Here is a 56,739-nt window from a genome sequence, read left to right as displayed (position 1 = left end):
AACTCATTGGCTACGTTACGACAAAAATCAGCCCCTTCTTTACTTGAGTTAAATGAAGCAATTCAAACCATTTATGGCCACGGTGAAGATACCCTGTTGCACTATGTGCAGGAAAAAATGGTTATCGGTGAAGCCCTTGGCACGGTGCCTGATTCATTACCTGTAACACCGCTTCAGGAAGACTTTACGAAACGTTGTAAAACATTACGAGTGAAACCGCAGGCGGTTGAAAGTGAATTAGTTCTCGATCTGCGTAAGCCATCGGGCATCGGGCGCTCAGAGCTATTTCACCAGCTGAACTTACTGGGTATTACTTGGGCTAAAGAGTATCAAAGCGGAGGTAAGGGCACCTTCAAAGAGGTATGGCAGCTTCGGTGGGAGCCTGATTTTGAGTTAGAACTGATTGAAAAAAGTGTTTGGGGGAACTCTGTTGCCAGTGCGGCAGGCGCATTCACATTAGCTAAAATGGCTGATGAGTCTCTTGCCCAGCTAGTGCGGGGCATTCATCACTTATTGCAATCCAACCTGCCTGAGGCGATTGCTAACGCCGTTGTGTTACTAAACGATAAAGCTGCCATTACCCACCATGTCACTGAACTGATGCAGTCTTTACCCGAGTTGGCTCGCGTCTGTCGCTACGGTGATGTGAGAAATACTGATGTCAGCGCTATTGAGCAAGTGGTGGCTAGCTTAGTTGAGCGAATTTCTATTGGCTTACAGAATGAGTGCCGGGCATTGGATGAAGACAGTGCAAGGACAATGACTTTGCTCGTGACCCAAGTTGATGAGGCGATTCAGTTACTGGCTAACCCGCATTATCAACAGGTTTGGCAGCAAGCCCTGTTAAAATTTGCTGAGACTGAAGAGCTTTCAGGGATCCTTATTGGACGCAGTGTGCGCTTGTTAATGGCACAGCAAGTGCTGGATGCCGAAGCCGCTCCATTGGCTTTATCTCAAGCATTGTCGCAGGCTGAAGCACCAGAACAGGCCGCGTTATGGATTGAAGGACTGCTTGAGGATGGGGGGCTAATGTTGCAACACGATGAGCAACTATGGCACATCTTGAATAGTTATATCCTTGGCCTGAATGAAGAAAGGTTTATTGAGATATCTCCTTTACTCAGACGAACATTTTCCAGCTTCTCGGCATCAGAATGCAGTGCGTTACTTGGCCGAGCTAGTAGTTCGGCGGTCATGCAGCCTGTGCTGGACAATGAAACCGACTTTGATCATTTGCAAGCGGCTCAAATTGTGCCACTGATATGTAAGATTTTGGAATAGCCATGAGCACTGAATCTGAACAAAAGAGACGTTGGCGCCTATTGTTAGGTGGCAAAAATAAAGATGAATTATCATCGCAAGATATGATGCTGGACGGTATTTTAGCGGCTTTATATGGTGACAAGCATAACCAAGAAGGCGCTCGAACTGGCTATTTAGGGCGCTCGGCACCTAAGGTATCTAAATGGCTGGGCGACATCCGTCAGCGTTTTCCTGCGTCAGTTGTTAAGGTGATGCAAAAAGATGCCTTCGAGCGTTTGGATCTGCACACTATGCTGCTACAACCAGAGATGCTTGAACAGATTGAACCCGATGTTCATATGGTGGCCAATCTGATCAGTTTACAGCACCTGGTACCAACGGAGTCTAAAGAGACTGCTCGTATGGTCGTACAGAAGTTAGTGGATGAGCTAATGCGCCGCCTTAAAGCACAGACCGAAAGTGCGCTTAGAGGCAGCTTAAATAAAGCCGTGCGTAAAAACCGTCCACTGGCTAACGACATCGATTGGGGCCGTACGATCCTGGCGAACCTGAAACACTACCAACCAGAGTTAAACACCGTTATTCCTGAGCGCTTGATTGGCTATGGTCGTAAAAAACCAAGTAATCTTAAACAGGTGATGTTGTGTGTCGATCAAAGTGGCTCGATGGCTGAGAGTGTTATCTACGCCAGTATTTTTGCCGCTGTGATGGCCTCTATTCCAGCTTTACAGACCCAGCTTGTTGTATTTGACACTGAAGTGGTTGATCTGACTGAGCAATTAGCTGATCCGGTTGATGTGTTGTTTGGTATTCAACTCGGAGGTGGTACAGACATTAACAAGGCTGTAGGTTACTGCCAGCAAAGGATCACCCAACCTCGCGATACGACCATGGTGCTAATTACCGATTTATATGAAGGAGGAAATCAGCAGAGTTTATTGCGTCGTATTCGTGAATTGAAAGACAGTGGTGTGAACGTTGTGACTTTACTTGCGCTGAATGATGACGGCGCGCCCTTTTATGATAACAGGCTTGCCGCGCAATTTGCCGCGTTATCTGTGCCAACTTTCGCTTGTACCCCGGACCAGTTTCCAGAGTTAATGGCTATCGCCTTAAACGAAGGGGACGTTGAACAATGGGCCGCCAAACATGAAGTGGTATTAGAACAAGCATAGGCACATTGCGCTTTGAATTAATTATTATAAACGGAAACTAGGCGGCGGTTGTTTGTGAGAGCTTGCCGCCACCGCTATTAAAAGCGCCGCCGGTGGTTGGATCAGTGATATTCATGATGCGCCGCTTGATCTTAATCGTTGTGATTTTACTTGCATGAATCATTGCGGGGCGACCCAGATCACCTGAGCCGTCCAGTGTTGCATTGTGAACCACTGCTTAGATGTTCAGCTAAGCGTCAGATGCTGCCATTTTTAGCCCAGAATACAGAACGTTGCTGTCAGTGCTGGCATACGTTTCTGCTACGTCATTGCCATAGAGATCCATCTGCTGTTGCTCGCCTGGATTTCCAAAGAACGCATCTTTTCCGATAGCTTCAATCGATTCCGGCAGCTCGACAGATTCGATGTTGTTTTCTTTAAATGCCTTATCGCCTAGCGTTGTTACGCCGACAGGTATTGATAGGTTTGAAAGTTTATTTTTATAAAATGCTTCTGCGGCAATAACCTTTAACGCTTTGGAGAATCTCACTGAGGAGATTTGGTTGTCGTAGAATGCTGCATTGTAGATATGTGAAACGCTGTCAGGTATATCAACACTTGTTAATTTGTTGTATGCAAAAATAGCATGGGGAATTGATGTGAGATCATCGGGTAAACCGATGTGTTCTATTTCATTGTACGCAAAGCTGTAAGCGCCTATTGCTGTCATTTTTTCTGGGAGTTGTACACGTTTTATTTTGTTCCTGTAGAACGCACTGTTGCCAATAGTTTTTAGCCCTGCCGTTAAACTGATCTCTTCTATTTGGTTAAATGCGAAGGCCTTGTCTTCGATCTGTTCCACACTGGCGGGAATGGAGAGACACTTTAGTTTGTTGTCTGAAAAAGCATCTCTTTCGATAAGTCGAATATTTTCAGAGAGGTTAATGCTCTCTAATTTATTGTAATTGAAAGATTCAACGCGGATTTTCGCGATGGTATTGGGGAGGTCCAAGTGGGTTAACGCATTATTCGAGAATGCACCAATAGCGACTTCGGTTAGTGTTTCAGGGAGGGATACATGCGCTATCTGGTTTCTGGCAAAGGCATAATACCCTAGCTTTACGATGGACGTTGGTAAGGTTAGCTTGGTTAATCCTTTGCCATAAAAGGCGCCATTAGCGACTGAAGTGACAGGCTTATTGTTGATGGTTTTTGGTATGGACAGCTCGGTAACAGATCTTTGGTCGATCTTGTTATCAAAACCGATCACTTGGATCTCATTCCCAATCTCTTTATACAATAATTGGTTTTTGTCACTGAGTGACAGGGGGTCATTTATCCCGCCATAAACGGCATCATCATCGGTCTCTGTGTATGCTGATACCATGCCATTTCCATATAAAGTTAGGCCTTCCTCATTTTTTATAAATGAATCAATCCCTACGACGGCGACGCTGTCTGGTATGGTCACGGATACCAGTTTGTTGTCCATAAAGGCTTCCATGCCGATGACTTCTACGCCATGTGGTATGCAGACCTCTGTAATTTCGTTTTCCTGGAAAGCGCCATTCTCGATCATTAACACGTTTGCGGGGATATCTATCTTCTTGATCGAGTTTTCTGCGAAGGCCCAATGGCCGATATGTATCATCGAGGAGGGTAACGTCACTTCTCGCAGCCGACAGCGATAAAAGGCACTTCTTGTTATGCATATAACCGGCTTGTTTTCTATGCTTTCAGGGATAACCAAATGCTTGTGACGATATAATTCGACACCTTCTTTGAAACCGGTAATTTCTATCCCATCTTCGATATATGTATAGGCTAGGTAGTCGTGATGATTACTTTGCTCTTCTACTACGCTCATCTTTGTCCTTGTTTGATCGCTCGGTGAGATCTGTTGTGGGATGACTAAGCCACTTCATGAGGAAACTTTCTGTTCTATAAAGGGAGTGCGCTTGCGGCAAGTGCTAAGGTCACACTGGCACCGTTGGCACTGGCTAGCATAGTGCGTAGTGCTTGCGCGGAGATCAGGTGCTTGCGGATCTGCTCGCCTTCTTTCACCAGTCCGCCAATTTTATTGACATCTACTTGGCTGAGGTCTGCTTCGACAAGGAAAATGGTGGTTGTTTCGGTACTGATGCCGGGGCTTAGGTAAAAACGGCCGAGTTTGGTTAAGGCCGATCCGTCTAACGCGAGTTCAACTTCTTCTATCGTTTCTCTGAGTGCTGCTTGTTCCGCGGTTTCACCTTCATCAATCATGCCTGCCACCATTTCGATCAGGCTTGGTCCTTGGTCTATTGCGCCAGGGCGAAACTGAGAGACCACTAACACTGAGTCGGTGCTGCGATCATAAGGCAGCACTGCTACTGATTGACCGCGCTGAACACATTCAACGGTTTTTGTTTGGCCGTTTTGTGATACTTGCCATTGCTCTACTTTGGCATAGCCGTTGTACATTTTCTTTTTCGAGATGATTTCGATATCCATATGTTTTCCTGTTTAGTCCTTTTTATGACCCTGCATCACGCGCTCGAAGGTCGTAATGCCTGTTTGTTGAATATGATAAAGCACGGTGGGTGAACCCCGCCCCTGGATCCGTTTTCCAGTATCTACTAGCAAATTGGTTGCCAATAACCTGTCTCTAAAGGCCTTCTTATGCAGCTTGTTTTGTAATAACTCTTCATAAATCCGCTGTAATTCGGGCAGTGAGCAGGTTGGCTCAGCGAGATACAGTGGTTGACTGGTATACAGTGCTTTACTGGAAAGGCGCTCGACGGCGAGTGTAACTAATTGGTTATGATCAAAAGGGAGCGCGTGATCATTATTTTGTTGATTTTTGTTCCCTTTGTTCTGTTCCTGCGCAGTACTGTTTGCATAGTGTCGCGCTGGTACCCAGCATTGTTCATCAGATACCAAGGCCGAACGGGAGAAGGGCACCAGTGCTAAGTGCAGCACTGTCATCGACCAACCTCTGGGGTCGCGTTTGGCATTACCGACAGTGCAAACCTGCTCGATATGCGCGGGTTCAACGCCGACCTTGTTGATGATCAGGCGGCTAACTGTATCTTGCAGTTGCTCGTCTGTGTTTTCAAAAACATATCCGCCAGGTAAGGCAAAGCAGTTTGGAAAGGTATCGCTGTCTGCCTTACGTCGCCAGAGCAGTAGTTCAAGTTGTCCTGTGCCAACGTCAGGGTTGATCCGAAACAGCGCGACATCAACGGTTGCAAACATCGTACTACCCTCCTTGGTAAAGCTGATGCTGGTGGATCACATCGCGTACGGCAGGAGTGACCCACTGGCTAATGTCCTCATCATTGGCGATTCGGGCTCTGACCAATGTGCTTCTGATTGGCGCGCGTTCGTTCACAACAACCAACGGCCAATTCGCTAAAAGCTCGTCGGAACGGTGGAAGCTAGAGAAATTTTTGGCATTGTCAGGGCCTACAGCCAGAGCGAAAGATGCCGCAGGGTAGGCACGTTGCAGGTGCTCCATTAGCGTCATACTGTAGATCGGTTTATCTGCTTGCTGTAACTGATCTTCAATGGCCATGAGTTGAACTGCGGGATTGTTCAAGTCACCTATAAATGCAGCCACCATCTCGCAGCGTATCTCATAGCTGGCCATCTCTTTGCCCCATGCATGCTTAAAGCTAGGTACAAGCCATACTTCGAAACCTTGTTCCGTTAGTTGGGAAATAGCATCTTGATGTCCGCGAGTAGGGGGGTTAAATGCGGATCCGAATACCGCAATTTTTTGTGTCGTCCTATCTGACATGTTGATCACAACCTGTTGCTGCTGTTGAAGAGACACAGAAAAGCGGATTAGCTAGCTTGTGTGTCATGGCTCAGAGTTATTGAGGCTCATCATAGTTGACAGAAAGGTATTTTTGCAATACCTTTCTGCTTAAAGGTGTTTTAGAGATACCAATAAGCGTGGCGATAAGGCTATGTATGGAGAACGGAATTATGAATAAACGGAACTTGATTGCATCGATTGATGTTGATCCGCAAAAGACATTCACGCCCTTGTGCCCCAATGAACTACCTGTGCCTGGGGGCGATGAAATTGGTCCTGCACTTAATGCGATGGCGAGTTTTGCCGATCTTCGTGTCGTGACAAAGGACGCTCATAGCCCCAGCGCGCCTTGGGTGGTGAAAAGCCACGACGAAATGCTCCAGCCACTGGCTATGCCAAACGCGGATTTGACATGGGTGGCTCATGCGGTACCCGGTACAGTTGGCTTTGAACTGTTAGATGAATTGCCAGCGTTAGAAGCGTATGACTTTCATGTCTATAAGGGCATGGAGCCTGAGATGCACCCCTACGGAGCTTGCTACCACGATTTGAATGATCGACTGTCGACGGGACTGATCGAGTGGTTGCGCTGCAAGCAGGTTACCACAACGCTAGTGGCCGGTTTAGCACTCGACTACTGTGTTAAAACGACGGCTATTCAGCTCAACAATGCAGGCTTTAATGTCATCGTGGTGATTGAAGCCTGTAGAGGTATTGCAGATGAAAGCATCCATGCGGCACGACTTGAGCTTGAACAAGCAGGTGTGAAAATCTGTGAAAACGTGGTTGAGTTGCCCTGCTTCCTGGGTGATGCTGTCGCCCCTGCCAATGGTTAAAGGAGAAACCAATATGTTTGGCCGTACCAGTGTTCAGAGTATGTTAGACACCGATTTTTATAAGTTGACGATGGGGCAAGCTTATTTGCACCAAATCCCCGGTGCTGAAGCAGAATGGGAATTCAAATGTCGCACCGATGAAGATTTAACCCCTTATGTCAGCCTGCTGCGGGCGGAATTAGAAGGATTATCTGAGCTCTATCTGACGGATGATCAGTACAACTACCTTGCTAGCAACTTTTCTTTCTTGTCACCAGACTATCTGCGTTGGTTGCAGCTGTTCCGTTATGATCCCTCTTTACTCTCTTTGAACGCCGTTAATGGCCAGTTACAAGTGACCGCCAGAGGCCCGCAATTGCATGTGTCGCCTTTTGAAATTCCTTTAATGGCGTGCCTTTCCGAGATCCGTAATCGGCAACGGTATCCTGAGGTCGACGGTGATCTGATTAGAAAGTCGACCTATACCAAGATAAAGCAGCTGGAAGCCCTTGGGGATAAGTGTGATTTATCCGATTTCCGATTTGCCGATTTCGGTACTCGTCGTCGTTTTTCTTTTTCGGCACAAAAACAGGTAGTGGATATGCTAACGCAACAGCTACCTCAGAATTTTGTGGGTACGTCTAACCCGTTGCTTGCAAGGGAGTTTGGCGTTAGCTGTATTGGTACGATGGCTCACGAATGGTTTCAAACCCACCAGCAGCTAAATTATCGTTTAGTCGACTCTCAACGTGCGGCATTGGATAATTGGGTGACGGAGTATCGCGGAGATTTGGGTGTTGCTTTGACGGATATTATTGGCGTCGATTCCTTCTGCAACGACTTGGACCTATATTTCGCTAAGTTATACGATGGCTATCGTCATGATTCCGGTGATCCCATTCTTTGGGGTGACAAGATCATCGCCCGTTTAGAAGCTTTGAAAGTCGACCCAAGCCAGAAGACGCTGGTATTTAGCGATGGGCTTAATTTTGAAAAGGCAGTGGCGATATATAGTCATTTTCAAGGCAGGGTTAAAACCAGTTTTGGTATTGGGACCTGGCTGATGGGCGATTTTGGCGTGAACAAGCCGATGAACATGGTGATGAAGATGGTGCGTCTAAATGGTCATCCAGTGGCTAAGATCTCTGATAGCCCTGGGAAAACAATGTGTCGAGACCGCAGTTTTCTGGAATATTTAATGAATACGTTTGCGGTTGATATGGATGTGCGGACCAAAGTTCTGGCCAATATCTAAGAGAGAACAAATGAAAACAACACTGAGAATAGGTACCGCCAGTTTAAATACCGTTGCTTTGGACTTACAGCACAATGCCAGCCTTATTGAACAGGCCATGGCCGATGCTGCGCGACAAAATATTGAACTGCTGTTGATGCCTGAGTTGTGCCTGAGCGGCTACGGCTGTGAAGATATGTTTTTCTGTAGTGATTGGTTGGCGGATGTAGAGAAAGCACTGATTACTATTTGCGAGCAAGTGCCCGCAGGCTTGCTAGCTACGGTAGGGTTACCTTTGCGTTACCCGGGTGGCCAGGTGTTTAACGCTGTCGCGCTGATTGCTACCGGGCGCATTCTTGGCATCGTATGTAAGCAAACATTGGCCCGCTCCGGCATTCATTATGAGTCGCGCTGGTTTGCGCCTTGGCCGGTGGGGCAGTCCACAGAAATTATGATCGGTGGGCAGCAGGTACCGATTGGTGATCAGGCATTTAGTATTGATGGCGTGCGGATAGGCTTTGAGATCTGTGAAGACAGTTGGGTGGCCGCCAGACCCGGGCGTCAGCTCTACCAACGCCAAGTCGATGTGATCCTTAATCCTTCTGCCAGTCATTTTGCGTTAGGCAAGCATCAGGTGCGCCGTCGTTTCGTGCAGGAAGGCTCACGGGCTTTCGGTGTGGTGTATGCCTATGCCAACTTACAAGGCTGTGAAGCGGGTAGGGCGGTTTACGATGGCGGCAATATGATCGCTTCAAATGGCGAGTTGGTGGCGGAAGCTCAGCGCTTACAGTTTGATGATGTCGTGGTCACGATGGCGGATGTGGATCTGCATGCTAACCGTACGCAACGCATAATCTCCAGCCAGCTGCAGTCCGATGTGATGCAGATTGACCTGATTGAACATGCTGGGATCTTAAAGCAACAAGCGGATTATCAGATCAGCGGTGCCATTGACTCGTTGCCAGTGCTGAGTGAGCACGACATCGTACTGCGAACCGGTGCGCTGGGTATGTGGGATTGGATGCGCAAGACAACCACCGCGGGCTATGCCATTAGCCTTTCTGGCGGCGCAGATTCGGCGCTGTGTGCCTCGTTGGTGTACTACGCCCACGCCTTGGCTGTCTCTGAATTGGCTCCAGAAGATTACGCCAAGGCGATGGCTATTTGTGGGTTTCAGTTTGCAGTACCAAAGGCGACAGAACAACGTCTGACTTGGTTGACGGAAACCGTACTTCCTCAAGTATTGACCACTGTCTATCAGGGCTCAGATAACAGCAGTGAAACGACCTCTGGTGCTGCCGCCGCCGTGGCTGGCGCGATAGGTGCCAAGCACATTAACTGGTCGATCTCCTCTCTGGTGGAGGAGTACAGCGCCCGCATTAACGGTATTGATGGTGCCAAGCCGCTGAATTGGCAAGATGATGATCTGACTCTGCAGAATATTCAGGCACGGGTGCGCAGCCCCGGTATCTGGATGGTGGCGAACCGAGAAAACAAACTGCTGGTGGCGACCTCAAATATGAGTGAAGCATCCGTGGGCTATACCACCATGGATGGTGACACCAGTGGCGTGCTATCACCCATTGGCGGCATCAGTAAAACTCGTGTGCTGTTACTGAACGATTTTGTTGAAAAGCAAGGCGTGACCGTCAGACCGATTGACGCTGATGAATTCAGTTTAACCATTGATGCGTTGAGCTTTGTTAACCGTCAGCGACCGACGGCAGAGCTACGTCCGGTTGAGCAAACCGATGAAGCCGATCTGATGCCATTCCCAATACTCGACGAGATCCGCAAGTTGGGACAGGTGCAATACCTCAATCCGCAGGGGGTGTTAAACCGTCTCGCTGATGGCCCGTTGGGACAACCTTATGAGCGCCAGCAGCTGATCGATTGGGTTAAACGCTATTACCAGCTGTATTGCCGCAACCAGTGGAAGCGTGAACGTTTGGCCGTTGGATTTCATATCGAATCAGACAGTGCCGATCCTAAGTCTTACCGACGCTTCCCCGTGCTTAATTCACAGTTAAAGCGTGAGTTGGCGGGGCTGAAGTGATCATCTGTTTTAGTGGATTTGGTTTGCGCTAAGCTCACAACGAAAGCCCTTTGATAAAACAAAGGGCTTTTTTACTGGAGTTACTAGCGACTAATTTTTCTTCATCAGTTCAGCAAATCGAGTTGAAGCGAAATTTAGCCCAGCACTGCCGCCACCGAGTAAGCCACCAGTGATCAGCACATCGGCGAACCTGACCAAGTTACCGTGAACGCCACTGATTTCAGAGATATTGGACAGGATATCCGCCAGTATACTGAGCCCAAGCGAGGCGAGCACGATGCCTGAAATAAAGACAAAGAAGGTGACATCCCGATTGCAGGTGGATTGATGCCTGGCAAGGGAGAACTCGTAACTGTGCTTCAGGCAGAGCAGGGCTGCTCGGTATTCATCCGCGTTGTCATCCGGCGCGATCAGTAGGCCAAACATCCCTTTATCTAAGACCTTTCTGGCCACTTGTATCTCCCGCTCAAACACCATCTTCAGTACATTAACGTGTTGCTCATCGTCGGCGAGCGTCTCCTTAATTCGGGATATTCTGAGTGTCCAATCGGCGACTTTACGGTTGCGGTAGTTGCTTACAAATACTGCCGCTGCTCGTTCGACAGCCACCACAATAAATAGATACTTAAGAAAGATATCCCCGCCTTTTTCAACTAACTCGGGATTAACGGACAGAAGTTCGACATCGGAGTAACCCCAATGAAAAGCAGCGATGGCGCCGAGTACTATGATTGCCACTATGGTGTAGAGCCGCCATGGCAGCTCATTGCTATCAGAGAGGGGGGTGAGTTTATCTCTATTCCTATCAGCCATTAGATCTCCCTCCTATGTAACAGACGAGAATCCAACTTTCATCACGACGCTGGTTGCTGCAATTCCGCAGAGCGCCTCACTTAAAGTGTAGAAGTGAGTTGTATGTTTGTCGGTGTGTGATGGCCAAATTCAGCGGATCTGTTCGCCGGACTATGGCTTGTAGGTCATTATCCTGTCGCAGTTTCTGACGTCGAAGTGCAACCAGGATACATCCAGTTCGATGCTGCCTATTAGCTCGAATTCGTGTTGCCCCGGAGCGGCTAAGATCTGTTGGCGTATGCTTTCAGCATAATGATCCTGAAACAGGCAATCCGCTGCCCGACCAAAGCTGTGCTGACTAAAAGGGCTGTAATAGGGACTATCACTGGTTCTTAAACCGCTCCATTCGCGATCACCCTGCCAGTAGTAGTTGTTTACTGTCATCGAACCAAACTTCTCCCTGAGCCTATCAAGGGTAATTAAGAGCCTGTCATCCAGCAGCTGCCACGCTTTTTCACCGCGCTTGTTAAAAACCGATTTAGGCACCAATTCATGGATCTGAAAGTGTTTGCACTTGTACATGATCGACTCCGTTCAGCCAGAAAGTAGTTGTTGCTGTTTAGCCTAGTCGATGTGCAGAGAAGAGACGGTATAAAGTGACTCGGTGAAATCTAGTCATATGAGAAGTTGGCTGGTGGCGGCTATAAGTTCAGGCATCCGATACAGTTTGGCCTAGCTATATGGAGTACCGGGCAGCTTTGTGGGCTTAGCATTGGCAAACCTACTTTCACCGGCGATAAGATGCGACTAGATGTCATTGAGCGATCGCCTTTGCATAACTTGTTGAGAGGAGAAGTGACGAACATATCAATCACTGCTTTTCTTACATATGCTGATTCGATTGGTGCAAAGCAACTCCGAATAATGCGCCCTTTGAATGATAATTTGGTTCGGTTCTATCAAAGTTTTGGTTTCACTTTGTATCGTGGTAGAGCCAGCAACGTACCTACTCACTTGTGGCTAGACTTGTAGGCAAGGGTGGACTTATACAATGAATGACGAGACCAGACCCAAACCGGGAACTCCTGAATTCAGGGAGTGGTTACTCAAGAGAGTCAAACCATTTTCGGATCAGCTCTTTAATGCTGAAAAACCTGAGGGCTTCGAGGAAGATGGCTACATAGCGGGGCCCACTAAAGGTGAAAAACTTACACCTGAAAAATCTGCAGCAGAAGATGCGGCTATCGACAAAGCGCAGAAGCGAGCCCACTTAAAAGTCGAGAAGTAAATAGCACCTGCCGAAAGCCAAACAAAAAAAGGGCCTCCTTATGGGGGCCTTTGTCGTTTCAGCTGCGCACTAATGCGTTACGCGTATTTCGTGCTCTTCAACAAAACTCTCTGATTGGAAGCTACCTATCAGTGTGCCCAGGGATAATGAAAATGCTATGAGGAAGCAAAGAGCGCCTGCGTGTGGGATCGCAAATTGTGTGTGTTTCCATAAAGGATAACTGGCAGCAAGAAGAAAAGCGGCAATGCTGTACTTATTCCACATGAAAAAGAACAAGATTTCAAAAGCCCAAATGGCCTCCTTGGATTTGAAGCTTTGTAATCCTAACCATGAATAGCCGATGGCGAGCGCTGTACCCAACATAAGTGCCAGTAACGCATAGAGAATAGAATGCTCGGAGTAAGTTGCTGTATACCAAAGGTGAAGCGAGTATCCCGTGGCAATTAACCAGATCAGTAGTAACGGTAAAATGACGAGTCCCATATCTCTTCCTTGATTATGGTGTGTTCTATAGGGAGCTGGATCTTCTCAAATTCCTGCTTGAGTGCAAGAACTTTCCTCTACTCAGACCTCAGTACGAATAGTGTTGTATGAGTTTCAGTTGTTGTTGAGGAAGTGTGTCGCAGTCTTGTTAGCATTGATTCGCTGAGTTCACACTTGCTCCGTTAAAACTGTTTAACGAAGGAGTAAGCTAGATTGACTATGCTAGATGCGATTGGGGTGCATGGCTTAATGGTTTTGCTTTAAGGCGCGTATGTGGCCTCAACGTATTGTCAACTTCGATACGCTAAGGGCTGAAGCATGCAAACTGATGAATCTTACGACTCTCTACTTCGACATGAAGCGGAGAAAGATATGGAAGCGATGGCCGGGGCCCATGATGTTTTCACTTCAGGCTGTTTCATGGTCTTTCTTTACACCACGTTGACAAGCATATTGATAGCGGCGGTTGTAGGGATCTTTCTTAGTACGTCTGAGTCGTGGCTTGAGAGTTTTTTCATAGAGCTGTCTGCCATCATGCTGTTTTTTATTGTTTCTCCGTTGTTCATATATGCTTCTACGCGACAAGGTTGGCTATTTGAGGTGTGCAGCGTTGCTGCAATGCTAATTTTCTTTGCGTTATCCTATTTTTCATCCGGTGCCTGGCAACCCGTCTTTCTGGAGCTAGCTATTGGTTTATTGGCGCTATTAGGTTTGGAAGCTGTTGCTGGCAGTATGCTCAAGAAGGCAGATCGAGAATTGAAACAGGCGGTTGCACGTTGTAAGGCTGCCGAGCCATCGAAAATGTTCGACAGAGACCGTGACCCGGAGTTGACTGGTGGTGAGCAGAAAGGCTAAGACGAGTTACAAAAAAGGGTAGCCACTCGTGTTGCCCTAAACACTAGCTTATTTCTTGTATTCGAAAGTGAGCTGTCCATAGCTTTGAATTCTACATTAGCTATTCCGAGGGGCGGGGAGATTGATTCGCGGCGTTGCCGCTCTCCTTAGGACGTCGTTGCAGGCTACGACGTTATCTCACCACTATGTGGTTAATATTCAGATCCTTCTGATTTTGGGCTACTTATATGATGCTGTCTTTACTAGCCTATTAAAACTGTCTAAATGAGCAGATTTTTCATCCAAAGGGCAATGAAGCGTTATGAATGCACTCGCGGAACCAAGCGATACCTCTACGATTTCCGCGTAATACTCGTACTCTAGCGCTTGCGGCGATTTAACCTCAACATAGAGCCCAATCCCTTCTTTCCGTTGAACTTCACCCTGCGTCACGGTTAAGTTCTTTCGCTGAGATTCAGGCACAGCATTTTCCATGTGGTACTTCAGGAACCCATAGATGTTGATACTCTCGGTTGATTTAGCAAAAAGGTCTACTGTTACCAAACTTGCGTCTTTAGTGAGGTAAGTAATTCTTCTTGAATCTAACTCGGATTGTCCATCGCTTATCAGCTCCCAATTAGACGGAACGGCAGCAGAAAAGCGCTCGTTGGGTGCGACGATAGAATCGGTCTGTTGGGGGGAGTCGCATCCAGTATTGAAGATTACGACAACTGCTAACAGAAAGGGCATGACGCAGTTTTTTAGATTCATTTGGTTGTCCTCCATGACAGCAGAAATTTAGCTGTTTTTTTGTTCGGTTACAACGTAACTTTCTAATGCTTATCAGTGCATAGATGGTGAGCTTTTATTAAGGTGGTCTTCAGGCGGTATCACTGTGGGGCTGAAAACAAAAACGCCCTGAAAATTCAGGGCTTTTTACTACGTAGTTGGTGGAGCCGGGGGGATTTGAACCCCCGTCCGAAAATATTACGCCGTCGGTACTACATGCTTAGCCAGCTCATTTAGTAACCTGTTAGACGCCGAGTGGCAGGCTTCTACAGGCGTGCCTGATTAGTTTTAGCGCTTAATCCCCAGGCCGGGACGCCACGCGATCCTGTGTGGGGTGACCTTCCGGATCCAAAGTCCACAGGAGAACTAAGGGGGAAGGGCTCTATGCAGGTTATTAAGCTGCTAGTGCGTAGTTTTCGTCGTTTGCGACTATTTTTTTGCGGCTTTTTACGTGGCCAACCGCCCCACGACATGCACCTAGGGTTTCACAATTCCCGTCGAATCCTGAATCGGCCCCAGGCGGCTAGTGTAACATTGCCTGTGCGGCTGAGTCACCTGCTGTGTACAGGTAAATTTAATGTAACTCTATGTCTATTTTCGTCAGTAGTTTAGAATATAGCCTTGGTTGTATTTCTGATTTGAATGCCAAGTTGACTAAGGACAGTAGAGTTCCTTTTGCTTCAATCAGTTAGGCTTTACGTCCGTATCGCATATACAGGGAGTAGGTAGTGGCGTTGCATTCAGGGCGAGATCTTTCTTTTCGCATATTTTTAAAAACCTTGCTGCTTAGCGGTGGACTTGCGTTTGCCATTTGGGCCGCTTATGTCGGTGAACTCGTACTGGCAGATTTCCAGCAGCAGGCGCACCAGTTATCGGGTGTCTCTCAGCTTCCGCAAGATATACAGCTCAACTATGGTTTGTCTGTCGTTTCTGCGTTTGATACGCCGAAGGGGCGGTTATCGGCGACGGAGTACGTTGATAAAGGGAGTGCCATCTTTTGGCAGGCTTGGCTAAATCATATCGTCGATTTTTATGCGCCCCCCTATTTTTCTGGCATCTATTGGACACCCGATGCAACCCTTTATGTTCCGTTGGCCAATGAGCCTGGTGCCGTGCTGTCTGGCGACCTTTCTATTCTGATTTCGCAACAGATCCCTGCAACGCATGGTGTGATCCGAAGTTTTGCGATTATGGTGGTGCTACTGCCATTTTTTATTACCTTTGCTATGTATCGTCAGCGGAGCAAGCTGAGCAGGCAAGCCCGAGCTTTAGCATCGTTAGCAGCAAAACAAGCGGGGCTAAGCAGTCAGTTTCGTTTGAATAACGATACTGCCACCGTCATTGAGACTGCGGTAAAGAAATTATCTTCTAAGTTAGAGTTGCAAAATGAAGCGGTTAACGCCGCGCATCTTGCGGACAAGTTAACCGGGTTGGCTAACCGTCAGCAGTTTCAATTGGCATTGGAGAAAGCGATCCAGCAAGCCGACGAAGGTAAACAGAAGCTTGCATTGTTATTTATCGATCTTGATGGCTTTAAGCAGGTGAATGATACTTTCGGTCATAGCGTCGGGGATGGCTTGCTTGTTGAAGTCGCTAGCCGCCTTAATGCCGCAACCCGTAGCAGTGACACCATCTCGCTGACCGCGGGAGAAACACCTGCTTTCCAGCGTACATTAGCGCGCTTAGGGGGTGACGAATTTACCGTTATCCTCAGCAATATTCAGGTATTGGAAGAAGCTGAGCAGGTGTCTGCGCGAATCATTGAGCTGCTTGAACAAGAGTTTCGCTTCGGCGAACATCGCGTCAATATCAGCGCCAGTATAGGCATTGCCGTTTACCCACAAGATGGGCAGTCCCCTGAGAACTTACTGCAGATGGCTGATGTCGCCATGTATAAAGCAAAGAGTGATGGTAAGGGGACTTTTCGTGTCTATTTACCAGAGATGGGGCGCGAAGTAAGGCGTCAGCATTATCTCAGCAATGAGATCCGCCGAGCGGTGAATGACTGTGAATTTTCTTTAGAGTTTCAACCCATTATTGAAATTGCCAGTAACCAGATAGCTTACTTTGAAGCGCTATTGCGTTGGCATCACCCCCACGAAGGTCAAATATCGCCGGGTGAGTTTATTCCTATCGCTGAAGAGACTCGGCAGATCCTGCCTCTGGGCGATTACGTGCTTTATGAAGCGATGCAGCAGATGGAACAGTGGAATCGCGCAGGCCTTAGGAAAGCACGTGTTTCGGTTAATGTCTCGAGCGTACAACTGAAGCAGTTAGCTTTGCGAGAGTGGGTCGAGCAGGCGTTGCAGAAAACTAAGTTGCCCCCCAGTTGCTTGATGATCGAGATCACCGAGTCTTATCTGATGGAAGCAACAGGGGACATTATTGCGCAGATTGATGCCTTGCGGCAGATGGGAGTCAAAGTCGCCATTGATGATTTTGGTACCGGCTATTCGTCGCTGAGTTCGTTGGCGTCATTGCCTATCGATGTACTGAAAATTGATCGTAGTTTTGTTAACAAAGCATCATCAGGCAAGAAATATCGGCGGATCCTCGCTTCCATTGTCGCGCTAGCTAAAGAGTTAGATCTGACGATTGTGGCGGAAGGGGTAGAGACTGCGGAAGAACTGGAACTGCTAAAATCGATGAAATGTCAGTATATTCAAGGCTTTTTAATCAGCCGCCCACAAACTTCGAAGCGGCTGAATCATACTCTTTTCAACAAGCGACTGAGCCAAGTAGCCAATAGTGGTACCGGCGTATGGTCTGAAAAAGAGGGGATGCTTTAGCGAGCGTTTTTCATGATCCGATCTTTTTGTCGTGACCAATCCTTATTCTTCACGTCCGCTCGCTTGTCATGTTGCTTCTTACCTTTACCTACACCGATCTCCAGTTTCACCCATGCCTGTTTCCAGTAAAGAGCGAGCGGTAGAATGGTGAAGCCTTCGCGGTTAACACGGCCGAACAAGTTGTCTAGTTGGCGGCGGTTAAGCAGTAATTTGCGAGTTCGCGTTGGATCCGCAATGACATGGGTCGATGCGGCCTGTAGTGGCGTGAATGTGGCGCCGGACAAAAAAGCCTCTCCATCTTTGAGATAGATATAGGCTTCAGCGATATTTGCTTTGCCTTGACGGAGGCTTTTCACTTCCCATCCCTGCAAACAAAGGCCGGCCTCTATCTTATCTTCAATAAAATAGTCATGACGGGCGCGTTTGTTTTGCGCGATGGTGGAACTAGTCTGTTTAGGTTTTTTCTTTGCCATAGCGGCGACATTATACGAATTAAGCCAGCGCTGTATATGGTGATTATCAGGAATAACAGACACTGCGCATTTTTGTTATGATTTACGCCATCGAAGTAAGTGAGTGATGTTATGCCACAGATCCAACGTTCAGCACTGGTTGGTTATAGCGCTGCACAGATGTATAGCTTGGTTAATGATGTTGAGTCTTATGCCAATTTTTTGCCGGGCTGCGGTGATGCCAAAGTGCATGAGGCTTCTGAGTTGCAGATGTTGGCCTCTGTTCAGATCGCGAAAGCGGGAGTGAATAAATGGTTTACTACACGTAATCAGCTTGCCCATGCCGAGCGTATTGAGATGCAACTGGTTGATGGTCCTTTTCGGCAACTGGTAGGAAACTGGTACTTTATGCCTTTGGATGAGGAGGCTTGTAAAATCAGCTTTTCTCTAGAATTTGAGTTCTCAGGTAAGTTGGTCGAATTGGCATTTGGTAAGTTATTTAATCAGATGGCGTCAAATATGGTGGATGCATTTGTGGCTCGAGCGAAGGATGTTTATGGCAGCTGAACTTATTCGTGTAGAGGTTGTTTACGGGCTTCCTGACCGTCAATCGTTGATCGCACTTGATGTTGAAAGCTCTTGTAGCGTTGAAAGTGCTATTCGGCAGTCGGATATTATCAGTATCTACCCTGAAATTGATTTGCAGGAAAACAAAGTCGGGATCTGGAATAAGGCAGCAAAGCTGGGTGACACACTAAAAGAAGGCGATCGGATAGAAATATATCGCCCCTTGATCGCCGACCCGAAAGAGGTGCGTAAGCTACGAGCTGAGCGCGCTAAGCGCGAAGGGCGTGCTGATAAGGTGACTGGCGGACGTCCGCAGCCTAATCGGCGGCAAAAAAAAGAGGCTGAATAAGTCAGCCTCTTTCCTGATGCGATTGCTATCGCGCATTAAAACAGAGCTTAACTGTCAATTGGCGTTTCAAACTCTTCGCCCAGCTCGTAATCACCTTCGACTGCGATCAGTTTGTCTTCCGCGTCGAAGTTGGCGATTAGACGTTTGTTGTACTCCACACCCTTACCTGTTTTTAGTCGATAGACATAATACCAAGTGGTGTCTCTGAAGCTGTTTTTCACCATTGGGGTGCCGAGTACAAAGCGCACTTGCTCTTTGGTCATACCCAAACGTAATTTTTCTACTTGCTGCTCGTCGATATAGTTGCCTTGAGGGATATCGACTTTGTAAACAAATTCGCTCAACCAGGCACAACCGGCCAGTGGCATGATTAACAGAGCAAACAACAGGTTCCTAAACCGCATGGAGTACTTTCTCTTATCAAAATCTGCTGGGCATGATAACCAAGCTGGCGACACAGGGAAAGTTAAACCCGTGTTTGCCTTGTTATGCTGTGAGCAATAACTCTTGTGCATTGGCCCGGGTGTGCTCAGTTATTGTGTCGCCGCCTAGCATTCTGGCTAGTTCGTTGATGCGTTGATCGTCGGCCAGCCAATGTATATTGGTATCTGTCATTTCGTCATCACTGAACTTAGCGACATTGAGCTGTTGGTGACCACATGCTGCCACTTGAGGGAGGTGCGTGACGCACATCACTTGGCACTCTTCGCCAAGCTTACGTAGAAGCTTGCCTACGATAGCTGCGGTTTGACCACTAATACCGACGTCGACTTCATCAAAAATCAAGGTGGGTGTGGCTTGCTGGTTTGAAGTGAGTACTTGCAGCGCTAAGCTTATTCTTGACAGTTCACCGCCAGAGGCGACTTTTGATAAAGGTTGTGGTTGTTGACCAGGGTTAGTACTGACTAGAAATTGGATCTCATCTCTACCATGAACCGCTGCTTTGTCGTTTTTCAAAGAGACACATTCGACACTAAACAATCCTTTGGGCATGTTTAGTTCCCGTATGGCCAGTGTCACTTGCTCCGACAGCTGTGCTGCCGCAGTTAAGCGAAGTTGATGCAATACGTCACTCTCATCACAATACTCTTGCCAGGCGATCTGCTGCTCCTGTTGGAGCGCTTCTAACTGGTCATCAGCGCCAGTTAGCTCGGCAAGCTCTTCAACTAACTCTTTATGTTGTTGCGGGAGGTGGTTGGGGTTGACTTGGTGCTTGCGTGCCAACTGCAGCGCGGCCGACAAGCGTTCGTCCAGTTGTTGCAGTTGCGACGGGTCCAGTTCGATGCTTTCACTGTAGGCATTAAGTTCATGACTTGCTTCCTCCAATTGTATTTGCGCGTCGTTTAGTAGACTCACTACCGGCGCTAATTTTTGATCTGTTTCACTGAGTTCAATGACTTGATTGAGAACTTGCCTGACTAATTGGCAGGCGTTGACCTGTTCATCTTCGCTTAACAGATGGGCTGCGTTGTTGGCGCCATCAAGTAAACTCTGGCCATTAAACAGGCGTTTATGATCCTGTTCGATCTGCTCGTACTCACCCTCTTCGAGCGCAAACTGATCCAACTCATCGACCTGGTACTGCAGAAGCTGGCGTCTTGATTCACGTTGTAGCTGTGATTCCTGCAAAGTATGGATCTGCTTACCTAATTTTTTCCACAGTTGATAACTCGCTGCCACGGTATCTAATTTACTGTGATGGCCAGCAAATCTATCCAGAAGCAATCTTTGTTGGTCGCTTTTTAGCAAGGTTTGGTGGGCATGTTGGCCGTGGATGCTTACTAGCATAGGAGCGAGTTGTTTCAGCTGCTGTAGCGGCACCGGCTGACCATTTATGTAGCTACGAGAGCGGCCTTCTGCGCTGATGACGCGACGAATGATGCATTCGTTGTCATCGGCGTCTAGATCATGTTGTTCCAGCCATTCATGTACTGCCGCGTTCTTCGTCAACCCAAAGCGTGCCGAGATATCACTCTTTTTTGCACCAGGTCTAACGGCTGAGGCATCCGCTCTATCCCCTAGGCATAATCCCAGCGCGTCAATGGCGATAGATTTACCCGCCCCGGTTTCACCTGTGATGGTTGTCATACCTGACTTAAGTTCAACGTCGGTATGGCTGACAATGGCGAAATTGTTGATAGTAAGTTGCTGCAGCATAGAAACCTCAAAACATGTACACACATACAGTATGTGTATATGTATACAGTACTTTGGGTGGTTTGCAAACTTTTTGTATGAAAGGTGTGCGTTTGTTGCTGTTAAAACAGGCTGCTACTCCAACCCAATTTGGTACGTAGTACTTCATAGTAGTCATAGCAGTTGGGGTGAAGCAGAGTCAGCGGTGCTTTGTGTTTACGTAGTTTTATTTCGTCTCCTGGCATCACTGATAGCGTCACGTGGCCATCACAGCTGACCTGCAGATTGTCCTCATTGCCGTCTGAAACCCGCAGCGTAATAACACTATCACCATCGACAACGATGGGGCGTGCCGAAAGTGTGTGGGGAAACATCGGCGTTAATACCAAGGCATCCAGTGATGGCATCATGATTGGACCTCCGCCGGATAACGAATAGGCGGTTGAACCCGTTGGGGTGGAGATAATTAGGCCATCAGAGCGCTGTTGGAAGACAAAATGGTCATTGATCAGCACCTCAAAATCGATCATGTGGGCGATCTTACCGGGGTGGAGTACCGCCTCATTCACTGCGGTGTTACTACTTTTTAGGCGGCCGTGGCGATACACCTCGGCTTCCAATAGGTAGCGTTGTTCGAGTTGATAGTCACCGCTGAGAATTTCGGTCAGGGGTTGTTCGTATTCGTCAGGACTGAGATCGGTTAGAAAGCCCAGGTTGCCACGGTTAACGCCAACAACACCCACATCAAAACGCGATAGTACTCGTGCGGCGCCAAGCATATTACCGTCACCACCGACAACAATGGCCAAATCGCAGCGCTCGCCTAATTGAACCAGATCGACGGCGTCGACATCGGTTATCGCCAATTCCGTTGCAACACGCTCTTCTACGACGACATTCAAGCCACGTTGAGTGAGAAATTTATGCAATTGCAGAAGTGTCTGGTTCGCCCCTTCATGGTGGGGTTTACCTATTAATCCAACGGTTTGAAACGGCTTTTTCATTTGGCTACAGCCTCGGTAAGTACCTGCTCAGTATACTTGGGCGCCGATTAGCAGCAAGTCTTGCCTTGAAACAAAGCGATCAATCCCCATAATAGTCAGCAGCCTCAAGCCGAGGGTATGAAACGGCTTTTCTGGAGATTTTATGAGCGATAAGAACACCCCGTCAGATCAAGAAGTGGTTGAGCAGACGATTGAGCAAGTTGAACCCGCTGCTGAAGTAGAAGCAGAGGAAGGTCAATTGCTGAGTGCTGAAGAGCGTATAGCTGAGTTGGAAGCTGCTTTGGCTGCGTCTAACGCTAAGGTAGAAGAACAGCAAGAATCTGTATTGCGAGCGATGGCAGAAGCGGACAATGCACGCCGTCGCGCCGCGCAAGACAGCGAGAAAGCCCGTAAGTTTGCTCTTGAGAAATTTGCTGGCGACATGTTAAGCGTCATCGATAACCTGGAAAGAGGCTTACAGCTCGCTGATGCTGAAAACGATGCCATCAAGCCGATGATTGAAGGTGTCGAGTTGACCATGAAAGGGTTGATGGATGCTGTTGCTAAGCATGGCGTTGTCCAGCTAGACCCTGTGGGTCAGACTTTCAATCCTGAACAGCATCAGGCGATGTCAATGCAAGAGAGCCCTGATCATGCGCCAAATACCGTGATGCTGGTGATGCAAAAAGGTTATGAGCTAAATGGACGCCTGTTACGTCCAGCCATGGTGATGGTTGCTAAAGCGCCGGCCAGCGGCATCGATACAGAAGCTTAATCGGCGATAAACCTTAAATTTCTGACAAAAAAGTCGCATGGGCGGCTTTTTTTATGTTTGAAGCTTAATCAATAAACCTTGTTAACAAACTGTTTTGCTGTTGTTTTTTTTTGTTTCTGTAAGAAAGTGAAAAAAAATTTCACCCTACGCTTGAAAAGGGTTTCAACGACCCCACCTTTGTTAGCAATGAAATGTACAGGTTTTTGTTGGAGAACGTACAAATGGGTAAAATCATCGGGATTGACCTCGGCACCACAAACTCTTGTGTGGCTGTTTTAGACGGCGGCACACCACGAGTTATTGAAAATGCTGAAGGTGATCGTACAACCCCTTCTGTTATCGCTTATACCGGCGATGAGATTTTGGTTGGTCAGCCTGCAAAGCGTCAGTCTGTTACTAACCCACAGAACACTCTGTTTGCTATTAAGCGCCTGATCGGTCGTCGTTTTGAAGATGACGAAGTTCAACGCGATGTGGCTATCATGCCTTACAAGATTGTCAAAGCTGACAATGGTGATGCATGGGTTGAAGCGCATGGCGAAAAAATGGCTGCTCCTCAGGTATCTGCAGAAATTCTGAAAAAGATGAAGAAAACTGCAGAAGATTACCTTGGTGAAGCGGTAACTGAAGCGGTTATTACTGTTCCTGCTTACTTCAACGATTCTCAGCGTCAGGCAACCAAAGACGCCGGTCGTATTGCGGGTCTGGATGTTAAACGCATCATCAACGAACCAACTGCTGCCGCTTTGGCATACGGTATGGACAAAAAGCAGGGTGATAACATCATCGCTGTTTATGACTTAGGTGGTGGTACGTTCGATATCTCTATTATTGAGATTGATGAAGCTGATGGCGAGCACACGTTTGAAGTGTTGGCGACTAACGGTGACACCCACTTGGGTGGTGAAGATTTTGATAACCGTTTGATCAACTACCTGGTTGATGAGTTTAAGAAGGAGCAGGGCTTCGATCTGCGTCAGGACCCATTGGCTATGCAGCGCCTGAAGGAAGCTGCTGAAAAGGCCAAGATTGAATTGTCCTCTGCGCAGCAGACCGAAGTAAACTTGCCTTATATCACTGCTGATGCCTCTGGGCCTAAGCACCTCAATATCAAAGTGACCCGCGCCAAGCTGGAATCTTTGGTTGAAGATATGATCAAGCGTACTTTAGAGCCTTTGAAGATCGCTCTGAAAGATGCGGATCTGTCAGTGGGTGATGTGAATGACGTGATCATGGTTGGTGGTCAGACGCGTATGCCAGCGGTACAGAAAGCCGTGTCTGATTTCTTCGGTAAAGAGCCTCGTAAAGATGTGAACCCGGATGAAGCGGTTGCCGTAGGTGCTGCTATTCAGGGCGGTGTATTGGGCGGTGATGTAAAAGACATTCTCTTGCTTGATGTGACACCACTCTCTTTGGGTATCGAAACCATGGGTGGTGTAATGACACCACTGATCGAGAAGAACACCACCGTGCCAAGCAAGAAGTCACAGACTTTCTCAACGGCTGAAGACAACCAGTCTGCGGTGACCGTGCATGTTATCCAGGGTGAGCGTAAGCGTGCGGCTGATAACAAATCTCTCGGCCAGTTTAATCTGGAAGGTATTCGCCCAGCGATGCGCGGTACACCACAGATTGAAGTTTCATTTGACGTCGATGCTGACGGTATCTTGCATGTGTCTGCGAAAGATAAAGACACAGGTAAAGAGCAGAAGATCACCATCAAGGCTTCCTCTGGTTTGTCTGATGATGAGATCGAAAGCATGGTACGTGATGCTGAGGCCAATGCTGAAGCAGACAAGAAATTTGAAGAGCTGGTAGCTGCACGTAACCAAGCTGATGCTTTGGTTCACGCAACTCGTAAGCAGATCGAAGAGCTGGGTGAAGAATTGCCTGCCGACGAGAAAGAGAAAGTTGAAGCAGCGTTAACTGAACTGGAAGCGGCTATCAAGGGTGAAGATAAGGCTGATATTGAAGCCAAGTCTCAGGCTTTGATGGAAGCATCAAGCAAGTTGATGGAGCTGGCTCAGGCGAAAGCACAAGCGGAAGCACAATCTGCGGAAGGCGGTAGTGAAAACACTGCTGCGCAAGACGACGATGTTGTTGACGCTGAGTTTGAAGAAGTCAAAGACGACAAAAAGTAATTCGCCCTCACAGGTCATTACTTAAAAGGACACGGGCGTTGGGTAACTAACGCCCGTGTTTGTCTGTAACAAAGCCACATTGAATTAGCGGTCAAAGTATGTCTAAACGCGATTATTACGAAGTGCTCGGTGTCAGTAAAAACGCCACCGAACGCGAGATTAAAAAGGCCTACAAACGTCTGGCAATGAAGTTCCATCCAGATAAAAATCCGGGCGATAAAGCGGCTGAAGAGAAGTTCAAAGAAGCCAATGAAGCGGCGGAAGTGCTGACTGATGAGCAAAAACGTCAGGCCTATGATCAGTTTGGTCATGCAGGCGTAGATCCTAATCGTGGCGGCGGTCATGGTGGTGCTGACTTCTCTGATATTTTCGGTGATGTGTTTGGTGATATCTTTGGTGGTGGCCGTCGTGGTGGTGGCCGTCAAGCCCAACGTGGTGCTGATTTGCGTTACACCATGGAGTTGACGCTGGAAGAGGCTGTTCGCGGTATCTCTCGCGAAATTCAAGTACCGACCTGGGTAGGTTGTGAAACCTGCGATGGTTCGGGCGCTAAACCTGGCACCTCGCCGAAGACCTGTGGCACTTGTCATGGTCAAGGGCAAGTGCAGATGCGGCAGGGGTTCTTTGCTGTGCAGCAAACCTGCCCAACTTGTCGCGGCCGCGGTAAAGTTATCGATGAAGCTTGTGGCAGTTGTCACGGTGATGGCCGGGTACAGAAGACGAAGACCTTGTCTGTGAAGATCCCTGCCGGCGTAGATACTGGTGATCGCATTCGCCTTTCTGGTGAAGGTGAAGCCGGAGAACACGGCGCACCAGCGGGCGATCTTTATGTGCAGATGCATGTCAAAGATCACGAATTCTTTGTTCGTGATGGTAGCAACCTTTATTGCGAAGTGCCGATTAGCTTTGCTCAAGCCGCCTTGGGTGGCGAAATTGAAGTGCCGACCTTGGATGGTCGAGTGGTATTGAAGGTGCCATCTGAAACCCAAACTGGCCGTATGTTCCGTATGCGCGGTAAAGGCGTTAAGTCTGTCCGCGGTGGCGCCGTGGGTGATTTGATGTGTAAAGCCGTGGTGGAAACACCGGTGAAGCTAACATCTAAGCAAAAAGAGTTATTGTCAGAATTGGATGAGAGCTTTAAGGCATCAGATAAGCATAAGCCGAAAGAGACGGGCTTCTTTGAAGGGGTTAAGCGCTTCTTCGATGATCTGACGTCGTAAAGCCATCGTTACATATTTAACTTTCAAAGCCACGCATTGTCGTGGCTTTTGTTTTTTCTTCAGGGTTGCAAGTCGTTAGCACCAAGCGCATTCTTACTTCTCCACTAACGGGTTATTAGTCTTATGTTGAATCTTAGCTTTGTAAACGTCACCCAAGATATTTCGCTACACCGCTGTGTGTGGGCGAAACGCGCCTGTGCGGTCAAGGGTAGACGACGAAGCTAGTATCCAAATTCGTTAGTTATCAGGGGCCGCAGCTAAAAACTGCGGCCTTTTTTGTTTTTTGGACATAAAGGGAGTCAGTCATGTCAGTACAGGCCGCTTATTTGGGTATTGTTTTACTTTGGGCCACAACACCACTGGCCATTAGCTGGAGTGGTGAAGGCAGTGGATTCCTATTCGGTGTGACTGCACGCCTGACATTGGCTGCTGTCACCGCGCTCATCGTGCAGCAGCTATTCAGATTTCGATTACCTTGGTCGGATGCGGCTAGAAACAGCTATCTGGCTGCTGGTGTCGGCTGTTATGTGAGTATGTCAGCCAGTTATTGGGCCGCGCAATTAATGCCATCAGGCTGGTTGTCGGTGATATTCGGCTTTACGTCGATCTTTACTGGGTTGTTTGCGGCTAAGTTGCTGGGTGAGAGGGCATTCACGCCAGCAAAGCTGTTGGGTACCGCATTGGGTATTATCGGACTAGTGGTTGTGTTTGGCTCTGCGATAGAGATGGGATCGGAAACGGTTTGGGGGATTGTCGTTTTGCTACTTGGTGTGGCCGCATTTAGTTTGAGCACCGTACTGGTGAAGCGTTTCGCGGGCGTTGGCGGCAAAGCCGTTTCCGGTATGGCGATCACTACCGGCGGGACTTGGGTGGCTGCGCTGTTGTTTCTCTTGACCTGGTTCATAACGGGTCAGACCTGGCCTGATGAAATCGGTGAACGAGCTATTTATTCGACTGTCTATCTTGGGGTTATCTCGTCTGTGTTTGGTTCGTTTGTGTATTTTTATGTGTTGGCCAGAATTGAAGCGACGCAGGTGGCCTTGATCCCTCTAATTACGCCTGTGTTGGCTCTTTTGCTAGGTAACTTGCTCAATGGTGAATCATTGTCGATAGATGTTTGGATCGGCACGGCGCTGATCCTTTCCGGTTTTAGCTGTTACCAGTTTGGTGGCCGAGTGTGGCGTTATCGACTGCGCTTTAGTTCTGGTCGTGCTTCTTAGCCACCGTTAGCAGAATGCCTAAAGAAAGAGTGCGCTTCCTCTATTTATTGGAAGCGCTTCAATCTTTTGGGATTTAATGCGTATTCCGCAGTGCGGACTGAGTCGTTACACTAGCCGCTATATTCTGATGTGTAGTTAAGTAGGGATACGCTTTATGTCTATTTCCATAACGAAAAGCGCCGTTTCATTGTGCGCTATTGCGGTTTTGGCCGCTTGTACCGCTTCGCCGACAGGGCGCGATCAAATATTGCTCTACTCTGATCAAGAGATGTCCTCTCTGGGCGGACAGTCGTTTGAGCAGATCAAACAGCAAGAGAAAATTTCTGGCGACAGTAGCCTTAACCGCTATGTGCAGTGTGTGGCGCGTCATATCACTGCGCAAGTACCACAACAGTATCATCAAGCTGGGTGGGAAGTGGTTGTGTTTGATAGTGAGCAAGCGAATGCTTTTGCACTGCCTGGAGGCAAAATTGGGGTTTATACCGGTTTGCTTAAAATAGCGCAAAATCAGGACCAACTGGCTGCGGTTATCGGCCATGAGGTGGGGCATGTTATGGCTGATCACAGTAACGAACGGTTAACTCACAATCAACTGGCTGGGGTAACCATGGCTGTGGCTGGCGCAGCGATTGCCGCATCGGATTCGGACGACTCAGCAATGTGGATGGCGGCGCTAGGGCTTGGTGTACAGGTGGGCGTGATGCTGCCTTACAGTCGTACCCAGGAGTCTGAGTCGGATGTGATTGGTTTGGATCTGATGGCACAAGCAGGCTTTGACCCGACTCAAAGCGTGGCGCTGTGGCGGAATATGGCGAAAGCTAGCAGTGGTCAACCGCCTGAATTTTTCTCTACGCATCCCTCCCATGACACACGAATTGCTGATCTTGAGTCAAATATGTCCAGAGCTCAGGGTATTGCAGCGAAAGCGCATAATAAGGGGCTTAACCCTAAATGCCGTTTGTAGTTGTTAGCAGGCAAAAAAAAATCCTCTACCAAAGGTAGAGGATCTGTATATAACAGACGGGGCATTGCCCGCTAAAAACACAAAGGACTTGGCTAACAACAAAACTTGTTCACAGAGCCGTGATTAACGGGTCCAGGAAAAGTGGTAACGCTTAGTTACCGGAGCAGGTCTCTGCTGCTTGGTATCACGACCGCTGAGCAAAGTTTTCAGCGCGACGAGATCGTATAAATTCAACATGGTGATCTCCTTAACTAGTGGCTGTTGAAGTAATTCGTTTCGATGGAGGAATATTAATGTGATCTTCTTCACAAATCAACCTGTTTAGTAATTTAATTACGAAATAATATTACTTCGCTGGGTGTATGGAGTGTTTTTGTTTGATCTAAATCACTTTAAACAAGCTGTTTTGAGATTTTGTGTAATTTATTTTCACCTTGTCTTTGCCTGACGCTTGTCAGTTGATGTTTGAGAGTCAACGAAATGGCGATATAAGATGAGGCCGCTTTCTAGTTGTTCAGTTTTTGAGAGCTTGAAGTTTGATCTGTCCACTATTGATGTATCGTAAAAGCATTCGTTCTGCTTTACTTAAATGAAATTGAACAGGAATACAGATTGATGACTTGTTATTCTCGCCGTTTTCTTTTTCCTGCGTTGCTTTGCAGTTTTGTTTTTGCAACAAGCAGCAATGCTGTGGAATTACCGCAAGCAAAAGTGGTGGGCGGTGTACCCTCTGAAATAGGCGCCACGGAATGGATGGCCAGCGTGCAGTTTCTGCCTCAGGGGGCAGATAACATATTCATCCCATCCCATATCTGTGGCGGTACGCTGATCGCACCTGGGTGGGTAATGACCGCTGCACATTGTGTTGATAACGCGCAGCCTCTAGAGATAGTGGTTGTGCTTGGAATTGAGAATTTGCAAGCACAACGCCGCAGTGATCAGTTTAAAGTTGATCAAGTGCTGATTGGGCAAGATTTTAACGGTACAAGTTTAGATAATGATATTGCCTTATTACACCTGTCTAGTTTTTCCAATAGCCCACAAATAGCACGCGCATCACAATCCGAAACCAATACGCTAAGTAATCAGTTTCCTCTCAACTTGGTAGGCTACGGGATCACTGATCCGGATAGTGGTGAGGCGAGCGATCGCCTGCAAAGTGCGGTGCTCCCCTATCTAGCTACCTCGTTATGCCGCAGTGAATTTCCGTCAGGTTGGGTAACCGATAATATGATCTGTGCTGGCGGGGATGTTGGTATCGATTCATGTAGCGGCGACAGTGGTGGCCCTTTATATGAAGGAGAAGGCGATCAGGCGGTGCAATATGGCATTGTTAGCTGGGGACTTGGCTGTGATGTTGGCTCTCCTGGGGTGTATACGCGAGTAGCTAATTACAATGATTGGATTGATTCCACGATCACAGGCTTTAGTGTCAGCAATCCGGTGAGAATGCCGTTTATTGCTCATGGGATCCCGCAGCAGGTTAGCGTACCTTTGGTCAACAACGGCACGGATGCTCTGCTAATTAATAGCATAGTGACTGATGATGCCAGCGAATTTCAACTTTCTCAAAACTGCCTGGGTGAACTGAGCGCTAACACCACTTGTCAGCTACAGATCACGGCTAATCCGCAATCTGCCGGTCAGCAGAATACAGATCTGCAGATAACAACCAATCAGCAAAGCTATGACAGTGAAGTTATTGCGCAAGTTTTACCTGAAGACACGTTTGACGGCGCCTTTGAACAGAGCGAATTACGCTGGTTCAACGGTGGTGATCGGAGTTGGCGGGATAGTGGTGTGGCAGGCCCAGCCGGCGGTGACTCACTTACTGCCAGCTTTTCTTCTATAGCGTCAGGAAGTGCTGCTTTGATGGTGATGTCTGCTGAAGCGGGGCAGCTCACGTTCAGCTGGCGGCTAGAAGGGGATAGCCAATCGCTGCAGATGCTTAATTTGTATCAGCAGCCCGGTGATTTAGAGAGTGCTTTGATCTCTTTAGATAGTTGGCGCTCAGTGGTGACGACGTTGACTCCTGGGGTGCCGGTCACGATTGAATTTGTTTCTTCGGGTGATGGTACCGGCATCATTGCTGACGTCGTGTTCACACCCGAAGGGCAAGTTATTGATCCTCCGATAATTACCGATCCCGTTGATAGTGACGGCGGCGGTGGTGGTGGCCCCATAGGCTTACTTAGCTTATTCAGCTTGCTCGCTTTAAGTTGGTTTAAACGCGCAAAACCTTGATCCCTGCTGCCTGCATCCATAGACTAGCGCCTCATTTATATCGGCGTCACGTTGAGGTGTTGGGTGCAGGTTTCTGATTTTCATTTTGAATTGCCAGATGAGCTGATTGCTCGTTATCCGATGGCTGATCGGACCGCCAGCCGCTTACTGCATTTGGAAGGCACCGACGGTGCAGTGCATCATCGCCAATTCACTGATATTGAATCCTTAGTTGAGCCCGGTGATCTGGTTGTTTTTAATAATACCCGAGTGATCCCCGCACGCCTCCATGGCTGTAAATCCAGCGGTGGTAAAATTGAAGTGTTGGTGGAGCGGATCCTTGATGACCACCGCGTTCTAGCTCATGTTCGAAGTTCAAAATCCCCTAAAGCTGGCGCACAACTCCTGCTTGAAGATCAGATCAAAGTGGAGATGTTAGGACGTGATGATGCGTTATTTGAACTTGAATTTGATCCCGCTAAAACGGTTTTAGAATGGTTGGAGCAATACGGTCACATGCCGCTCCCTCCCTATATCGATCGTCCGGATGAAGGCGCCGATCGTGAACGTTATCAAACCGTATATAACCAAAAGCCAGGTGCGGTTGCGGCGCCTACCGCAGGCTTGCATTTTGATGACGCCATATTGCAACGTTTGCAAGAAAAGGGCGTTGAACAGGCTTTTGTGACTCTGCATGTCGGCGCTGGTACGTTTCAACCGGTTCGCGTTGATCAAGTCACCGAGCATAAGATGCATAGCGAGTATGCTGAAGTGTCTGACGATGTGGTGGCAAAAATATTGGCCACCAAAGCAGCAGGCAAGCGGGTGATCGCTGTGGGAACCACCTCTGTGCGCTCACTTGAAAGCGCTGCGCAAGCATCGATTGCTGCAGGTCATGAGCAACTGCAGCCGTTCGCCGGTGAAACCGATATCTTTATCTACCCTGGTTATTCTTTTCAGATTATTGATGCCATGGTGACCAACTTTCATTTACCGGAATCGACATTGATCATGCTGGTCAGTGCCTTTGCCGGATACGATGCGGTGATGAATGCTTATGCTGAGGCGGTTGCAGAAAAGTACCGTTTCTTTAGTTATGGCGATGCCATGTTTGTTACCCGCAAGCCGTAGTGATTTTTGTTACTATGAGCGGCTATTCACTTACTGTTTAATCAGCGCCGGACTGTATTTCCGGTGGCGGAGTCACTATGAAAATGCAATATGAGTTACTGGGTACCGATGGCCGTGCTCGCCGTGGTCGTTTAGTGTTTGAACGCGGCACGGTTGAAACCCCTGCGTTTATGCCTGTGGGCACCTACGGTACGGTAAAGGGGATGACGCCGGAAGAGGTCGCGGATAGTGGGGCTCAGATCCTTTTGGGAAATACCTTTCATCTGTGGCTGCGTCCCGGTGTTGAGATCATGGAAGCCCACGGTGATCTGCATGACTTTATGCAGTGGCAGGGCCCCATATTGACCGACTCTGGCGGTTTTCAGGTATTCAGTTTGGGTGATATTCGGAAGATCACTGAGGAAGGTGTGCATTTCCGTCATCCAATTAATGGTGACAAAATCTTTCTCGATCCTGAAACATCGATGGATGTACAGTACTCCCTCGGTTCCGATATCGTCATGATCTTTGACGAATGTACACCATACCCTGCGACCCACGAGCAAGCTAAAACATCGATGGAGCTTTCGTTGCGTTGGGCGGCGCGCAGCCGTAATCGTTTCGATGAGGCGAATAATCCCAATGCCCTGTTTGGCATCATCCAGGGGGGGATCTACGAAGATCTTCGTGACCAGTCGTTGGAAGGCTTGATGGCAGTAGGGTTTGACGGTTATGCGGTCGGTGGCCTGGCCGTGGGTGAGCCGAAAGAAGAGATGCACAAAGTGCTGGAATATATCGTGCCTAAGATCCCTGAGGATAAACCCCGCTACCTGATGGGTGTCGGTAAGCCAGAAGATCTGGTGGAAGGGGTGCGTCGTGGTATCGATATGTTTGATTGTGTGATGCCGACCAGAAATGCGCGTAATGGACATCTGTTTGTTGACGATGGTGTGATAAAAATTCGCAACGCTGTGCATAAGACAGATACGGGCCCACTGGATCCGACCTGTGACTGTTACACCTGTAAGAATTATAGCCGTGCTTATCTGCATCACCTTGATCGCTGTAACGAGATCCTCGGTGCTCGTTTGAACACTATTCATAACTTGCGCTTTTATCAGCGGGTGATGGAAGGTTTACGCGGAGCAATTGAGCAGGGTAAATTAGACGACTTCGTCACAGAATTTTATGCCAAACGCTCAATGCCGGTTCCAGAGTTGAAAGACTGATAATTGGCCCCATATAAAAGAAAATTTTGCATTAGAAATAACCTAAGGAAAATCCACAATGTTTATCGCAAATGCTTACGCTGCTCCAGGCGCACAACCGCAAGCTGGTGGTTGGGATATGATCATCATGTTGGTGATCTTCGCTGCAATCTTCTATTTCATGATCTATCGTCCTCAAGCCAAGCGCGTGAAAGAGCATAAGAACCTGATGTCTGCGTTGGGCAAAGGCGACGAAGTGCTGACCCAGGGTGGTATTGTTGGCAAAGTAGCCAAAGTCTCTGATGAGAAAGAGTTCATTGTCATCTCATTGGCTGACAATATGGATGTGACTGTTCAGAAGTCTGCTGTTTCCGCGATCTTGCCTAAAGGCACGCTGAAGTCCCTGTAATTTTCAACGCAAGGAATCGTTGCGTGTTAAATCGTTACCCATTGTGGAAATACCTGATGCTGATGTTTGTCCTCGGCATCGGGGCGCTCTACGCCGTGGCAAACCTGTATGGTGAAGATTTCGCTATTCAGGTATCTGCTCAGCGTGGTGCTGAAATAGATGAACAGGTACTGCTTGATGTTAAGCAAACCTTAGAGCAGAACGATATCGCTTACCGTGGCCTCTCGAATGAAGAGGGGCGTTTGTTGGTACGTTTGACCAAAGAAGAAGACCAACGAACGGCTCAGGACGCGGTTACTCAGGCGCTTGGCGCCAAATACGTAGTCGCGCTTAACCTGGCTTCAGCTCAACCTGAATGGTTGAAAGGCATTGGTGGGAACCCAATGAAGCTGGGTCTCGACCTGCGTGGCGGTGTTCACTTCCTGATGGAAGTGGATATGAAGTCGGTGGTGGCGAAAGCTGAAGAGAGTATGGTGGCAGACTTCCGTAGTTTGCTGCGAGAAGAGAAGGTGTATGGCGCTTCTGTTCGGCAAGTGGCTGGACAGGGTGTTGTTGTCCGTTTCCGTAAAGCCGAAGATGTGGAGCGTGGTGAAGATTTACTGTCTGCCAAGTTTCGCGATCTGACCTTCTTTGAAGGTGCGGATGGCATGTCGCTACGCACTACCATGAGCGAACAGATGCTGAAAGAGCAGCGCGAATATGCTGTGCAGCAAAACATCGTTATTTTGCGTAACCGGGTTAATGCCTTGGGTGTAGCTGAGCCACTGGTACAGCGCCAAGGCGCCGACCGTATCGTGGTTGAACTGCCGGGTGTGCAAGATACCGCGCAAGCGAAAGAGATCTTGGGTAAAACAGCCACCCTTGAATTCCGCAAAGTAGATGAAAAGCATGATGTCCGTGATGCGTTGGAAGGTCGTGTACCAGCCGGTACACAATTGCTGCAAGACCGCAGTGGTCGTCCCTACTTGTTAGAGAAGCGAATTATTCTTGATGGTGCCCATATCACTGATGCCGGTTCTGGCTCGGATGAATATGGTCGGCCTCAGGTAAATATCAGCCTTGACTCTAGCGGCGGCGGCAAGATGTCGAAGTTCAGTAAAGATAATGTCGGCAAGTTGATGGCGACCGTGTTTATTGAGTACCAGCCATCCGGCCGCGTCGATAAAGATGGTAAGCAGATCTTGGTGAAAACTGAAGAGGTAATCAATGCGGCGAACATCCAAACTCGTTTGGGCCGTAACTTCCGTATCACTGGTATCGATTCGCCCCAGGAAGCACATAACCTAGCACTGCTATTGCGCGCTGGCGCATTGATAGCACCGATCAGTATCGTTGAAGAGCGAACTATTGGCCCAAGCTTAGGTAAGCAGAACATTGATGCAGGTACACAGGCGATCCTGTGGGGTTTTGTTGCCGTTGTACTGTTTATGTTGGCCTATTATCGCAAGTTTGGCATTGTTGCCAACATGGCGCTTATCGCCAACTTGGTTTTGATTGTCGCTGTGATGTCTCTGTTAGGAGCCACCCTAACACTGCCGGGTATGGCGGGTATCGTTTTGACAGTAGGTATGGCGGTGGACGCTAATGTACTTATTTTCGAACGTATACGCGAAGAGCTGAAAGAGGGGCGTTCACCGCAACAGGCTATCCATTACGGTTATGACAACGCGTTTTCTACTATTGCAGATGCGAACATCACCACGTTTATCACGGCGTTGATTCTGATGGCGATTGGTAGCGGCCCGATCCAAGGGTTTGCTGTCACGCTGGCGGTTGGTATCGCTACATCCATGTTTACTGCCATTGTTGGCACCCGCGCCATTGTTAATTTGGCCTGGGGCGGCAAGAAACTGGCTAAGCTGCCAATCTAGGAGTTGATGAGATGTTTCAGCTATTAAATTTTAAAGACACAGTCCAGTTTATGGCATTCCGCGGATTATTCCGTTGGGTGTCATTGATACTGGTGGTCGGCTCTATCGCCATATTGTCTGTGAACCGTTTGAATTGGGGCCTGGATTTCACCGGTGGTACCTTGGTGGAGTTGGGTTTTGAGCAACCGGCAGATATCCCTGCGATCCGTACCGTATTGGAAGCCAATAATTTTGCTGATGCTGTGGTGCAACATTTTGGCTCTAGCCGTGATGTTGTTATTCGTATGACACCACGTGATGGCATCGATGCGGCTAAAGTCGCTGATGACTTAGTGGCGGGTTTGAGAGCCAGTGATGTCGGTACGTTTGAGTTGCATCGTATTGACTTTATCGGTCCGACGATCGGGGCTGAACTGCGTGAAACGGGTGGCTTGGCGACCTTGGTGGCACTGCTCTGTATTCTTGCTTATGTCACGATGCGCTTTGAATGGCGTTTAGCACTGGGGGCCGTTGCGGCATTGGCCCATGACGTGATAATTACGTTAGGCGTGTTCTCACTGTTTAAGCTGGAGTTTGATACCACGGTATTAGCGGCGATCTTGGCGGTGATTGGTTACTCACTTAACGATACTATCGTGGTGATGGACCGGATCCGTGAAAACTTCCGCAAGGTGCGTAAAGGCGAAGTGGAGGAGATTATCAATATCTCACTCACACAAACCATGTCACGTACCGTGATCACCTCGTTGACTACGCTATTAGTGTTGATCGCTTTGTTCTACCTCGGTGGTGCATCGATTCACGGCTTTGCGACAGCATTGTTGTGTGGTGTATTGGTGGGTACATACAGCTCCATTTACGTGGCCAGCACTATCGCTATGGGCCTAGGTATTAGTCGTGAAGATCTGATGCCAACTGAAGTCGAGAAAGAGGGTGCTGATCAGGATCCTATGATGATGTAGCTGTCAGCTACTTATCTGATGTTATCTCGATAAAAAAGGGGGCCGTTAGGCCCCCTTTTAATTTGCTTACTCACTTACTGGCTTACTCTACAGTTGTTGCTGGCCTGTGCAATGCAGTAAAGCGCTCAGGGTGCTGCTCCATGGCTTCTGCGATGGCATACGGCTGTAGACCAGGGTCATCTGACATATCACTCAGTGCATCACTGGATTGCACAAAAACATCTTGTGCCAATTGATCGTCCAGCTCTACTAAAGCAATCTCGGTCTGCTGTTCAATGACCTCTGCAATTGCTCGCTTAGATTGTACGATCACATCTTTATCCAGTTGATAATCCATCTCCAAAAGAGTTTGCTCAGTCTGCACTCTGACCACATCTCTAACTTGCTCTTGGTGAAGGACAACTTCATATCTCTGCACTGCCGGCTCTGCGTTTGCCACCGATGCTGCAAAAACTGTGGCGAGAAGTACCAGCGGGATCCTTGTGTTTTTCATTATTTCATCTCCTAACGCCTGCTTAGTGATCAGGCGTATGTGAATACTGGCTCTAAAACGGTATTAAAGCTCCACACGGAATGTAAAAATCTATGAATCTATATTCGTTATTTCTTCTAACTTATGGTTATTCATTAGAAAAATTAATTGTTAATAAACATTTCACTTAGAAAAACTTATTAATCCATTGAGTTAAAAGGTTTTTTTACAATATGAAGCAAAACTAAGTGATTAAGCAGTAAACCACAATATATCTGTGGTTAATGTGCTGGTCTGATCTGTCAATTGGTTACTACAGCCGTGGCAAACGAAATTGACGCGCAGTTTACCCTTCAGTTGACGGTTACTATAGTGGTGTGCTTTATGCAGGAGTGCAGAAACCCCATTGGTAATGGGGTATTGGGCGGATGAAACAAAAAAAGCCCGCTTGGTAGCGGGCTTTTGTCTAAATAAGGCTGAAAAATTACCGGCTAAGTGCGGGTGTCAAATGGGGGCGCATTCCCTGCAGCATATCTTTGACAACTTTTGGACTACCCGCAACCACGTTGCCACTTTCGACATGATTATGGCCACCAGTAAAGTCTAAGACCAGTCCGCCCGCTTCTTTCACTAACAGTTCGCCTGCAGCGGTATCCCATGGCTTGAGGCCAATTTCCCAAAAACCGTCGTAGCGACCTGCAGCAACATAGGCGAGATCCAATGCGGCCGAGCCTGCGCGACGAATATCGGCGGCTTGGTTGAAGAAGGTGGTGAAAATATTCAGGTAATTTTCCAGATAATGCTTCTGTTTAAATGGAAAGCCTGTTGCTAATAGTGTGCCTGTTAACTCTTTGGCATTGCTGCAGCGCAGACGGTAACCATTCAGCTGGGCACCCGCACCACGGCTGGCGGTGAATAGTTCATTGCGCATAGGATCAAAGACCAGCGCTTGATCTAGGCTGCCTTTGACCTTCAGGGCGATAGAGACAGAAAAGTGTGGCACGCCGCGCAAAAAGTTGGTGGTGCCATCGAGAGGATCGATGATCCATTGGTAATCGGAGTCCGCACTTCCATGAATGCCGCTCTCTTCGCCGATGATCTGATGATCTGGGTAGGCTTTGAGAATGGCATGGACGATCGCTGCTTCCGCTTCACGATCGACGTTTGTTACGAAGTCATTGCTAGATTTCTGCTCAGCTTCGACCAAGTCGAGCTGTTCATAAGCACGACAAATAATATTACCTGCACTGCGCGCAGCGCGCACAGCGATGTTCAGCATGGGATGCATAGCCGGTTACCACTTCTGTCAAAGAACAAGGAAAAGCGGGCGGATTATAGCAGAGCGGCCAGAACAGGCAATGATTCCTGCCATTTTACTCTCTCTATGGTACACTTTCGCTCCTTTTTTTCGCTAGTTTGAGAACACTAAGATGCTGGACAATATCCGCATCGTGCTGATAAGCACTTCGCATACAGGAAACATGGGATCCGCGGCGCGGGCAATGAAAACCATGGGCTTAAGCGAGCTCTATTTGGTGAATCCTGAATCTGAGCCTGATGGCAAAGCAACCGCGCTGGCTGCTGGCGCGAGCGACATCGTTCATTCTGCCAAAATCGTAGGCTCTTTAGATGAAGCGATTAACGATTGTGGTTTGGTGATTGGCGCAAGTGCCCGTTCACGCACCCACAGTTGGCCAATGCTTGAGCCGCGTGAATGTGGCGAGAAAGTTTTTGTCGAATCACAGAAACACCCTGTTGCTTTGGTATTTGGTCGTGAAAGCAGCGGTTTGACCAATGAAGAGCTGCAGCAGTGCAACTTTCACGTCCATATTCCTGCCAATCCTGACTACAGCGCACTGAACTTAGCGATGGCAGTGCAGGTGTTATGTTATGAAGTAAGGATGGCGATGCTGGCTTCGGCCCAGGCACCGCAAAAGCAGGCGAGTGAGCTGGAGTATCCTTTAGCGAACGAGATGGAAGGCTTTTATCAACACCTTGAACAAGCACTGAAAGATACAGGATTTATTGTGCCCCAACATCCGGGTACCGTATTAACTAAGCTGCGTCGCTTGTTTAATCGTGCGCGACCAGAAGCGCAGGAGTTAAATATGCTTCGGGGTGTGTTGTCTTCCGTGCAGAAAGCGGCACGTAAGTAATTTGCGCCAGTGCCGGTCCTGAGATAAATCAAGAGTAACTTTGCGAGGACGCTAAGCAGATGTTTCAAAGGATTAAAGAAGACATCAATTGTGTGTTTGAACGGGATCCCGCGGCACGCAATGCCTTTGAAGTACTGACCAACTATCCTGGGCTGCATGCCATCTGGTTGCACCGTCTAGGGCATTGGTTTTGGAGCCGCCGTTTGTTTTGGCTAGGACGCACTGTCTCATCATTTAGCCGTTTCATTACTGGAATTGAGATCCACCCAGGGGCGACCATTGGTCGACGCTTTTTTATCGATCATGGCATGGGGATTGTGATCGGTGAAACCGCTGAGATTGGCAATGACTGTACCCTCTATCATGGTGTGACTCTTGGGGGAACCAGCTGGAATGCGGGTAAACGCCACCCAACCTTAGAAGATAATGTGGTGGTTGGTGCCGGTGCCAAAGTACTTGGTCCAATAACCGTGTGTACCGGCGCGCGAGTGGGCTCTAACGCCGTGGTTGTGAAAACGGTTAATCCGGAAGCGACCGTGGTTGGCATTCCTGGTCGCGAAGTGGTTCCAGCCAAGTGCAAAGAAGCGATGAAGGAGAAGCACGCTAAGCGTAGTGAGCTGGCGCAGCAGTATGGCTTTGACGCTTACGCTGTCTCTCCAGATAACCCCGATCCTGTCGCCAATGCGATCGGCCAAATGCTTGACCACATGCACTTGATGGATAAGCGTATGGGCGAATTGAGTAAGGCGCTGGTGGCAATGAATTGTGAGGTAAAGGTGAAAGATCTGCCTGAATTGGAGATCGAAGCGTTTGCTGAAGATGAGCAGAAAGCAGCGCTTGAGCGTAAGCAAGAAAGAGATGCATTCGACCCGAGTATTTAATACTTGAGTAAAACGGTTGGTTAAATACTTGACCTTAATGGTCGGGTATGTGATGATCAAAATCAAATAGTAACACAATTGGTATGTGATCATGAGACTAACTTCGAAAGGACGCTATGCCGTAACCGCCATGTTGGATGTGGCGCTGCATACTCAGCAGGGGCCAGTGCCGCTGGCTGATATCTCCGAACGTCAGGGGATCTCTTTATCCTACCTCGAACAGCTGTTCTCGAAGTTACGTAAACATGGCTTAGTTAACAGTGTACGCGGTCCTGGAGGCGGTTATCTGCTTGGACAAGAAGCGGATGCTATTGCTGTTGGCATGGTTATCAGTGCTGTGGATGAATCAGTGGATGCCACTCGCTGCCAGGGTAAGGGCGATTGTCAGGAAGGAAATCAGTGCCTGACACACTCCCTTTGGTGTGAATTGAGTGACCGTATCAGTGGCTTCCTCAATGGCATCACATTGGGAGAGCTGGTTGCTCAAAATGAAATTAAAGATGTGGCACGTCGGCAGGAGAATGGCCTTTCTCCGACGCTGAAGGGTCGCAAGATTAGTGTTAATTGCCAAGTTTGAATTTTAGCTGCCTAGCATAGGGCGGTTGTCACTGGAGACAATAATGAAGCTTCCTATTTATCTGGATTATTCAGCCACTACGCCGGTGGATCCTCGTGTTGCAACAAAAATGGCTGAGTGTCTGACCTTGGATGGGTGTTTCGGGAACCCTGCCTCACGCTCACACCGTTTTGGTTGGCAGGCAGAAGAGTTGGTTGATATTGCTCGCAACCAGATAGCAGAGCTAGTGAATGCCGATCCCCGAGAAATTGTTTTTACCTCGGGTGCGACAGAGTCAAATAATCTAGGGATTAAAGGCGCTGCTCACTTCTATAGCAAGAAGGGTAAGCACATCATTACCCTGAAGACCGAGCATAAAGCTGTGCTTGATACTTGTCGCCAGTTGGAGCGAGAAGGTTTCGAAGTGACTTACCTTGATGTCGAAAGCAACGGTTTGGTTGACTTGAATAAGTTGGCATCCGCGATGCGCGATGACACAGTGCTGGTATCTGTGATGCACGTTAATAACGAAATCGGCGTGATCCAGGATATTGCGACTATCGGTGAGATGTGTCGCGAACGTAAGATTATTTTCCACGTTGATGCCGCCCAAAGCACAGGTAAAGTCAAGATTGATTTGCAAAACCTGAAAGTGGACTTGATGTCATTTTCTGCCCATAAAACCTACGGTCCTAAAGGGATTGGCGCATTGTATGTGCGTCGTAAACCACGTATCCGTATCGAATCCCAGATCCATGGTGGCGGCCATGAGCGCGGTATGCGTTCAGGTACATTACCTGTGCATCAGATTGTTGGTATGGGCGAAGCGTTCCGTATTGCTAAAGAAGAGATGGTGGCGGAAAACGAGCGCTTGATGGGTTTGCGTGAACGCTTATGGAATGGTGTTCAAGATATTGATGAGGTCTATCTTAACGGTGACTTGGAGCATCGCGTTGCCGGTAATTTGAATATTAGTTTTAATTTCGTCGAAGGCGAGTCACTGATCATGGCACTGAAAGATCTTGCCGTGTCTTCTGGATCAGCCTGTACCTCTGCCAGCCTAGAACCATCGTACGTACTCCGTGCGTTGGGGCTCAATGACGAATTAGCACATAGCTCAATCCGTTTCAGTCTTGGCCGCTTCTCTACTGAGGAAGAGGTTGACTACGCACTGAAGGTGATCCACGACGCCATCGGTCGTCTCCGTGAGATGTCTCCGCTTTGGGAGATGTTTAAAGACGGTGTCGATCTGGAAAAAGTTGAGTGGGCACACCACTAAAGGTTTATGTCCTTAGGGCAAAGGAGTTATTACAATGGCTTACAGTGATAAAGTAATCGATCATTATGAAAACCCGCGTAACGTCGGTTCATTCGATAAGAATGATCCAAATGTTGCTACCGGTATGGTTGGCGCCCCCGCTTGTGGCGACGTAATGAAGTTGCAACTTAAGATCTCTGAACAGGGCGTTATCGAAGATGCCAAGTTCAAGACTTATGGTTGTGGCAGCGCAATTGCGTCAAGCTCTCTGGTAACAGAGTGGGTGAAAGGTAAAACCCTTGATGAAGCCGGTGAGATTAAAAATACCACCATCGCTGAAGAGTTGGCCTTACCACCAGTGAAGATCCACTGTTCAATTTTGGCTGAAGATGCGATTAAAGCCGCGATTGATGATTACAAACAGAAGCACAGCGCCTAAGTAGCAAGAGGTATTTACCGCTATGGCAATAACCATGACCGATGCGGCCGCAGAGCGCGTCACCACGTTTTTAAAAAATCGTGGTAAAGGCCTGGGCTTGCGCTTGGGTGTGAAAACCACCGGATGCTCCGGTCTCGCTTATGTTCTGGAGTTCGTTGATGAACTTCAGGAAGGTGACGAGACCTTTGAGGAGCAGGGGGTGACTATCATCGTTGATAAAAAGAGTTTGCTGTATCTTGATGGTACCCAGCTAGATTTTGTCAAAGAGGGGCTGAACGAAGGGTTTGAATTTACCAACCCTAACGTGAAGGATGAGTGCGGCTGTGGTGAGAGCTTTACCGTTTAATCATCATGGATTATTTCGAGCTATTTGATCTGCCGCACCGTTTTGACGTCAAATCCGCGCAACTGTCGGAGACGTTTCGTAAGCTTCAGAGTGCCGTACATCCTGATCGTTTTGGCGCGGCCAGTGAGCAGGATAAACGGATCGCTCTGCAGCGCTCAGCCCATATCAATGACGCCTATCAAACCCTGAAGCACCCGTTGTCTCGGGCTGTTTATATGCTCTCAACGGCTGGTCATGACCTAAAGTCAGAGCAAAAGAGCTTTTCTGATACTGCATTTTTAATGCAGCAGATGGAGTTTAGAGAGCAGCTTGACGATATCAAAGCGAACCAGGATATGGACAGTTTGCTGGCAATGCAGTCAGACGTTGATGCAGAGATAACGCGTTACCTTGCGCGTATCGGTGAGGCGCTTGATGCCCCAGCTAAAGGGGACTATGCCGATGTCGCTGATGAAGTCAGACGGCTAAAATTCTTCTACAAATTGAACGATGAACTCGCTGAGCTGGAAGACGCTCTGATTGATTTTTAACTCATCATAAGTAAATTGGATCCATGGCACTACTGCAGATAGCTGAACCAGGCTTAAGCCCTGAACCTCATCAGAAAAAGTTGGCCGTTGGTATCGATCTTGGTACCACAAACTCTTTGGTTGCGACAGTGCGCAGTGGTCTGGCAGAGCCTCTGCTAGATGAACTAGGCCAAGCCATGTTACCTTCGGTTGTTCATTACATGGCCGATAGTATTAATGTCGGTGCAGATGCGTATCGGAACGCCAGTGCGGATCCGGAAAACACCATCGTTTCTGTAAAACGCTTTCTAGGGCGTACATTGGACGAAGTGCTTGCCCATTATCCGCATTCTCCCTACCAGTTCGGCAAGACCGAAAATGGCTTAGTCAGCATTGAAACGACACAAGGCATGGTGAACCCTGTTGAAGTGTCGGCTGAAATTCTCAAGCGTCTTAAGTTACGTGCAGTTGATGCGCTAGGCGGCGAGCTCGAAGGCGCGGTGATCACCGTGCCAGCCTATTTTGATGATGCGCAACGTCAGGGCACCAAAGATGCCGCTGAGTTGGCCGGGCTAAAAGTGCTTCGTTTACTCAATGAGCCAACCGCTGCCAGTATTGCTTATGGATTAGATGTGGGCCAAGAGGGCATTATTGCCGTATATGATCTTGGTGGCGGCACTTTCGATATTTCCATCCTTCGTCTAAGCCGAGGCGTCTTCGAGGTGCTCGCCACCGCCGGCGACTCGCAATTGGGAGGCGACGATCTCGATCATCTGTTAGCTGAGCATATTAGTCGGCTGGCTGGGATAACAGATGATCAAACTTCGGCGCGCTTAAAGCGCGAACTGATGCATGTGTGTCGCGACTGTAAAGAGCAGTTAAGTCATGCAGAGAACGCTTCCGTTACGCTGTCACTTGATGGCGATAAGCAGTGGCAAGGTGAGATCACCCGTACCGAGTTTGAGGCGCTAATCGCACCACTGGTAAAACGAACCATTCAGGTCAGCCGCCGGGCAATGCGCGATGCGCAAGTGACCACTGATGAGGTTATTGAAGTGGTGATGGTGGGCGGTTCCACCCGCGTGCCTCTGGTTCGTCAGCAGGTGGGAGGTTTCTTTGGTCGCCAACCGCTCACATCCATTGATCCAGATAAAGTAGTGGCGGTAGGTGCAGCGATACAAGCTGATATCCTTGCAGGTAACAAACCTGATTCTGATATGTTACTGCTGGACGTTACACCATTGTCTCTTGGACTTGAGACTATGGGCGGACTGGTGGAGAAAGTGATTCCCAGAAATACCACCATCCCTGTTGCTCGCGCGCAAGAGTTTACTACGTTTAAAGATGGCCAAACCGCCATGGCTATTCACGTGGTGCAGGGCGAACGTGAACTGGTGAGTGATTGCCGTTCATTAGCGCGCTTTGAATTACGTGACCTACCGCCGATGGCCGCTGGCGCCGCACATATTCGCATTACTTTCCAAGTGGATGCCGATGGCTTGTTATCCGTGACAGCGATGGAAAAGTCTACAGGCAAGAAAGCTTCCATTCAGATAAAGCCCTCTTATGGGCTGAGTGATAATGAGATCGCCACGATGATCAAATCGTCTATGGAGCATGCAGAGGAAGATATGCAGGCGCGCATGCTGGCGGAGCAACGTGTCGAAGCTAAGCGTGTGGCTGAGTCTTTGCACGCTGCACTATTAGCTGACGGTGATGCGCTACTTGCTGATGGCGAAAAACAGTTGATCATTGAAGGGCTAAATGCACTGTCCCTTAGCGCTGAAGGGAGTTGTCCTGAAGCAATAAAACGGGCTATTGAGAAAATGGATAGTCTGAGTCAAGATTTTGCTTCCCGCAGAATGGACCAATCGATCCGTAAGGCGCTGACTGGTAAAGCAATTGATTCAGTAGATAAGGTTTAAAGAGATGCCGAAGATTATTTTTCTCCCCCATGAAGAGTTATGTCCGGAGGGGATGGAAGTGGAAGCAGAAGAGGGCGTAACCGTACTGGATGCTGCGTTACGGAATGGTATCGACATTGAGCACGCCTGCGAAAAATCTTGTGCCTGCACGACTTGCCACGTCATTGTGCGCGAGGGGTTTGACTCTCTCGAGCCAAGCGACGAGCTGGAAGATGACTTGTTAGACAAAGCGTGGGGGTTGGAGCCTGAGTCTCGTTTAAGCTGTCAGGTAGTGATGGAAGATGAAGACTTGGTGGTTGAAATACCCAAGTACACGGTAAATATGGTGTCTGAACGCCATTAATTTAGTCGTTTATATTTGCGCTAGTTAGCCAAGGTTGCGAAGATGGGATTAAAGTGGACTGACAGTCTGGATATCGCCATTGAGTTGGTTGAATTGCATCCAGATGTGGATCCAACGCAAGTCAGATTTACCGAGCTGAGAGAGTGGGTAATTGCGTTGGATGAATTTGATGATGAGGCTGGGCATTGCGGCGAGCGAGTGCTTGAAGCGATCCAGATGGCATGGATTGAAGAAGCGGACTAGTTAACTTGATTTCATGATGTGAAATAGCGCACCATGATCCGCTTTCGTTCCATTGTCGAGCAGTGCTCTCTCACATATAATCCGCGCGTCAAAACAAAAGAGCCCACTGACTGGACCACTCTAACTTTGGGAAAGCTAACATGGCATTACAGCGCACTTTTTCTATCGTCAAACCGAACGCAGTCGCAGATAACAATATCGGTGCTATCTATCATCGTTTTGAGACCGCGGGTTTAAAAATTATTGCTTCAAAGATGCTTCACCTGAGCAAAGAGCAGGCCGAAGGCTTTTACGCTGAACATAAAGGGCGTCCTTTTTTCGCTCCATTGGTTGAGTTTATGACCTCTGGTCCGTTGATGGTTCAGGTACTTGAAGGTGAAGACGCGGTATCTCGTAACCGTGAGATCATGGGCGCAACTAATCCTGCGGATGCATTGGCCGGCACTCTGCGCGCGGACTACGCGACTGAGATGAGAGAGAATGCAGTTCACGGCTCTGATGCTCCAGAATCAGCGGCGAGAGAAATTGCCTATTTCTTCAGTGATGACGAAATCTGCCCACGCACTCGTTAATGGATAACGAGGGCTGGCAAAAGGGGGCTTAGGCCCCCTTTTCATTTGTTAGTAGTAAAAAGCGGCTAAAAAACGTACAATGCGCGGCCGCGTTAGATGTCATCAGTGCTGAGCACCGACGGCGATAAGTTTTTTGAGTTAATGCGTAGGGCGTGAGCTGTTCAACCTACGTATCTATTGAGGCAAAGCATGAGCAACCAAGCTAACAAGATAAACCTACTGGATCTGGACCGAGATGCACTGCGTGAGTTTTTCGCCGAATTGGGTGAGAAGCCGTTTCGTGCTGATCAGGTGATGAAGTGGATTTATCACTATGGCATGGAAGATTTTTCGCAAATGACCAACCTCAATAAGGTATTGCGCCAAAAACTGACTGAGCGCGCAGAAGTGCGGGCACCTGTCATCAGCCAAGAGCAACGCAGTAGTGATGGCACCATCAAATGGGCGATGACGGTCAGCGGTGGGCAGGAAGTGGAAGCGGTTTATATTCCTGAAGAAGATCGCGCAACCTTATGTGTCTCTTCACAAGTTGGTTGTGCCCTTGAATGTACGTTTTGTTCAACGGCTCAACAAGGTTTTAACCGTAACCTAAAAGTGTCGGAAATCATTGGCCAGGTGTGGCGCGCAACCCAGGTGATTGGTTTTATGGGCTCTGGTGGTAACCGTGCCATTACCAATGTTGTGATGATGGGCATGGGTGAGCCACTACTCAACGTTAACAACGTGGTACCCGCCATGAAGCTAATGATGGAAGATTTTGGTTTTGGTATCTCCAAGCGCCGTGTGACGTTAAGTACCTCGGGTGTGGTACCTGCATTGGATCAATTGGCTGAGAAGATTGACGTAGCACTGGCTATTTCACTGCATGCGCCAACGGATGAGTTGCGTAATGAGCTGGTACCGATTAACAAAAAATATAATATCGAGACCTTTTTGCAATCGGTACGTAACTACGTCAACAGTTGTAATGCTAACCGCGGCAAGGTGACGGTTGAGTATGTGATGCTGGATCATGTCAATGACAGCACCGATCAGGCGCATGAGTTGGCGGAGTGTCTTAAAGACACACCAAGTAAAATTAATCTAATCCCATGGAATCCGTTCCCAGGGGCTCCTTACGGACGTTCCAGTAATTCTAGGATTGATCGCTTTTCTAAGGTGTTGATGGAAAAGGGTTTTACCGTGATTGTGCGGAAAACTCGTGGCGATGATATTGATGCAGCTTGCGGGCAATTAGCGGGAGATGTGATCGACCGCACGAAGCGAACCCTTAAAAAGCGGATGCAAGGTGAATCAATTTCAGTAACAATGGCTTAGCCTCCTTCAGTCACCCTATATCGATACAATTATGCTATTTCGTGTTATCGCTTTGCTTATCAGTCTCGCAGCCCTAACGGGTTGCGTGACGGAAACTGTCTACCCAGATCGGGATAATCCTACCGAACCTTCTGATGTTAATAATGTATCCGCTTCTCAAGCACGCGTAGCGTTGGGTTTGCGATATATGAAAGATGGTGACTATTCCCAAGCTAAGTTTAATCTGGTCAAGGCATTGGAACACTCTCCTAATAATGTCGAGGCCAATTACGCTATGGCGTACTACTACCAGGTAGTTAAAGAGACTGACCGTGCTGAGGAGTATTACCAACGCTCTATTCGTATCGCGCCAGGTGACGGTGATGTAAGAAACACCTACGGTGTGTTTTTGTGTGATTTGAAGCGTTTCGATGAAGCTAACGAACAGTTCATGGAGGCGGTTGCCTCACCAAGCTATTTTAAAGTGGCTGACAGCTATGAAAATGCTGCTCTGTGCGCGCGTCAGAATAAGAATGATGCGCTAGCTGCGGAATATTTCGAGAAAGCCCTTACTCACAACCCTAACCGACCTAAATCGTTGCTCGGTCTGGCAGAGCTTCGTTATGCCGAGAATGATCTCAAATCGAGTGAGCTGCTGTTGGATAAGTATATTAACCGCTATAGCTACAGTGCCCGGAGTGCCTATTTGGGGGTGCTGTTGTCCCATGCTAAGGGTGATGTGGTTGCGGAGAAAAAATATGGCGGTATCCTAACCGCTAAATTTCCTGCTACTGAGCAAGCGAAAAAGTACGTGTTGAGAGAGTACCGATGACAGACGAGCTGGTCGATGACATTGAAGTAGTCAGCCCGGGACAATTGCTGCGCGAAGCCCGTGAAAAAATGGGGTGGACTACTCAGGAAGTCGCTAATCGCCTAAACCTGCGCGCCGCAGTGGTGACCGCATTAGAGGCCGATAGTTACGACGATAGCATTGGCACCACCTTTATTCGTGGTTACCTGCGTACCTATGCCAAGTTACTTGGCGTTTCAGATGAACTCATTATGGCTAGCTATGAGCATCTAGGTGCTGCACAGATCCAGTATGCGGAGATGCAAAGCTTTAGCCGTCGCACCAAGCGTGAAGCCAGTGATAACCGTTTGATGATGCTGACCTACGGTATTGGCGTTGCCTTATTGGTGTTAAGTGTGATCTGGTATGTGCAGGAGAATGAGACACAGACGGATCCCATTGCAACGGCACTGGAACAAACTGCGGATGACAGCGGCGAAATAGTTGCTGACGAGCCAGTAGTATCAGTGGAAGTTAGCGAACCCGTGCGTGAGCTCGCGCCGCCAGCAATTGATACTGCGCCAGTGGAAGCCTCTCCGGCGGTGGTTGACGATTCAATGCCGGCTGATGAGCCTGTGGTTGAACCCGATTTAGAAGTGAGTGCCGTTGGCACCGAACTGACGTTGATCTTCAGAGATGATTGCTGGGTCAGTATCGAAGATGCTACTGGAGAGCGTTTAGCTTTTGGCATCAAACGTAAAGATTATGAAATGACCTTGGATGGCCGACCTCCTTATCAGGTTGTGTTAGGTGCGCCTGAGGTTGTAGATATCGATTTTGGTGGCCAACCATTCACCAAGCCAAAATTTAAGCCGGGGCAAAGAGCCCGCTTTACCATCCCTTCTCAAGAGTAAATTCTATGTTTAGCGAATCGCCTATTAGCCGCCGCCCGTCGAAGCGGATCATGGTAGGTAATGTGCCTATCGGTGATGGCGCGCCTATCGCTGTGCAGTCGATGACAAATACTGACACCTTGGATGTTGAGGCCACGGTGGCGCAGATCGAACGTTTGCAGAACGCAGGTGCCGATATTGTGCGCGTTTCTGTGCCGACGATGGATACTGCTGAAGCTTTTAAGCTGATTCGCCAGCGGGTCAGTTTGCCTCTGGTTGCGGATATCCATTTTGATTATCGTATTGCCCTGAAAGTGGCCGAATATGGCGTCGATTGCCTGCGGATTAACCCTGGGAATATCGGTAAGGAAGATCGTATTCGTGCTGTGGTTGATGCCGCAAGCTACAACAATATTCCCATTCGTATCGGCGTAAATGGTGGCTCTTTGGAGCGCGATATTCAGGAGAAATACGGCGAGCCAACGCCTGAAGCCTTGCTTGAGTCAGCCATGCGCCACGTTGATATTCTCGATCGCTTAAACTTTGATCAGTTCAAAGTGAGCGTAAAGGCGTCCGATGTGTTTTTGGCTGTGGGCGCATACCGTCTGTTGGCAAAGCAGATTGAGCAGCCACTTCATCTTGGTATTACCGAAGCGGGTGGGGCACGTGCTGGTAGCGTTAAATCTGCGGTTGGCTTAGGCATGCTGTTAGCTGAGGGAATTGGCGATACGCTGCGGGTGTCGTTAGCGGCAGATCCGGTGGAAGAGATTAAAGTTGGTTTTGATATTCTCAAGTCGCTGCGTTTACGCTCTCGTGGTATTAATTTTATTGCCTGTCCTACCTGTTCACGGCAAGAGTTTGATGTGATTGGTACCGTCAATGCGCTGGAAGAGCGGTTGGAAGATATTGTGACACCGCTTGATGTGTCGATTATTGGTTGCGTGGTGAATGGTCCCGGAGAGGCCTTGGTGTCTGATATGGGAGTAACCGGCGCCAATCGTATGAGTGGTTTCTATGAGGATGGGGTGCGTCAGAAAGAGCGCTTTGACAACACCAACCTGATTGATCAATTGGAAGCTAAAATCAGGGCGAAAGTGGCGAAAGCTGACCCTGAAAATCAAATTGAAATCCGTTCTATCGACTGATTCCGCTGAATCGAGAGTAAACAACGGCCTGATCACCTCTCAGGCCGTTTTACGTTTCCTTGCAAACTCCCTATAATGCGCCCTCTTAATTGTATTCTGGAGTAGGGAACCCCTTCGTGGCTAAGCAGATCCAAGCGATTCGGGGCATGAACGACTGCCTCCCTGCAGATACCCCCGCCTGGCAACAGGTTGAAGCGAAAATCCGTCAGGTTGTCGCTAGTTTTGGGTACAGCGAAATTCGTTTTCCTATCGTTGAAAGCACCGACCTGTTTAAACGAGGTATAGGTGAAGTTACTGATATCGTTGAAAAAGAGATGTATACCTTTGACGATAGAAATGGCGATAGTTTAACCCTCCGCCCGGAAGGGACGGCCGTCTGTGTGCGTGCGGGTAATCAAGCCGGCCTGTTATATAACCAGGAGCAACGCCTCTGGTATATGGGGCCAATGTATCGTCATGAGCGGCCGCAAAAGGGTCGTTATCGTCAGTTTCATCAGTTTGGTATTGAAGCGTTCGGCATTTCAGACGCCGATATTGATGCCGAGGTGATCGCTTTATCGGCTGAACTTTGGCGTGTCTTTGGTATCGAAGACCAGGTTGAATTACAACTCAACTCTTTAGGTTCGAATGAAGCCCGGGCAGATTACCGTTCCGCGTTGACCGAGTTTCTCGTGGCCCATGAAACTGCGTTAGATGAAGATAGCCGTCGCCGGATGCACAGTAATCCGCTACGCGTACTCGATTCCAAAAATCCTGAGGTGCAAGCTGTTTTAGCCGATGCTCCACGATTACATGACTATCTCGATGCAGAATCGAAGCAGCATTTGAGTAAACTGTGTGAGCTACTCGACGCTATCGGGATCCGCTATCAACTCAATGATCGACTCGTACGTGGCTTAGATTACTATAACCGCACTGTTTTTGAGTGGGTCACCGATAGTCTGGGAGCGCAAGGTACTGTGCTTGCCGGTGGTCGGTACGATGGCCTCGTTGAACAACTGGGTGGTAAAGCAACACCGGCAGTTGGCTTCGCCATGGGTATCGAGCGTTTGGTGCTCATGTTGCAGTCGCTAGGCAAGCTCGAAGGTCTTCGTCCGGCGGTTGATGCCTACATGGTATTAGCCAACGATGACGCAGCAAAAGCGGGCGTCCAGGTTGCTCAACGTCTACGCCAGCAGTTACCGGATCTGCGTCTGATGATGCATTGCGGTGGCGGTAAGTTTCAAAAGCAGTTAAAGCGTGCTGATAAGGTTGGGGCTCAGGTGGCACTGATCTTGGGGCAAGATGAATTAGAAAACCAAACCATCACGGTAAAGTGGCTGCGTCAGGATGTGCCGCAGCAAACCGTGGCTCTGTCACAGGTGGTTAACCTGTTGAACGATTTGAATTAAGGAAGGGTATAGCAGTGGAAATGTACGACACCGAAGAGCAGCAGGTCGAGGCGATTAAAAGATGGTGGCAGGAAAATGGCAATTTTGTCATCGTGGGCATCGCTGTTGGCTTAGCAGTCGTGCTGGGTTGGCGCTTATATCAAGACAACGAGCTTTCTAACAAAGAAGCTGCGTCCAGCAGTTATCAAGCGCTCCAGACCAGTATTGATGCCAAAGGCTATGGCGCCGCTGCTGAGCTACAGGCTTATATCGACAGTAATAAGGGCAGCAACTACAGCTTCATGGCCGCATTGCAGCTTGCCAAGCTGGCAGTTGATGGCGATAAGTTTGCTGAGGCTGAGGCGCAACTGAGTTATGTGATCTCTGCTGCGGCTGCGAACAATCCATTACTCCCCGTTGCCGTTTTGCGTCTGGCTCGCATACAAGTTACCCAAGCTAAGTACGACGAAGCTTTGGCTACTTTGACTGCGACCACTTTGGATGTTGCGTTCACTGCCACTGTTGAAGAGCTGAAAGGTGATATCTACGTTGCACAGAACGCTACAGAAAAGGCGCGCATTGCTTATCAGGCCGCCATCGATAATGGTGGTTTGGAAAATAACGCTGTTTTACAAACTAAGATTAACCAGCTGTCAGTGATTGAAGCTGCACAGTAGGGGGCTAGATGCGTCACTTGAGCAAAGCGCTGTTGTTTGCTGTCAGTTTGGTAGCCGTCTCTGGTTGCTCACTTTTTGGCGATGATGATGAAATTAAGATCGCAGAACTGCCAGATATTGAGATGCAGTTTGAAGCGGATGTCATCTGGGATTACCAAGTGGGCGATGGGGTCGGTGAATACTATTCACGACTGCGTCCTGCGGTTGCCTACGGTAAGCTATTTGCCGCTAGTCGCTTTGGTGACGTGGTAGCGATTGACTTAGAATCTGGTTATGAGGTTTGGCAGCAGGATGTTACCAAACGCAAGCCAGGGTGGCTGTTCGATGAACGCATCAATGCGATGATTTCAGGTGGCCTGACAGTTCGTTATAAACAGCTGTTTTTCGGTACTGAGAAAGGTCGAGTGATCTCCCTTGATGCGGAGACCGGTGAGGTGCTTTGGGACGTAGAGGTTGATGCTGAAGTATTGGCTCCGCCGACAGTCGATCAGAGTGTTGTGGTGGTTAATACCGGTAGTGGTAAGTTGTTTGGTCTGGATTCTGTCAGTGGCAAGCAGCTTTGGAGCTATCAGCAGGAGCTACCTTCACTTACCTTACGCGGTGTTAGCTCTGTTGCGGCTGCTCAGGGCGGTATTATTCTCGGTAAGGCCAACGGGAAAGTGGCTGCGTTATCGATCACCAACGGTATTGAGTATTGGGAGCAGGAGGCTGCGCCGCCGAAAAGTGGTAGCGATCTCGATCGTATTGTCGACGTTGATGCTGATCCTGTGATTTTAGCGGGAACGATTTATGCCGTTGCCTATAACGGCTACCTGCAAGCGTTGGATATACGCAGTGGCCGCGCCTTATGGCAACGAGAGTATTCTTCTTATCGTGGCTTTAGTATTGATGGCTTTAATCTTTATCTAAGTGACTTCCAAGGCCATATTTATGCGATTGATCGCCGTACGGGATTGGAGTTGTGGAGTAATCGCGATTTAGAGAACCGTGGAGTGACTGAGCCGGTTCCTTTTGGTGATTATGTGGTTGTCGGTGATTTTGAAAGTTATCTGCACTGGCTTGACCCAAAAAGCGGCGCGTTAGTGTCGCGCATTGAAGTTGGAGACGATGGGCTCTACTCCTCTGCGGTGGTCGATGGTGATACGCTTTATGTGCAGTCGCGAGACGGTACGGTGAGTGCGGTAAAAATGCCCTAAACTGGGTGTGTACTCGCGCTCCAGACCCCGGCGATGCCGGGGTTTTTTGCTATTTAAATGAGGTTTTAAATGACTCCTGTGTTGGCTTTGGTTGGCCGCCCAAATGTGGGTAAATCGACACTGTTTAATCGACTCACGCGCACCCGTGATGCCTTAGTTGCTGATTTCCCTGGTTTGACTCGCGATCGTAAATACGGTCAGGCGAGCTACCGCGAAATGGAGTATTTGGTGATTGATACCGGCGGTATTCATGGCGGAGAAGAGGGGATCGATGCTGAAATGGCTGGTCAGTCTTTGCAAGCGATTGAAGAAGCCGATGCCGTCCTGTTCTTGGTTGATGCTCGTGCTGGCGTGACTAGCGCCGACGAAGCCATCGCCGGTCACCTGCGCCGATTAGAAAAGCCGGTTTTTCTGGTGGCAAACAAGATCGACGGTGTTGATGCTGACGTCGTGACAGCCGATTTCTATAGCCTTGCCTTGGGTGATGTGCATGGTATCGCTGCAGCCCATGGCCGCGGTGTCAATCAACTGCTGGAAACCTCAATGGCTCCGTTCCTTGCTGAATTGATTGAAGAAGAGGAACCGGAAGAGGAGCCTTGGCCGGATGAGGTTGAGGATGACGAAGCGGAAGAGGAGCCGGATGCGGATCGTCAGCCGTTTGAAGATATGCCGATCAAACTGGCTATCATCGGCCGTCCTAACGTGGGTAAATCAACACTCACTAACCGTATTCTTGGTGAGGAGCGGGTGGTTGTTTACGATATGCCCGGTACCACTCGTGATTCTATCTATATCCCGATGCAACGCGAAGAGCAGGATTATGTCCTGATTGATACGGCTGGTGTTCGCCGCCGTGGCAAGGTATCTGAAACGGTTGAGAAGTTTTCAGTGATTAAAACCTTGCAGGCGATTGAAGATGCCAATGTGGTGCTATTGGTGTTGGATGCCCGCTCTGGCATATCCGATCAGGATCTGAGTTTACTTGGCTTTGCTTTGAATGCCGGACGCTCATTGGTTATTGCAGTCAATAAGTGGGATGGCTTGGAGCAAGTGGTTAAGGATGATCTCAAGCGTGAGCTGGATCGTCGCTTAGGCTTTATCGATTTTGCCCGTTTACACTTTATCTCTGCGTTACACGGCACGGGTGTTGGCCACCTGTTTGAGTCAGTAGAAGAAGCCTATAGCTCAGCGACGAAGCGGATCAATACCTCGATGTTGACGCGCATTCTTAAAGGCGCGGTTGAGGATCACAACCCACCGATGATCCAGGGGCGTCGTATCAAGTTGCGCTACGCCCATGCCGGTGGTTATAACCCGCCGATTATCGTGATCCATGGTAATCAGTTGAGTGGTCTACCTGAGTCCTACCGCCGTTATCTGATGAATTACTATCGTCGTTCATTGAAGATCATGGGCACGCCGATCCGTATTGAGTATCGAGAAGGTGACAACCCATTTGCTGGCCGCCGTCAGGAGCTGAGTAAGTCTCAGCAACATAAGCGCCGCCGGATGATGAAGTTTCACAAGAAAAAATAGCGTTAAAACAAGAGCCACTGTTGTGGCTCTTGTTACACTTGGTTTAACTGATTGGATCTATGTTAGCCGAGGTAAACCCATGTCTTATACCCATCCCCATTGTCCCGAATGTCACGGTCTATTGCAGGCCGAAAACAAGCAACTGCATTGCCCTGCATGCCAGGCCGACTATGTCGAGAAGGTTTGTTGTGATGTGTGTGGTGAGCAGGTGGAAACATTAAAGGCGTGTGGTGCAGTTGATTACTTTTGTAATCACTGTAATAGCCTCAAGTCGAAGTCAAAAGTGGTTCGTTCTTATCACATGGTTAATCAATAAGTTTGCACCGATTAAACTCCTGTGTTAATAATTATGCATTATGACAGCATTAATAGTCACTATTTCTTCTGAGACCCGCCGACGTAGCAACGCCATTACCGCGTTGTTCGGCACTTAGTTCTACTTAGTTTTTTCGAACTGGACACCGCGGTTACATTTTTTGTACCGCGGTTTTTTTATGCCTGGAGTAAAGCTTATGTCGCTTGTGACACCTTTGATGAACCTAAACGAAAGACCGCCAGTTAAGTTTGTTTCCGGCAAGGGAAGTTGGTTGCAAGACAGCGAAGGGCGACGTTATTTAGATTTTATCCAAGGGTGGGCGGTGAACTGTTTAGGCCATAGCCCTTCAGTGTTGGTGGAGGCTATTTCGTCGCAAGCGTCGCGTTTGATGACACCGAGCCCGGCTTATCATAGCGAAACAACGTTGGCATTGGCGGATCGTTTACGCGCGTGCAGTGGTTTCGATCAGGTTAATTTAGTCAACTCCGGCGCTGAAGCAAATGAAGCTGCGATTAAGTTAACGCGTAAATGGGGGGCGCAGAATAAGGGCGGTGCATTTCGAATCATCACCTTTGAAAACGGCTTTCACGGCCGAACTCTGGCCACCATGTCAGCCTGTGGCAAACCCGCTTTTGATGCGCTTTACGAACCCAAAGTGCCAGGGTTTGATCGGGTGCCGTTTAATGATTTGGCAGCCGTAGAGGCCGCGATCAGCAAAGACACCGTGGCGATCATGTTGGAGCCTATTCAGGGAGAAGGCGGGGTTGTTGCCGCCACTGAATGTTTTTTACAGGGCTTAAGAGCGTTGGCGGATGAGCATCAGCTACTGCTGGTATTCGATGAAGTGCAAACTGGGATTGGCCGTACTGGTGAGTTGTTTGCTTATCAACTTTTTGGGGTGACGCCGGACGTGATCACCTTGGGGAAAGGGCTTGGTGGCGGCATCGCTATTGCTGCTATGTTGGCAAAAAATCATTGTTGCTGCTTCGAGCCGGGCGATCAAGGCAGTACGTTTGGTGGTAATCCGCTTTCAGCTGCTGCGGCGAATGCGGTTTTAGATATAGTCGCTAATCCTACGTTTCTCGCTCAGGCTCAAGCCAACGGTGCCGCGCTACGCCGTGTGCTGGAACAGGTGTCGCAGCGTTTTGGCTTAGGCGAAGTGCGGGGGCAAGGGTTATTGCTGGCGCTGAATACCCATGGCTCCTCCACTGTAGACGCGTTTCAATTAGAAGCCGCCTGTTTTGAATTAGGACTATTGGTGAATGGCTTGCGGCACAACCTATTACGAGTTATGCCCGCACTGAATTTTACTGTTGAGGAGTTACATCTGTTTGAACAGCGACTTATCCAAGGGATCGAGCAGCTACTAGCAGAGAAGGATTGATGGCATGAATTGTAGCTTGCTTCACACTTTAATCAGGCGGTGCAGCAGTCTCAATTTGGCTTGATTTGGGTCAGTTTTATGGCGAACGAAATCGCTACGATGGCAGCATCATTCGCAACCGAGAACGAACATGGAACTCTGGATGGATCTGCTGTTTGGTGATGCGATTGGCCTCATGTCAATGGCGGTAGTGTTATCTACTGTGGTTATTATGGGTTATTACGTTTGGCTGTTTATCAGCCGAGCGTTGAAAGACCCAAACGATAAGTCTTGCTAACAGACCCTCCCTGGATCTGGCAACAAGGGGTTAACGGCTTGTCGCAGTGCCGTTAACCCCGCTTCGTTACTCTGCTTATTAGCGGCCTACTGATGGTGCGTCTCCTCCTTTCTCGTCCGACTATTGCTTTACCTTCTGCCGCTTGCCGCTACTAATTTGACTATGCTTACAGCATCTTCGTGGCTGAACCTCAGTCATGGTACAGGGGAGGGATGACTGTGCTGCCGATTAAATACAAGAAAGGCTACAAGTACCAACTGGTAGAAATCTTTG

General features: G+C 48.5%; 57 protein-coding genes, 1 other RNA gene and 1 pseudogene (2 of these 59 running past the window's edge). 44 read left to right on the top strand and 15 right to left on the bottom strand.

Annotated elements, in window-relative coordinates; all coding sequences use genetic code 11:
* On the top strand, positions 1-1,281 hold the 3' portion of the coding sequence (locus EZV61_RS17185) for a DUF5682 family protein (protein WP_131417188.1). The gene continues 1,059 nt to the left of window position 1, outside the view; only the last 1,281 of its 2,340 coding nucleotides appear in the window; the start codon falls outside the window, past its left edge; its stop codon occupies positions 1,279-1,281.
* Between the two features lie 2 nt (positions 1,282-1,283).
* Complete coding sequence (locus tag EZV61_RS17180) at positions 1,284-2,438, top strand: VWA domain-containing protein (RefSeq protein WP_131417186.1); 1,155 nt, start codon at positions 1,284-1,286, stop codon at positions 2,436-2,438.
* 229 nt (positions 2,439-2,667) lie between these two features.
* On the opposite strand, the gene EZV61_RS17175 is transcribed toward EZV61_RS17180, so the two are convergent.
* The 4 genes from EZV61_RS17175 to EZV61_RS17160 form a co-directional block, all read right to left on the bottom strand.
* Complete coding sequence (locus EZV61_RS17175; protein WP_131417184.1) at positions 2,668-4,284, bottom strand: leucine-rich repeat domain-containing protein; 1,617 nt, start codon at positions 4,282-4,284, stop codon at positions 2,668-2,670.
* 74 nt (positions 4,285-4,358) lie between these two features.
* The gene (locus tag EZV61_RS17170) at positions 4,359-4,907 is read right to left on the bottom strand and encodes an NUDIX domain-containing protein (RefSeq protein ID WP_131417182.1); all 549 of its coding nucleotides are present in this window, start codon (positions 4,905-4,907) and stop codon (positions 4,359-4,361) included.
* Positions 4,908-4,919: 12 nt separating this feature from the next.
* Positions 4,920-5,651: an NUDIX hydrolase gene (locus EZV61_RS17165; protein ID WP_131417180.1), complete on the bottom strand. Its 732-nt coding sequence runs from the start codon at positions 5,649-5,651 to the stop codon at positions 4,920-4,922.
* A 4-nt stretch (positions 5,652-5,655) separates the two neighbouring features.
* A complete protein-coding gene (locus tag EZV61_RS17160) occupies positions 5,656-6,195 on the bottom strand; it encodes a nicotinate-nicotinamide nucleotide adenylyltransferase (RefSeq protein WP_131417178.1) in 540 nt (179 codons plus the stop codon).
* A gap of 191 nt (positions 6,196-6,386) precedes the next feature.
* Between EZV61_RS17160 and EZV61_RS17155 the strand changes: the two genes are divergently transcribed.
* The 3 genes from EZV61_RS17155 to EZV61_RS17145 are packed head-to-tail and all read left to right on the top strand — an operon-like array spanning position 6,387 to position 10,321.
* Positions 6,387-7,052: a nicotinamidase gene (locus EZV61_RS17155; protein WP_131417176.1), complete on the top strand. Its 666-nt coding sequence runs from the start codon at positions 6,387-6,389 to the stop codon at positions 7,050-7,052.
* 13 nt (positions 7,053-7,065) lie between these two features.
* Positions 7,066-8,286 carry a nicotinate phosphoribosyltransferase gene (gene pncB / locus EZV61_RS17150; protein ID WP_131417174.1) on the top strand — a complete coding sequence of 407 codons (1,221 nt, stop codon included), beginning with the start codon at positions 7,066-7,068 and terminating at the stop codon, positions 8,284-8,286.
* A 10-nt stretch (positions 8,287-8,296) separates the two neighbouring features.
* Positions 8,297-10,321 carry a nitrilase-related carbon-nitrogen hydrolase gene (locus EZV61_RS17145; protein WP_131417172.1) on the top strand — a complete coding sequence of 675 codons (2,025 nt, stop codon included), beginning with the start codon at positions 8,297-8,299 and terminating at the stop codon, positions 10,319-10,321.
* A gap of 90 nt (positions 10,322-10,411) precedes the next feature.
* On the opposite strand, the gene EZV61_RS17140 is transcribed toward EZV61_RS17145, so the two are convergent.
* Positions 10,412-11,134, bottom strand: coding sequence for a hypothetical protein (locus EZV61_RS17140; protein WP_131417170.1), 723 nt, complete (start codon positions 11,132-11,134; stop codon positions 10,412-10,414).
* A 150-nt stretch (positions 11,135-11,284) separates the two neighbouring features.
* Complete coding sequence (locus EZV61_RS17135) at positions 11,285-11,695, bottom strand: hypothetical protein (protein WP_131417168.1); 411 nt, start codon at positions 11,693-11,695, stop codon at positions 11,285-11,287.
* A gap of 469 nt (positions 11,696-12,164) precedes the next feature.
* Between EZV61_RS17135 and EZV61_RS17130 the strand changes: the two genes are divergently transcribed.
* The gene (locus tag EZV61_RS17130; RefSeq protein WP_131417166.1) at positions 12,165-12,401 is read left to right on the top strand and encodes a hypothetical protein; all 237 of its coding nucleotides are present in this window, start codon (positions 12,165-12,167) and stop codon (positions 12,399-12,401) included.
* Positions 12,402-12,470: 69 nt separating this feature from the next.
* Here the strand turns inward: EZV61_RS17130 and EZV61_RS17125 are convergent, their stop codons facing one another.
* On the bottom strand, positions 12,471-12,884 hold the full coding sequence (locus tag EZV61_RS17125) for a hypothetical protein (RefSeq protein ID WP_131417164.1): 414 nt from the start codon (positions 12,882-12,884) through the stop codon (positions 12,471-12,473).
* A gap of 318 nt (positions 12,885-13,202) precedes the next feature.
* Here EZV61_RS17125 and EZV61_RS17120 point away from each other — a divergent pair, with 318 nt between their 5' ends.
* Entirely contained in the window at positions 13,203-13,739 is a 537-nt protein-coding gene (locus EZV61_RS17120; protein ID WP_114338881.1) for a hypothetical protein, read from the top strand.
* Between the two features lie 219 nt (positions 13,740-13,958).
* Here the strand turns inward: EZV61_RS17120 and EZV61_RS17115 are convergent, their stop codons facing one another.
* The gene (locus tag EZV61_RS17115) at positions 13,959-14,489 is read right to left on the bottom strand and encodes a hypothetical protein (RefSeq protein WP_131417162.1); all 531 of its coding nucleotides are present in this window, start codon (positions 14,487-14,489) and stop codon (positions 13,959-13,961) included.
* 177 nt (positions 14,490-14,666) lie between these two features.
* Positions 14,667-15,024, bottom strand: a transfer-messenger RNA (tmRNA) gene (gene ssrA, locus EZV61_RS17110).
* A 211-nt stretch (positions 15,025-15,235) separates the two neighbouring features.
* On the opposite strand from ssrA, the gene EZV61_RS17105 reads away from it, so the two are divergent.
* Positions 15,236-17,296 carry a putative bifunctional diguanylate cyclase/phosphodiesterase gene (locus tag EZV61_RS17105; RefSeq protein WP_131417160.1) on the top strand — a complete coding sequence of 687 codons (2,061 nt, stop codon included), beginning with the start codon at positions 15,236-15,238 and terminating at the stop codon, positions 17,294-17,296.
* Here EZV61_RS17105 and smpB read toward each other — a convergent pair.
* Entirely contained in the window at positions 17,293-17,769 is a 477-nt protein-coding gene (gene smpB / locus EZV61_RS17100) for an SsrA-binding protein SmpB (RefSeq protein ID WP_114339046.1), read from the bottom strand. The two genes, EZV61_RS17105 and smpB, sit on opposite strands and share 4 nt — an antisense overlap.
* A 111-nt stretch (positions 17,770-17,880) precedes the next feature.
* Here smpB and EZV61_RS17095 point away from each other — a divergent pair, with 111 nt between their 5' ends.
* Positions 17,881-18,315 carry an SRPBCC family protein gene (locus tag EZV61_RS17095; RefSeq protein WP_114338888.1) on the top strand — a complete coding sequence of 145 codons (435 nt, stop codon included), beginning with the start codon at positions 17,881-17,883 and terminating at the stop codon, positions 18,313-18,315.
* On the top strand, positions 18,305-18,664 hold the full coding sequence (locus tag EZV61_RS17090; protein WP_130567514.1) for an RnfH family protein: 360 nt from the start codon (positions 18,305-18,307) through the stop codon (positions 18,662-18,664). Before EZV61_RS17095 ends, EZV61_RS17090 begins: the two co-directional genes overlap by 11 nt.
* 47 nt (positions 18,665-18,711) lie before the next feature.
* Here the strand turns inward: EZV61_RS17090 and bamE are convergent, their stop codons facing one another.
* The 3 genes from bamE to nadK form a co-directional block, all read right to left on the bottom strand.
* Positions 18,712-19,068 carry an outer membrane protein assembly factor BamE gene (bamE, locus tag EZV61_RS17085; protein ID WP_130567516.1) on the bottom strand — a complete coding sequence of 119 codons (357 nt, stop codon included), beginning with the start codon at positions 19,066-19,068 and terminating at the stop codon, positions 18,712-18,714.
* An 82-nt stretch (positions 19,069-19,150) separates the two neighbouring features.
* Positions 19,151-20,821: a DNA repair protein RecN gene (gene recN / locus EZV61_RS17080; protein ID WP_114338891.1), complete on the bottom strand. Its 1,671-nt coding sequence runs from the start codon at positions 20,819-20,821 to the stop codon at positions 19,151-19,153.
* A gap of 101 nt (positions 20,822-20,922) precedes the next feature.
* On the bottom strand, positions 20,923-21,804 hold the full coding sequence (gene nadK / locus EZV61_RS17075; protein ID WP_114338892.1) for an NAD(+) kinase: 882 nt from the start codon (positions 21,802-21,804) through the stop codon (positions 20,923-20,925).
* 142 nt (positions 21,805-21,946) lie between these two features.
* On the opposite strand from nadK, the gene grpE reads away from it, so the two are divergent.
* The 11 genes from grpE (at position 21,947) to secF (ending at position 35,886) form a co-directional block, all read left to right on the top strand.
* The gene (grpE, locus tag EZV61_RS17070; RefSeq protein WP_131417158.1) at positions 21,947-22,558 is read left to right on the top strand and encodes a nucleotide exchange factor GrpE; all 612 of its coding nucleotides are present in this window, start codon (positions 21,947-21,949) and stop codon (positions 22,556-22,558) included.
* 221 nt (positions 22,559-22,779) lie between these two features.
* Positions 22,780-24,699 carry a molecular chaperone DnaK gene (gene dnaK, locus EZV61_RS17065; protein ID WP_114338894.1) on the top strand — a complete coding sequence of 640 codons (1,920 nt, stop codon included), beginning with the start codon at positions 22,780-22,782 and terminating at the stop codon, positions 24,697-24,699.
* 98 nt (positions 24,700-24,797) lie between these two features.
* The gene (gene dnaJ, locus EZV61_RS17060) at positions 24,798-25,919 is read left to right on the top strand and encodes a molecular chaperone DnaJ (RefSeq protein WP_131417156.1); all 1,122 of its coding nucleotides are present in this window, start codon (positions 24,798-24,800) and stop codon (positions 25,917-25,919) included.
* A gap of 305 nt (positions 25,920-26,224) precedes the next feature.
* Positions 26,225-27,139, top strand: coding sequence for a DMT family transporter (locus EZV61_RS17055; RefSeq protein WP_130567522.1), 915 nt, complete (start codon positions 26,225-26,227; stop codon positions 27,137-27,139).
* A 154-nt stretch (positions 27,140-27,293) separates the two neighbouring features.
* The gene (locus EZV61_RS17050) at positions 27,294-28,103 is read left to right on the top strand and encodes a M48 family metallopeptidase (protein ID WP_114338897.1); all 810 of its coding nucleotides are present in this window, start codon (positions 27,294-27,296) and stop codon (positions 28,101-28,103) included.
* A 615-nt stretch (positions 28,104-28,718) separates the two neighbouring features.
* A complete protein-coding gene (locus EZV61_RS17045; RefSeq protein WP_131417154.1) occupies positions 28,719-30,347 on the top strand; it encodes a trypsin-like serine protease in 1,629 nt (542 codons plus the stop codon).
* A gap of 63 nt (positions 30,348-30,410) precedes the next feature.
* Entirely contained in the window at positions 30,411-31,457 is a 1,047-nt protein-coding gene (queA, locus tag EZV61_RS17040; protein ID WP_114338899.1) for a tRNA preQ1(34) S-adenosylmethionine ribosyltransferase-isomerase QueA, read from the top strand.
* A gap of 83 nt (positions 31,458-31,540) precedes the next feature.
* Positions 31,541-32,665, top strand: a complete 1,125-nt coding sequence (gene tgt, locus EZV61_RS17035; protein WP_114339047.1) for a tRNA guanosine(34) transglycosylase Tgt — start codon at positions 31,541-31,543, stop codon at positions 32,663-32,665.
* A gap of 58 nt (positions 32,666-32,723) precedes the next feature.
* Positions 32,724-33,053: a preprotein translocase subunit YajC gene (gene yajC / locus EZV61_RS17030; RefSeq protein ID WP_114338900.1), complete on the top strand. Its 330-nt coding sequence runs from the start codon at positions 32,724-32,726 to the stop codon at positions 33,051-33,053.
* A 23-nt stretch (positions 33,054-33,076) separates the two neighbouring features.
* Positions 33,077-34,924, top strand: a complete 1,848-nt coding sequence (secD, locus tag EZV61_RS17025) for a protein translocase subunit SecD (RefSeq protein ID WP_130567527.1) — start codon at positions 33,077-33,079, stop codon at positions 34,922-34,924.
* A gap of 11 nt (positions 34,925-34,935) precedes the next feature.
* Positions 34,936-35,886, top strand: a complete 951-nt coding sequence (gene secF / locus EZV61_RS17020) for a protein translocase subunit SecF (RefSeq protein WP_114338902.1) — start codon at positions 34,936-34,938, stop codon at positions 35,884-35,886.
* A gap of 82 nt (positions 35,887-35,968) precedes the next feature.
* Here secF and EZV61_RS17015 read toward each other — a convergent pair whose 3' ends face one another.
* Positions 35,969-36,379, bottom strand: coding sequence for a hypothetical protein (locus EZV61_RS17015; RefSeq protein ID WP_131417152.1), 411 nt, complete (start codon positions 36,377-36,379; stop codon positions 35,969-35,971).
* 463 nt (positions 36,380-36,842) lie between these two features.
* Positions 36,843-37,646, bottom strand: coding sequence for an inositol-1-monophosphatase (suhB, locus tag EZV61_RS17010; RefSeq protein WP_114338904.1), 804 nt, complete (start codon positions 37,644-37,646; stop codon positions 36,843-36,845).
* Between the two features lie 142 nt (positions 37,647-37,788).
* On the opposite strand from suhB, the gene trmJ reads away from it, so the two are divergent.
* The 23 genes and pseudogenes from trmJ to EZV61_RS16895 all read left to right on the top strand — a co-directional run.
* A complete protein-coding gene (trmJ, locus tag EZV61_RS17005; RefSeq protein ID WP_114338905.1) occupies positions 37,789-38,514 on the top strand; it encodes a tRNA (cytosine(32)/uridine(32)-2'-O)-methyltransferase TrmJ in 726 nt (241 codons plus the stop codon).
* Positions 38,515-38,570: 56 nt separating this feature from the next.
* Positions 38,571-39,395: pseudogene (gene cysE, locus EZV61_RS17000) on the top strand (serine O-acetyltransferase); the annotation flags it as partial.
* Positions 39,396-39,486: 91 nt separating this feature from the next.
* Complete coding sequence (gene iscR / locus EZV61_RS16995; protein WP_114338907.1) at positions 39,487-39,972, top strand: Fe-S cluster assembly transcriptional regulator IscR; 486 nt, start codon at positions 39,487-39,489, stop codon at positions 39,970-39,972.
* A 43-nt stretch (positions 39,973-40,015) separates the two neighbouring features.
* Entirely contained in the window at positions 40,016-41,230 is a 1,215-nt protein-coding gene (locus EZV61_RS16990) for an IscS subfamily cysteine desulfurase (protein ID WP_114338908.1), read from the top strand.
* 34 nt (positions 41,231-41,264) lie between these two features.
* Positions 41,265-41,648: a Fe-S cluster assembly scaffold IscU gene (gene iscU / locus EZV61_RS16985; RefSeq protein WP_114338909.1), complete on the top strand. Its 384-nt coding sequence runs from the start codon at positions 41,265-41,267 to the stop codon at positions 41,646-41,648.
* A 22-nt stretch (positions 41,649-41,670) separates the two neighbouring features.
* Positions 41,671-41,994, top strand: a complete 324-nt coding sequence (iscA, locus tag EZV61_RS16980) for an iron-sulfur cluster assembly protein IscA (protein ID WP_114338910.1) — start codon at positions 41,671-41,673, stop codon at positions 41,992-41,994.
* A 5-nt stretch (positions 41,995-41,999) separates the two neighbouring features.
* Complete coding sequence (hscB, locus tag EZV61_RS16975) at positions 42,000-42,524, top strand: co-chaperone HscB (RefSeq protein WP_114338911.1); 525 nt, start codon at positions 42,000-42,002, stop codon at positions 42,522-42,524.
* A gap of 23 nt (positions 42,525-42,547) precedes the next feature.
* Positions 42,548-44,428 carry a Fe-S protein assembly chaperone HscA gene (hscA, locus tag EZV61_RS16970; protein ID WP_131417150.1) on the top strand — a complete coding sequence of 627 codons (1,881 nt, stop codon included), beginning with the start codon at positions 42,548-42,550 and terminating at the stop codon, positions 44,426-44,428.
* 4 nt (positions 44,429-44,432) lie between these two features.
* Positions 44,433-44,771, top strand: a complete 339-nt coding sequence (gene fdx / locus EZV61_RS16965) for an ISC system 2Fe-2S type ferredoxin (protein ID WP_131417148.1) — start codon at positions 44,433-44,435, stop codon at positions 44,769-44,771.
* A gap of 42 nt (positions 44,772-44,813) precedes the next feature.
* Positions 44,814-45,014 carry a Fe-S cluster assembly protein IscX gene (gene iscX, locus EZV61_RS16960; RefSeq protein WP_131417146.1) on the top strand — a complete coding sequence of 67 codons (201 nt, stop codon included), beginning with the start codon at positions 44,814-44,816 and terminating at the stop codon, positions 45,012-45,014.
* A gap of 140 nt (positions 45,015-45,154) precedes the next feature.
* Positions 45,155-45,586 carry a nucleoside-diphosphate kinase gene (ndk, locus tag EZV61_RS16955; protein WP_114338915.1) on the top strand — a complete coding sequence of 144 codons (432 nt, stop codon included), beginning with the start codon at positions 45,155-45,157 and terminating at the stop codon, positions 45,584-45,586.
* 189 nt (positions 45,587-45,775) lie between these two features.
* On the top strand, positions 45,776-46,903 hold the full coding sequence (gene rlmN, locus EZV61_RS16950; RefSeq protein WP_114338916.1) for a dual-specificity RNA methyltransferase RlmN: 1,128 nt from the start codon (positions 45,776-45,778) through the stop codon (positions 46,901-46,903).
* A gap of 31 nt (positions 46,904-46,934) precedes the next feature.
* Positions 46,935-47,714, top strand: a complete 780-nt coding sequence (gene pilW, locus EZV61_RS16945; RefSeq protein WP_114338917.1) for a type IV pilus biogenesis/stability protein PilW — start codon at positions 46,935-46,937, stop codon at positions 47,712-47,714.
* Positions 47,711-48,586: a RodZ domain-containing protein gene (locus tag EZV61_RS16940; RefSeq protein ID WP_131417144.1), complete on the top strand. Its 876-nt coding sequence runs from the start codon at positions 47,711-47,713 to the stop codon at positions 48,584-48,586. Before pilW ends, EZV61_RS16940 begins: the two co-directional genes overlap by 4 nt.
* 5 nt (positions 48,587-48,591) lie before the next feature.
* Complete coding sequence (ispG, locus tag EZV61_RS16935; protein ID WP_114338919.1) at positions 48,592-49,710, top strand: flavodoxin-dependent (E)-4-hydroxy-3-methylbut-2-enyl-diphosphate synthase; 1,119 nt, start codon at positions 48,592-48,594, stop codon at positions 49,708-49,710.
* A gap of 116 nt (positions 49,711-49,826) precedes the next feature.
* The gene (gene hisS, locus EZV61_RS16930) at positions 49,827-51,101 is read left to right on the top strand and encodes a histidine--tRNA ligase (RefSeq protein WP_130567540.1); all 1,275 of its coding nucleotides are present in this window, start codon (positions 49,827-49,829) and stop codon (positions 51,099-51,101) included.
* A gap of 20 nt (positions 51,102-51,121) precedes the next feature.
* Positions 51,122-51,757 (top strand): YfgM family protein, encoded by a 636-nt coding sequence (locus EZV61_RS16925; RefSeq protein WP_240695233.1) that lies wholly within the window; start codon positions 51,122-51,124, stop codon positions 51,755-51,757.
* Between the two features lie 8 nt (positions 51,758-51,765).
* Positions 51,766-52,953 carry an outer membrane protein assembly factor BamB gene (gene bamB / locus EZV61_RS16920; protein ID WP_114338922.1) on the top strand — a complete coding sequence of 396 codons (1,188 nt, stop codon included), beginning with the start codon at positions 51,766-51,768 and terminating at the stop codon, positions 52,951-52,953.
* Positions 52,954-53,022: 69 nt separating this feature from the next.
* On the top strand, positions 53,023-54,489 hold the full coding sequence (gene der / locus EZV61_RS16915) for a ribosome biogenesis GTPase Der (RefSeq protein WP_131417140.1): 1,467 nt from the start codon (positions 53,023-53,025) through the stop codon (positions 54,487-54,489).
* A gap of 22 nt (positions 54,490-54,511) precedes the next feature.
* A complete protein-coding gene (locus EZV61_RS16910; RefSeq protein WP_325048498.1) occupies positions 54,512-54,805 on the top strand; it encodes a zinc ribbon domain-containing protein in 294 nt (97 codons plus the stop codon).
* Positions 54,806-55,001: 196 nt separating this feature from the next.
* Entirely contained in the window at positions 55,002-56,189 is a 1,188-nt protein-coding gene (locus EZV61_RS16905; protein ID WP_131417138.1) for an acetylornithine transaminase, read from the top strand.
* A gap of 130 nt (positions 56,190-56,319) precedes the next feature.
* A complete protein-coding gene (locus EZV61_RS16900) occupies positions 56,320-56,466 on the top strand; it encodes a DUF3149 domain-containing protein (RefSeq protein ID WP_114338925.1) in 147 nt (48 codons plus the stop codon).
* A gap of 218 nt (positions 56,467-56,684) precedes the next feature.
* Positions 56,685-56,739 carry the 5' end (the start) of a DUF1353 domain-containing protein gene (locus EZV61_RS16895; protein WP_205695406.1) on the top strand. Its footprint extends 365 nt past the window's final position, so the window shows 55 of its 420 coding nt (coding positions 1-55); its start codon is at positions 56,685-56,687; its stop codon lies off the right edge, out of view.

Origin of the sequence: Corallincola luteus (assembly GCF_004336975.1) — a bacterium.
GTDB lineage: Bacteria > Pseudomonadota > Gammaproteobacteria > Enterobacterales > Neiellaceae > Corallincola > Corallincola holothuriorum.
The sequence above is the reverse complement of the archived record's forward strand: the minus strand, read 5'-3'. Positions and strand labels throughout refer to the sequence as shown.

Excerpts from the sequence above, each read along its gene's own strand:
- dnaJ (WP_131417156.1), top strand. The coding sequence starts at position 24,798 with ATGTCTAAACGCGATTATTACGAAGTGCTCGGTGTCAGTAAAAACGCC.
- EZV61_RS17155 (WP_131417176.1), top strand. The coding sequence starts at position 6,387 with ATGAATAAACGGAACTTGATTGCATCGATTGATGTTGATCCGCAAAAG.
- EZV61_RS17170 (WP_131417182.1), bottom strand. The coding sequence starts at position 4,907 with ATGGATATCGAAATCATCTCGAAAAAGAAAATGTACAACGGCTATGCC.
- pilW (WP_114338917.1), top strand. The coding sequence starts at position 46,935 with ATGCTATTTCGTGTTATCGCTTTGCTTATCAGTCTCGCAGCCCTAACG.
- ispG (WP_114338919.1), top strand. The coding sequence starts at position 48,592 with ATGTTTAGCGAATCGCCTATTAGCCGCCGCCCGTCGAAGCGGATCATG.
- EZV61_RS16990 (WP_114338908.1), top strand. The coding sequence starts at position 40,016 with ATGAAGCTTCCTATTTATCTGGATTATTCAGCCACTACGCCGGTGGAT.
- EZV61_RS16900 (WP_114338925.1), top strand. The coding sequence starts at position 56,320 with ATGGAACTCTGGATGGATCTGCTGTTTGGTGATGCGATTGGCCTCATG.
- EZV61_RS16905 (WP_131417138.1), top strand. The coding sequence starts at position 55,002 with ATGTCGCTTGTGACACCTTTGATGAACCTAAACGAAAGACCGCCAGTT.
- EZV61_RS17160 (WP_131417178.1), bottom strand. The coding sequence starts at position 6,195 with ATGTCAGATAGGACGACACAAAAAATTGCGGTATTCGGATCCGCATTT.
- EZV61_RS17130 (WP_131417166.1), top strand. The coding sequence starts at position 12,165 with ATGAATGACGAGACCAGACCCAAACCGGGAACTCCTGAATTCAGGGAG.
- iscU (WP_114338909.1), top strand. The coding sequence starts at position 41,265 with ATGGCTTACAGTGATAAAGTAATCGATCATTATGAAAACCCGCGTAAC.
- hscA (WP_131417150.1), top strand. The coding sequence starts at position 42,548 with ATGGCACTACTGCAGATAGCTGAACCAGGCTTAAGCCCTGAACCTCAT.
- EZV61_RS17045 (WP_131417154.1), top strand. The coding sequence starts at position 28,719 with ATGACTTGTTATTCTCGCCGTTTTCTTTTTCCTGCGTTGCTTTGCAGT.
- yajC (WP_114338900.1), top strand. The coding sequence starts at position 32,724 with ATGTTTATCGCAAATGCTTACGCTGCTCCAGGCGCACAACCGCAAGCT.
- grpE (WP_131417158.1), top strand. The coding sequence starts at position 21,947 with ATGAGCGATAAGAACACCCCGTCAGATCAAGAAGTGGTTGAGCAGACG.
- trmJ (WP_114338905.1), top strand. The coding sequence starts at position 37,789 with ATGCTGGACAATATCCGCATCGTGCTGATAAGCACTTCGCATACAGGA.
- nadK (WP_114338892.1), bottom strand. The coding sequence starts at position 21,804 with ATGAAAAAGCCGTTTCAAACCGTTGGATTAATAGGTAAACCCCACCAT.
- iscA (WP_114338910.1), top strand. The coding sequence starts at position 41,671 with ATGGCAATAACCATGACCGATGCGGCCGCAGAGCGCGTCACCACGTTT.
- EZV61_RS17135 (WP_131417168.1), bottom strand. The coding sequence starts at position 11,695 with ATGTACAAGTGCAAACACTTTCAGATCCATGAATTGGTGCCTAAATCG.
- dnaK (WP_114338894.1), top strand. The coding sequence starts at position 22,780 with ATGGGTAAAATCATCGGGATTGACCTCGGCACCACAAACTCTTGTGTG.
- EZV61_RS17055 (WP_130567522.1), top strand. The coding sequence starts at position 26,225 with ATGTCAGTACAGGCCGCTTATTTGGGTATTGTTTTACTTTGGGCCACA.
- EZV61_RS17165 (WP_131417180.1), bottom strand. The coding sequence starts at position 5,651 with ATGTTTGCAACCGTTGATGTCGCGCTGTTTCGGATCAACCCTGACGTT.
- bamE (WP_130567516.1), bottom strand. The coding sequence starts at position 19,068 with ATGCGGTTTAGGAACCTGTTGTTTGCTCTGTTAATCATGCCACTGGCC.
- recN (WP_114338891.1), bottom strand. The coding sequence starts at position 20,821 with ATGCTGCAGCAACTTACTATCAACAATTTCGCCATTGTCAGCCATACC.
- rlmN (WP_114338916.1), top strand. The coding sequence starts at position 45,776 with ATGAGCAACCAAGCTAACAAGATAAACCTACTGGATCTGGACCGAGAT.
- fdx (WP_131417148.1), top strand. The coding sequence starts at position 44,433 with ATGCCGAAGATTATTTTTCTCCCCCATGAAGAGTTATGTCCGGAGGGG.
- bamB (WP_114338922.1), top strand. The coding sequence starts at position 51,766 with ATGCGTCACTTGAGCAAAGCGCTGTTGTTTGCTGTCAGTTTGGTAGCC.
- EZV61_RS16925 (WP_240695233.1), top strand. The coding sequence starts at position 51,122 with ATGTACGACACCGAAGAGCAGCAGGTCGAGGCGATTAAAAGATGGTGG.
- EZV61_RS17095 (WP_114338888.1), top strand. The coding sequence starts at position 17,881 with ATGCCACAGATCCAACGTTCAGCACTGGTTGGTTATAGCGCTGCACAG.
- EZV61_RS17015 (WP_131417152.1), bottom strand. The coding sequence starts at position 36,379 with ATGAAAAACACAAGGATCCCGCTGGTACTTCTCGCCACAGTTTTTGCA.
- iscX (WP_131417146.1), top strand. The coding sequence starts at position 44,814 with ATGGGATTAAAGTGGACTGACAGTCTGGATATCGCCATTGAGTTGGTT.
- iscR (WP_114338907.1), top strand. The coding sequence starts at position 39,487 with ATGAGACTAACTTCGAAAGGACGCTATGCCGTAACCGCCATGTTGGAT.
- hscB (WP_114338911.1), top strand. The coding sequence starts at position 42,000 with ATGGATTATTTCGAGCTATTTGATCTGCCGCACCGTTTTGACGTCAAA.
- EZV61_RS17125 (WP_131417164.1), bottom strand. The coding sequence starts at position 12,884 with ATGGGACTCGTCATTTTACCGTTACTACTGATCTGGTTAATTGCCACG.
- tgt (WP_114339047.1), top strand. The coding sequence starts at position 31,541 with ATGCAATATGAGTTACTGGGTACCGATGGCCGTGCTCGCCGTGGTCGT.
- EZV61_RS17120 (WP_114338881.1), top strand. The coding sequence starts at position 13,203 with ATGCAAACTGATGAATCTTACGACTCTCTACTTCGACATGAAGCGGAG.
- smpB (WP_114339046.1), bottom strand. The coding sequence starts at position 17,769 with ATGGCAAAGAAAAAACCTAAACAGACTAGTTCCACCATCGCGCAAAAC.
- EZV61_RS17140 (WP_131417170.1), bottom strand. The coding sequence starts at position 11,134 with ATGGCTGATAGGAATAGAGATAAACTCACCCCCCTCTCTGATAGCAAT.
- EZV61_RS17180 (WP_131417186.1), top strand. The coding sequence starts at position 1,284 with ATGAGCACTGAATCTGAACAAAAGAGACGTTGGCGCCTATTGTTAGGT.
- der (WP_131417140.1), top strand. The coding sequence starts at position 53,023 with ATGACTCCTGTGTTGGCTTTGGTTGGCCGCCCAAATGTGGGTAAATCG.
- EZV61_RS17175 (WP_131417184.1), bottom strand. The coding sequence starts at position 4,284 with ATGAGCGTAGTAGAAGAGCAAAGTAATCATCACGACTACCTAGCCTAT.
- pncB (WP_131417174.1), top strand. The coding sequence starts at position 7,066 with ATGTTTGGCCGTACCAGTGTTCAGAGTATGTTAGACACCGATTTTTAT.
- suhB (WP_114338904.1), bottom strand. The coding sequence starts at position 37,646 with ATGCATCCCATGCTGAACATCGCTGTGCGCGCTGCGCGCAGTGCAGGT.
- EZV61_RS16940 (WP_131417144.1), top strand. The coding sequence starts at position 47,711 with ATGACAGACGAGCTGGTCGATGACATTGAAGTAGTCAGCCCGGGACAA.
- secF (WP_114338902.1), top strand. The coding sequence starts at position 34,936 with ATGTTTCAGCTATTAAATTTTAAAGACACAGTCCAGTTTATGGCATTC.
- EZV61_RS17050 (WP_114338897.1), top strand. The coding sequence starts at position 27,294 with ATGTCTATTTCCATAACGAAAAGCGCCGTTTCATTGTGCGCTATTGCG.
- EZV61_RS17090 (WP_130567514.1), top strand. The coding sequence starts at position 18,305 with ATGGCAGCTGAACTTATTCGTGTAGAGGTTGTTTACGGGCTTCCTGAC.
- EZV61_RS17115 (WP_131417162.1), bottom strand. The coding sequence starts at position 14,489 with ATGAATCTAAAAAACTGCGTCATGCCCTTTCTGTTAGCAGTTGTCGTA.
- EZV61_RS17145 (WP_131417172.1), top strand. The coding sequence starts at position 8,297 with ATGAAAACAACACTGAGAATAGGTACCGCCAGTTTAAATACCGTTGCT.
- ndk (WP_114338915.1), top strand. The coding sequence starts at position 45,155 with ATGGCATTACAGCGCACTTTTTCTATCGTCAAACCGAACGCAGTCGCA.